This is a genomic window from Methylophaga sp., from assembly GCF_009711715.1.
Classification (GTDB): domain Bacteria; phylum Pseudomonadota; class Gammaproteobacteria; order Nitrosococcales; family Methylophagaceae; genus Methylophaga.
This window is the reverse complement of sequence record NZ_VENF01000008.1, coordinates 1-46,967: the sequence shown is the minus strand read 5'-3', so window position 1 is coordinate 46,967 and position 46,967 is coordinate 1. Positions and strand designations below refer to the sequence as shown.

Here is a 46,967-nt window from a genome sequence, read left to right as displayed (position 1 = left end):
ATGGCATGGAGCAGGAAGTGATTGTCGAGCCGGGACGGGTGGTGCCGGTCACGGCGCTGGTGAGGGCACCGGCAGATGTGACTGAAGATGGTCTGGCCCCGATTACCTTTGAGGCCACGGTTAGAGAGAAGCCCGAGTTGAGTACTACCTATAACAGTATGTTTATGACGCCGGAGTAATTATCTCTGGTCTGTATCTTTTCGGCTTGCCTGAGATTATCGGGACTTGCTAGGGTAGAGCCCGCTTTCATAGCGGGCTTTTTATTAACGGACAGGAATCATGAAATACAATAAGTTGGGAACAAGTGATATTGATGTCAGCCGTATATGTCTGGGTACCATGACTTATGGTGAGCAGAATACCGAGCAGGAAGCACACCAGCAGCTTGATTATGCGCTGGAGCAGGGCGTGAATTTTATTGATACTGCCGAGCTTTATGCCATTCCACCACGCGCCGAGACCTACGGTGCCACGGAACAGGTGATTGGCAGCTGGCTGAAGAAACGCGGTAAACGTGATGACATCGTTCTTGCCAGTAAAATTGCCGGTCCTGGTCCGGACTGGGTTTCACATATCCGTGGCGGCCACACCCGCTTTGACGCGAGCAACATCAGTCACGCGCTGGATGACAGTCTGCAGCGGTTGCAGACTGATTATCTCGACCTGTATCAACTGCACTGGCCTGAGCGTAAGACCAATTATTTCGGCAAGCTCGGCTATCAGGCTGATGACAGCGAAGCGGCGCTGACGCCCGTTTTTGAAACCTTACAGGCGCTTGAAAAAGAGGTACGTGCCGGCAAGATCCGTTATATCGGCCTGTCCAACGAAACACCCTGGGGCATGATGCAATTTATCTGGATGGCACGTGTGCTGGATTTGCCAGCCATTGTCACGGTGCAAAATCCTTACAGCCTGCTGAACCGGACTTATGAAGTCGGCTGCGCGGAAATCAGCCACCGTGAGGGTGTGGGCTTGCTGGCATATTCACCGTTGGGCTTCGGTGTCTTAAGCGGCAAATATCTGGATGCTGAACCGGCCGGTGCCAGACTGACCCGCTGGCCGCACTATGCCCGCTACAGTAATGAGCAGGCTGTGGCGGCTACCCGTGAGTATGTTCAACTGGCCCGTCGCTATCAGCTGGATCCGGCGCAAATGGCACTTGCTTATGTCAACACCCGGCCGTTCCTGACAGCCAATATCATCGGTGCCACCGATATGCAGCAGCTCAAAAACAATATCGCCAGCATTGAGCTCGAACTCAGTGATGATGTGCTGGACGAAATTGAGGCTATCCACCGACGCTATCCCAATCCCTCCCCCTGAGTGGTCCGATAAGCCACCTCTGAACAACAAAAAAATGTGATGGGGGTGGCATTTTTACAGCTATTCCTGTATCTCTGGACTCAGGCGGTTTCACATAGGGATTACAGACCGTTGTGAGATTCAACTAGGGAGGAATAGCATGCAGAAAACCGGCATGGTCGGGCTGTGGACTTTGGGATGCCTGTTGTCTTGTTGCACTGCTGTTCGCGCCGACTCCGCCCCGTCAACATCACCGCTTGATCTCAGCCTGCAGGAGCTGCTTGAGATTGAGGTCACTTCGGTTTCCAGACAGTCAGAATCTTTGTCCAGCGCTGCAGCTGCCATTTATGTGATCACCGGTGAAGAGATTCGCCAGCGCGGCTTCCAGTCGATTCCCCAGGCGCTGAGAGATGTACCGGGCTTGCATGTCGTCCAGATTGATTCACAAAAGTGGGCAGTCAGCAGCCGGGGATTTAACGGCCGCTATAACAACAAAATGCTGGTGCTGATAGACGGACGCAGTGTTTATTCCCCGGAATTTTCCGGTGTCTACTGGGAGGTGCAGGATACCCTGATGGCCGATATCGACCGGATTGAAGTCATTCGCGGGCCCGGTGCGGCAATCTGGGGGGCCAATGCCGTTAATGGCGTTATAAATATCATGACCAGACACAGCGCTGACACCCTCGGCGGCTATGCCGAACTGGGTGCCGGTGATTATCAGCAGGCTTTTGCCGGTTTCCGTTACGGCGGCCGTCTGGCACCGGGTCTGACCGGACGCGCTTATATAAAGGCATTTAAGCGTGATGATCTGGAGTTTAACCCGGCTGATGTCAGTCCCGCTGCCGCCGCTCTCATCAACGAGTCAGGTACCGATAATCACTGGTGGAAACAGCAGATGGGCGGGCGGCTGGATATAAGTCTGGGGACGGCCTCAACGCTGACCCTGAGTGGCGCCGCCTATGACAGCATGATGGATCAGTCTGTGACGGTACCGACGCTGACAGCACCTTATATCGAATATCCCAACATCAACAGCGAGTCCCGGGGCTGGCATGTACTCGGTGATTATAGTCGGGCACTCTCAGCCGACTCGCAGCTCAATCTGAAGGCTTATTTTGATCACGCCAAGCGCGATGAATCATTCTTCGGTTTCAGCCGCGATACGGTGGACCTTGAACTGTCCCATCACCTTGAGTTTGGGCAACGGCATGAGTTGTTGTGGGGCTTTGGTTACCGGCACATCAATAACGAGCTGGATACCAATCAATCGGTCATTGATACTCAGGGAGAGGATGAGAGTACCAATCTGTGGAGTCTGTTTGTTCAGGACCAGATAACGCTGAAACCGGATACGCTGTGGCTAACGCTGGCGACCCGTTTTGAGCATCATTCCTATACCGATTCTGAATGGCAACCGACAGTCAGGCTGAGCTGGCAGCCTTGGGAACGGCATCACTTCTGGACCGCGTTATCACGGGCAGTCAGGACGCCATCACAGGCTGAGAATGAATATCTTATCAACGTCGGCAATCTGGCACCGATGACGGCCTTTAATCCAACCGCTTTTGTTAACCGGCTGATATTGGAGGGTAATTCAGACTATGACTCCGAGTCCGTCAAAAGCATCGAGGCGGGCTACCGTTATGCCAGTGGCCATCAGTTCAGCCTGGATACAGCGGTTTTCTATAATGACTATGACGATTTGCGCAGCAACCGGATAGCTGACACCGATTTTTCAACTTTGCCTGCTTATCTGACCACCCGGTCAGCCTTTGACAACGACAGTAGTGGTCATAACTACGGTTTGGAGCTGTCTGCTAACTGGCTGCTGAATGAGAGCCTGAAATTACGGCTCAACTACACCTATATTGAGAGCGACTTCAGTGATGGTCAACCTCAGAATACGGATGCACCGGAACAGCTTGTCTCATTGATGACGAGCTGGCGTATTCACCGTGATCTGGAGATGACTGCGAGCTGGCGTTATGTCGATCGCAGTCAGTCGATTGACCCGGTACAGGTGGATAACCAGAGTGTGGATGCTTATCACGGTGTGGATTTGGGCCTTAACTGGCAATTGACTTCTAAATTGCGTTTGTCTGCCTTCGCCCGTAACCTGTTTTACGGCTCTCATGTTGAATACAAAGCCGAGTTGTTTTCCATTCCATACCGGGTGGAACCCAGTTTCTTTGGCCGGCTGACATTGGAGTATTAAGACAGTGGCCCGGCATCAGATAAAAATTTTCCTGCTGTTGGCCCTACTGCTGAGCCACAGTGCTCAGACAGCGGTTGCCGTGGCAGAGCAGCCGGACTCACGTTCTCTTATCGCGGCACTCAACTATAATTTTGCTAAATATGCGGACTGGCCCGGTGAAGTGCATGCGAAGTCGATTGACTTATGTTATTTCACCGACACATTCAAAAACAGTTTTAACCAACTGCATGACAAAGCCATATTTGACAAGCCGGTCAGCACCAGACAGATCAAGGATGTTGAGCAGACAGGGCGTTGCCACCTCGTGTACATTGACCGCAGTGAGCGTGACATTCTGCAGCGCTTGTTTGTCTATCTGCGTGACAAGCCAGTGCTGACGGTCTCGGATATTACAGGGTTTGTTGATGATGGCGGGATGATAGAAATCGTCAAGCGCGACAATAAATTCCGCTTTAAAGTGAATATGTCGAGAATGCAGTCATCCAATCTGAAAATGAGCTCTCAGGTGCTGAAGCTGGCAGTCGAAGTTAAATGAAATGGATTAAGACGCTCAAGTTTCGTTTGATTGTGACCATGATGGGGCTGGTGCTGCTGACTATTCTCATTATTTCAGTATCAATTGTCAGCAACCAGCGCCAGGCGATCGAAAAGCAGGCCCGCCAGGACTCAGCAGCGCTTGCCGAGCTGCTGGTGACTAATACTCTGACCGCCGTTTTGTTTGATGATGCATCTTCTGCGAGACAATCCCTGGAGGCCTTGCGGGTAAGGCGTGATATCAGCCAGGTCATGATTTTTGACGATAAAGCCCGCTTGTTTGCCAGCTACCAGAACAGGGCCAAACAGAGCCCGCCGGACATTGACTCTTTGCGGCGGGTGTTGCGTACCCGTGATCCCATTATTACAGAGAATGAGCGCGGTCTGCATCTGATGATGCCGATGATCAGCCATGGTGAGGTAATAGGGATGCTGTACCTGCTTGATAACCTGGCCGCCTTAAGATCGCAGTTATCGGCGTTTTACCGGGTAGTGGCCATGACAGCCGTGCTGGCCTTTTTGGCCAGTCTGGTCGCTATGCTGTGGTTGGTATCACTGTTTACCAAGCCGTTGAATGAAATGCTGGCGACGATTCGGGATATCACCATCCACCGTGACTACAAACGCCGCGCACCGAAAGCCGGCACGGTTGAGTTCAACCAGCTGGCCGATAGCTTTAACCAGATGATCAGTGAGATAGAGCGGCGCGGACAGCAGCTTGAAACCATGAATGCGGAGCTGGAACAGCGGGTTCAGGCCAGAACGGAAGCGCTGGAAACGGCCCTGGAACTGGCGAATGAAGCTAACCATGCCAAAGCCCAGTTTCTAGCGATGATGAGCCATGAAGTCAGGACCCCGCTGAACGGGGTGATTGGTTTTGCCGAATTATTGAAACTCAATGATCTTGAAGACGAAGCACGGGAGAACGTCCAGCTTCTCAATGACTCAGCTCAGGCTCTGCTGGCCCTGCTCAATCAGATCCTCGATTTTTCCAAGCTGGATGCAGACAAGGTCGAGCTGGAAAAACAGCAAATGAATATGGCAAGTTTCATGAAATCGGTGGTGGAAACCAACCGTGCCAAAGCAGAGCGTAAAGGACTCAAGCTAGCGTTGAGCCTGCAGGATTGCGATGCCGCTTTTCTGGGCGATCCGCTACGTTTACGCCAGGTACTTAACAATCTTATCGACAATGCGATTAAATTTACCAATAAAGGCAGCGTCAAAGTAAGCCTGATCGCGGAGCAAACGGAAACGGAAAGCTGGTTGAATTTTGAAATTGAGGATACCGGTACGGGGATCGCCGAGAGCAAACTGCAGTCGATATTTTCTCCGTTTGCTCAGGCAGATAACACCGTCACCCGGCAATATGGCGGAACCGGCCTCGGGCTGGCGATCTGCGCCCAGCTGATTAAGCTGATGAAAGGTCATTACGGGGTCAGAAGTGAAGAAAAGCAGGGCAGTCTTTTCTGGTTCAGAATCCCGATGCAACGACTGGACGTGGCAGAATCAGTTAAACCGCCGCAAAAAAAACCAGCCAGGCAGACGAAAGCGAGTGGCAATCTGATTCTGCTGGCCGAAGATAATGAAATCAATCAGTCAGTCGCTGCCGGAATGCTGGAAAATTTTGGCTACCAGGTGGTTATTGTCAGTAACGGCCTTGAGGCGGTGAATGAATGTAACAAGACGCGTTATGACCTGATTCTGATGGATTATCACATGCCGCAGATGGGAGGGCTGGAAGCCACTGCGCTGATCCGCAACCAGAGCCGCCAGGGGCTTAACAGTGAGACACCAATTGTGGCACTCACTGCAGACATTCAGGATGGAGTAGAAGCAGACTTTCGACACGCGGGGGCTGATGATTTTCTGGTCAAACCCTTCAGTCTGGAGCAACTGAGTGACATTATCGGTCGCTGGCTCGACAGCACCGAGAAGGATACAAGAAATGTCCCGGTGATCGACGAGACGGTATTGGATGAAATAAGGCGAATGTCCGGTGAACAAGCCCCGGCGCTGATTAATAATATAGTTGAGATATACCTGCAGCAGACACCGAATCTCATTGATGACATTCAGCATGGTGCCCGTAATGGTGATGCCGATCGGGTTTTCAGGGCAGCCCATGCGCTGAAATCCAGTTCCGCCAATATCGGTGCCGTCAGGGTCAGTGAAATTGCCCACCAGGTTGAGAAACTCGGACGACATAACCGGATTGAGCATGTTCACTCGCACCTGAATACATTGCTGGAAAGCTATGAACAAGCCAGGCTCGATCTCAAGAGCCGGCTGGGAGAAATATAAGTGGAGGAAGTGGCGAGAAAATCAGTCGTCCTGATCGTTGATGATGATCCGGTAACCCGAATGCTTATGCGACAATCGCTCAGGACGATTGAACTCGATATTCACGAGGCCAGTAATGGTCTTGAGGCCATTGCCGCATTCAATCAGTACAAACCCGATATGACACTGCTGGACGTGTCGATGCCGGGCATGGATGGCTTTGAATGCTGTCAGAAGTTACGGCAACTGCCCCGCGGGCAGGAGTCTGCGATCGTGATGGTCACCTCGCTGGACGAGGTCGAGGATATCGAGCAAGCCTTTCAGGTCGGTGCCACCGATTTTATGACCAAGCCACTGAAATGGCCGTTATTCAATCACCGTGTTAAATACATTCTGAAAGCCAATCGAACCCTGCAGGAACTCAGCCGTAACAAAAATAAACTGGCCAAGGCGCAGTCAATCGCCCACCTGGTCTACTGGGAATGGGATTACCAGTCTGAGCATATCGAGTGCTCGGCAGATATGTTCGATATGCTAGGACTGCCTCGACAGGGCAAGCTGACACTGAAACGCTTACTGACTCTGATACATCCCGATGATCGCAGCCGTTTCGTCAGAACGGTGCGGCTGTCGATAAAGGAGAAAAAGCCCTATGACATTGAATATCGGGTGCAAAGGCCTGACGGCCATATGCTGTTTGTGAATGAACGGACCGATATTAATTGCGAATTCGGCCAGTGGCGTATCGTCGGCACGCTGCATGATATTACGGCACTTAAACAGTCAGAACAGGAAATCACTTACTACGCTTACTATGACACGCTGACCGATCTGCCTAACCGCCGTTTATTTATCGAGCAACTGGAAACGACGATTGCCAGTGCCCGGCGCCACCAAAGGCGGTTCACGCTGATGTTTCTGGATCTGGACCGTTTCAAGCACGTCAATGACACCTATGGCCACCATGTCGGTGATGAGCTTTTATGTCAGGCTGCCGCCAGAATTAGGGAGTGTGTGCGTGACTCGGATCTGGTGGCCAAACTCAGTCTGGAAAGCGATAACCGGGTTGCCCGGCTGGCAGGTGACGAATTTACTGTGCTGTTGGATGATGTTGATAAGGTCGATGATATCGCCGACATTGCCAACCGCCTGATCGATACATTCTCACAGCCTTTTGTCATTGGCGGCACACCGCTTTATGTCACTGTCAGTATCGGCATTACGGTGTTTCCAACGGATGGACATAATGTCCAGGTGTTGCTTCAGCATGCGGATGTGGCGATGTATCACGCCAAGCAGGTCGGGCGGAATAATTACCAGTTTTTCTCCGAGAGCATGAATAATTACCTTAAGCTCAGAATGGAAATGGAGCATGATCTGCATATTGCGCTTAAAGAGCAGCAGTTCGAACTCTATTATCAGCCGCAGTACCATGCCCGCAGTCAGAAGATCGTCGGCTTCGAAGCTTTGTTGCGCTGGCGCCATCCGGTCAAGGGGTTGCTGACACCGGATAATTTTATCGATATTGCCGAGTCCACCGGTTTGATTATGCCGATTGGCGACTGGGTGCTGATGCAAGCCTGCCAGCAGGTTCATCAGTGGCAGCTGGATTACGGCTGTGCCTATCGGATTGCGATTAATCTATCGGCTTTGCAGTTTAATCAAAACTATCTGCCGGAACGGGTCAGGCAGACACTGGAACAGACGCAATTACCGGCGGAAACCCTGGAACTGGAGATTACCGAAACTGCGATGCTGCGGGATGTGGCAGAGACCATTCCATTGCTGTTTTCCCTCAAGAAAACCGGGGTGCGACTGGCGATTGATGATTTCGGCACAGGCTATTCATCTATGAGCTATCTGAAGAATTTCCCGATTGATACGCTGAAGATTGATCGTTCTTTTGTCGAGGAAATTGTATTCAATCGTAAAGATGCTGCTATTGCACAAACCATTGTACAACTGGCCAATAACCTCAATTTGTCGACCATTGCCGAGGGCGTGGAAACTGAAGCCCAGGCCGATCTGCTTTTAAAAATGGGCTGTGAGGAGTTTCAGGGCTTTTACTTGAATAAGCCGATGTCGGTGGCTGAGATCAGCGCCTTGCTGACCCGTGAGTGAGTCTGATCAATCCTCATCCGCATAGGCGGCAGGTTTCTCGACCTCGGTATCCTGCCGGTCAAGCAAGCCGATATCAAGGACCGGTGATGCGTCAATATGCTGGGCATCCATCATCTGTGCGACCCGCTTCAGGGCGGAGATGATCATGGTTTGTTCCCATTCCTGTAAATCACCGAATTGTCGGGTGAATTGTTCCTGTAGCGGGATCGGCGCATTTTTGAGTATTTCCAGTGCCTCGTCAGTGAGGTAGGCATGCACTTTACGTTTATCGGTTTCAGAACGTTGCCGGTAAACGAGTTTGCGTTTTTCCAGCCGATCCAGAATCGTGGTCACAGTGGCCTGGCTCAGGCTGACTTCCTGCGCCAGTTCACCAATGGTGATCTGTCCTTTGTCACGCAGGGTCTGTAAAAGCAGGATCTGGGGTGCGGTTAAGCCGGTGGTCTTGGCGAGGTATTTTGAGTGCAGATCGGTGGCCCGGATAACCCGGCGCAGGGCAATCAACACTTCTTCAATCTGGTTCAACAGCTGATCCTTTTGTTCTTTGTTCAGATCCAGATTATAAACTGCGTCCAGATTTAAGCCGATAGTTTTACTCATAACTTTCCAATTCATTTATGCAACGCTCGAAGTCCGTCAGAATGAGCAGTTGATTGTCGTGGTTGATGGTGCCTTTGACGGGGCTGGTGCTATGGCTGCGATCGACCGGCATCATGTCGTCGTTAGCGAGCAGGCTGATCTTCTCAACCTCATCTACAGTAACGCCGACCAGGCCGGAAGGGGTCTCCAGAACGATAATGTGTTCGCTGTCTCTGGAGGTCTGACTCAGTCCCAGTAAATGCTTGCTGGAGACGATGGTCACGATTTCTCCCCTGACATTGAGAACGCCCTCAACACAGGATTGCGAACCCGGCACCGGCACCGGTGACAAATAGTCCAGAATTTCCCTGACCTGGTTGACCGGATGGGCATAGGTTTCATCTTCTATCTGGAAACATAACCACTGTTCTTTGTGTAATTGTTCTGACATCTATAGTAAATACGATTCATTATTGAGACTGGACTTTTTATTTGTTTAGTGTACTATATATTTAGACGTCTAAACAACTCGGCGTTAAATTAGCGAAGTTATTGGAATAATATTCAATATCAGTATGTTGAATTTGTTTATTCGTATTTTTTCTGAAATTAAATCAATAGATGTATAAATAATAGAGTTATTTATAAAATGAATCTCGCACAAGCTGACGCTGCTCCGATTACCTTGCGTGCCCCTGCGGCCGAGGACGGTGCCGCGGTGTACGAACTCATCGCCCAGTGCCCGCCACTGGATACCAACTCCATGTACTGCAACCTGCTTCAATGCACCCATTTTTCCGCTACTTCTGTGGCCGCAGAAAAAGAAGGTGACATTGTTGGGTTTATTTCCGGTTACAGACAGCCGGACAATCCCGACACGCTTTTTATCTGGCAGGTTGCCGTTGGTGAAAAAGCCCGCGGGCAGGGCCTGGCCGGCCGTATGCTGCGCGATATTCTGTCGCGGCAACAGGAAGGTCAGATCAAATTTATCGAAACCACCATTACCCCGGATAACCGGGCGTCATGGGCGCTGTTTGAAAGTCTGGCAAACAAACTGGGCGCAGAGCTCAATCACACTGTGATGTTTGATCGCCAGCAACATTTTGCCGGCCAGCATGAAACGGAAATGCTGGTCAGAATCGGTCCCCTTCAATAAGACTTGCATGACTGCAGGCGGGCATCGACAAACCATTATCAGGAGACACCAAAACCATGAAAATTTTTGAGGAAATCGAATCGGAAGTTCGTTCATATGCGCGCTCTTTCCCTCGCATTTTTAACCGTGCCAAGGATGAGTACGTCTATGACGAAGAAGGCAATGCCTATCTGGACTTTCTGGCAGGCGCCGGTTCACTCAACTATGGACATAACAATTCCCATTTCAAGGGAAAGCTCATTGAATATATTGAAAATGACGGAGTAACTCAGGGCCTGGATTTACACACCCGCGCCAAAGGTGAGTTTCTGGAAAGCTTCAATGAAAATATTCTGAAACCGCGTAATCTCGATTACATTGTCATGTTTACTGGTCCGACCGGTACCAACGCGGTGGAAGCGGCGTTGAAAACAGCACGCAAATATACTGGTCGTGAAAACGTGATTTCATTCACCAACGGTTGGCACGGTCAGACGCTCGGCGCGCTGGCAGTGACCGGTAACGGTCATCACCGCGGCGGTGCCGGCATCAGCCTGCCCGGTGCAACCCGTATGCCTTATGACGGCTATATGGGAGATGATGTTGATACCACCAACTACCTGGATAAAGTTCTGTCGGATTCAAGCAGCGGTGTCGATAAACCTGCAGCAGTTATCGTTGAAACCGTTCAGGGTGAGGGGGGGATCAATGCCTGCTCTATGACTTGGCTGAAGAGTCTGTCAGAAGTCTGTAAGAAACACGATGTGCTGTTGATCATTGATGATATTCAAGCCGGTTGTGGCCGTACAGGTACTTTCTTCAGTTTCGAGGAAGCCGGTATTTACCCCGACATCGTGACCGTATCCAAATCGCTGAGTGGTTATGGTTTGCCATTTGCCATCGTATTAATGAAACCGGAACTGGACCAATGGAAACCGGGTGAACACAACGGTACTTTCCGTGGTAACAATCCGGCATTCATCACTGCTAAAGCAGCGATTGATCATTACTGGAAAGATGACAAGTTTGCCAAAGAAGTTCAGGCAAAAGGTGATTATATCGCCCAGCGTGTCGACAAAATTGTCGAAAAGTACGGTGAAGGCAACTTCAACTCGCATGGTCGCGGTATGTTCCGTGGTATCAACTGCGTCAGTGGTGAGTTGGCCAGTGCGATTACGCACAATGCCTTCCAGAAAGGTCTGATCATCGAAACCAGCGGTACTGAAGACCATGTTGTTAAATTCCTGTGTCCTCTGACGATTACACAGGAAAATCTGGAAAAAGGGATCAATATTCTGGAAGAAGCCATTCGCGAAATTTGTGACAAGGCAGATTCGATTCCGGAAGAAAAAGACTACTTCGAAGGCGATTACTCCGTCAGTGAAGAAGTCGAGAAGATGGCCCGCTCTTAAAAATCAGGGCTTCGGGATGGTGGCAACCGCCATCGTCCCTCATCCTTTTTTCAAACAGATACATTTAATTGCAGAGGTAAATACATGCTCGTCAGACAACTTCAGGATGCAGAAAGAACCACCCGTAAAATATACGACCCCAAGGGTAACTGGGACAGTACCCGCCTGCTGCTGAAAGACGACAATATGGGATATTCATTCCATATCACCACGATTTATGAAGGTGCTGATTTCCAAATGCATTATCAGAACCATCTTGAATCGGTTTACTGCATCAGTGGCGAAGGCGAAGTAGAAACCCTGGATGATGGTAAGAAATATCCCATCAGTCCCGGCACGCTTTACAACCTTGATAAGCACGACCGCCATACCCTGCGTGCTTTCAAAGAGTTGAAGCTGGCTTGTGTCTTCAACCCGCCACTGATTGGTAACGAAGTCCACAACAAAGATGGCGCTTATGAACTGACGGCGGATGCTATCGCCGACTGAGTCAGAGCGGCATTAATACGGGCTAAACCCGACGACCGGTCAGCAATGATGCTGTCCGGTCGCATGACCTGTCGGGTCATCAACAAAAGGATAACCAGAGAGAAAATAATGAGTTTTCATACGGTAGAAAAAATCGGCGGCACGTCAATGAGTGATTATGAGGCGGTGCGCGATAATATTATTCTCAAACCGGTACATAACGACTCAATCTACAACCGAATTTTTGTGGTCTCTGCCTACGGCGGCATGACCGATTTACTGCTTGAACACAAAAAGAGTGGCCAGCCGGGTGTTTTTGGCCTGTTTGCCAACGGTGAAGAGGATGACAGCTGGCGCGATGCCCTGCATCAACTCAAGCAGAAAATGTTTGATATCAACAAAAGTTTTTACAAGAAAAAAGCCAACCTTGACCGCGCCAATAACTTTATCGGTGAACGGTTGGATGATGCCGAGCGCTGTCTGGCCGACCTGCACCGTCTTTGTCAGCACGGTCACTTCGAGCTGGATATGCACCTGGAAACAGTCCGTGAAATGCTCGCCAGTATTGGTGAAGCTCACAGTGCCTGGAACACGGCGCAATTGCTCCAGCGCGATGGTATCGACGCCAAGTTTGTGGATCTGACCGCCTGGCAGACAGATAAACATATCCCGCTGGATGAGCGAATCAAACGCGCATTTGCCGAAATTGACCTAAGCAAACAGCTACCCATCGTGACCGGCTACGCTCACAGCGATGATGGCCTGATGTCGACGTTCGACAGGGGCTATAGTGAAATGACCTTCAGCCGCATTGCAGTACTGACGGAAGCCAATGAAGCGATTATCCACAAAGAGTTTCACCTCAGTAGTGCTGATCCGCGCCTGGTGGGTGAGGATAACGCGGTACCAATCGGCCGCACCAACTACGATGTGGCTGATCAGCTCGCGAATCTGGGTATGGAAGCGATTCATCCGAAGGCAGCGAAAGGGCTGCGCCGCAATGATATTCCACTGCGTGTGCGGAATACCTTCGAGCCGGAGCATGCCGGTACCCTGATTACCGGTGACTATGTCAGTGTGGATCCCTGTGTGGAGATCATTGCTGGCTGTAAAGGCGTTTATGCCTTTGAATTATTTGATCAGGATATGGCAGGCAATATTGCTGATTATGATCGCGAGATCCTGGCTACGATCCGCCGTTTCAAGGCGCATATCATCTCCAAGGATATCAACGCCAATACCATCACCCACTATCTGTCGACTAATCTGAAAACCATTAAGCGTATTCGCAATGCGCTGGAAGAATGCTTTGCCGATGCTGAAATTAATCAGCAGAAGGTTGCTATCGTCTCGGCGATTGGCAGCGACATGAAAATTCCGGGTATCCTGGCAAAAACGGTTGGCTCGCTGGCCAGGGAGAATATCTCCGTGCTGGCCATGCACCAGTCTATGCGTCAGGTCGATATGCAGTTTATTATTGATGAAGGCGATTATGACAATGCCATTAAAAGCCTGCATAGTGTACTCGTTGAAATTCATGATCACGGTAAAGCAATATGTCTCGCATCCTGATTGCGATATGTCTCAGCCTGTTGCCGTTTCAGCTAATTGCTGCTGAAACGGCTGAACAGGTTCAAATGAAAGCACAGATAGAGCAGCTGGAAGAGCCGCTCTACAGCCCGTTTATAGAGCGTTACGTGCTCGATGAACTGAAAGCCCTGCGTACGGATATGGCCGCCAATCGGGCTGAGTTGATCCAAATGATGGTTGACCGCGAATTGTCTGCTGTCGATAAAGCGGTCAGCTATGCTACCAATACGGTGACCTATTTCTTCTATCTGATTGCCGCCGCATCCTCAATTCTGGTTCTGGTGGGCTGGTCATCGATCCGCGAAATAAAGGAACGGGTGCACACGCTGGCGGACCAGGAAATTAACAGTCTGATCACAGAATACGAACAGCGTCTGCACGCTATTGAGCAACAGTTGAGTAAAGAAACTCAGCAGATCGAAGAGAACCGCGAAAAAATCGAACGTACACAGGAAGTTCAGTCTCTGTGGCTGCGGGCGGGTCAGGAGACCAACCCCACCAATAAAATTGCGGTTTATGATCAGATCATGGCGATACGTCCCTACGATACTGAGGCGCTCACATACAAAGCTGACGCAGTACTGGAAATTTCTGAACCACAATGGGCGATCAATCTCTGTCATCAGGCGCTGGAATCCGATCCGGATAATGGTCACGCTTTCTATCAACTTGCCTGTGCGCATACAGCACTGGGTCAGCTTGATGAGGCGGTGCACTATCTGCAACGGGCTGTCAGTTGCAGCGAGACTTACCGTGAACAAAGCCAGAACGACCCGGCCTTGTCACCGCTGCAATCCTATCCTGGAATCGAAGATATACTTAAACCCGGCACCGACAGCTAATCTACCGTTCCAGCCAGGTTTGAAAAAAGGTGAATCATGGTCTGGAGTTTTCTTGCTTTTCTGGCCGTTTTTGTTGCCATTGGCGTAAGTTCGGTATTACGCAGCCGCGGCACTAAGAAAGATTATTATCTGGCCAGTAGTGACGTGCCGCCGAGCCTGGTCGGTTTGTCAGCCGTAGCTACCAATAACAGCGGCTACATGTTTATTGGTGTCATCGGCTACACCTATGCCACCGGCTTTGCCGCAGTCTGGCTGATGGTGGCCTGGATTATCGGTGACTTCATCGCTTCCACCTTTATCCATTCACGTCTGCGTCAGGCAACAAAAGATACCTCCCAGCCCAGCTATGCCGGTGTACTCAGTAACTGGCATGGACAACATGACCAGATGCTGCAATGGTTGATTGCACTGATTTCGCTTGTGTTCCTCATGGCCTATGCCGGCGCACAGCTGGTGGCCGGCAGTAAAGCACTGCATGTCCTGCTCGACTGGCCCTATTATGCAGGCGCGGTGATGGGCGCCATTATGGTGGCCCTGTATTGCATGGCAGGTGGCATCCGGGCTTCTATCTGGACCGATGCTGCACAATCGGTGGTAATGATTATCGCGATGGCAGTGATGCTGGTCATAGCCACCGTCTCTCTGGGTGGTATAGACGGCGCTATCAATGAAATGGATAAGGTGGAGGGCTTTCTTGACCTGTTTCCAGATGATTTGATTCTGCCGGGCATTGCTGGTGGCGTCATGTTTGCACTGGGGTGGATGTTCGCCGGCTTTTCGGTGATCGGTCAGCCCCACGTCATGATACGGTTTATGGCGCTGGCAGAATCAGGACGAATGGTGCGTGCCCGCATCTGGTATTACGTATGGTTCACCGCATTTTATTTTATGTCGACCGGCGTCGGTTTGCTGTCACGGGTTTATCTGGGCGGGGATCCGGCGGGATTTGATGCTGAACTGGCATTGCCAACCATGGCGATGGAGTTATTGCCACCAGTGTTTGTCGGGCTGGTACTGGCGGGCATTTTCGCTGCCACCATGTCGACGGCCGACTCACTGGTACTCAATTGTTCAGCTGCCGTCACTCATGATTTGTTACCACGGGGTATTGAAAATACGCTGTACCTCAAGCTGACAACCATCCTCATCGTGTTTATTGCCTTAATCTGGGCGTTGTCTGCCTCGGATAGCGTGTTCAGTCTGGTCATTTTTGCCTGGTCCGGTCTGGCCAGTGCCTTCGCACCATTATTGATAGTGTTATCGCTGGGCTTCAAACCCGGTCAGCGACTCAGTGTGATCGCCATGCTGGTGGGGCTCGCTGTGGCTCTGGGCTGGCGCTTTGCCGGCTGGCACACAGCGGTATACGAAGGGCTACCGGGCATCATGAGTGGTTTGATTATTCTCACGACTGTGCTCTGGTGGCGACGGAAACAGGAAGCGGCTGTCACAGCTGAATGAGAACGGCATGTTTGCTGAGATAGAACACTTTCTGCAACAACTTGCTGCCTTCCTCTGGGGACTGCCCCTGGTGGTTTTACTGGTTGGTGGCGGGCTTTTCTTCCTGGTTTACTCGCGTTTTCTGCCTTATCGTTATCTGGGCCATAGTTTCCGTTTGCTGTTCAGGAAGAAGGATGAGGACGATCCGGGTCAGCTTTCTCATTTCCAGGCCCTGAGCACAGCATTGTCAGGCACGCTGGGTATGGGTAATGTCTCAGGGGTAGCCATAGCCATCGCGATTGGCGGACCTGGTGCTGTGTTCTGGATGTGGATCAGTGCACTGGTGGGGATTGCCACCAAGTTTTATACCTGCACGCTGGCCGTGATGTATCGGGGCCGCGACACAGCAGGGCAATGGCAGGGCGGGCCGATGTACGTGATCCGTGAAGGGATGGGCAGGCGCTGGCGGCCACTGGCTTATTTTTTTGCCGTCGCCGGTCTATTGGGCACAATGCCGATTTTTCAGGTTAATCAACTGGTGCAGGTGGTGCGCGATACGATCGCGATACCGGCCGGATTTACCCAGGCTGGTGCTCACTTCAACTTCGACCTGGGCCTGGGATTATTACTGGCAATACTGGTGCTGTTTGTCGGGCTGGGACGTTTGCCCCGGCTGGGGCAGGTGACAGCGATTCTGGTACCTGTAATGGTCGTGCTCTATATGTTACTGACCGGTTTTGTGCTGTTCAGCCATGTCGATGCTGTACCGGCTGCCCTGCAATTGATAGTGCATGATGCTTTCAGCGGTCAGGCGGTGGCCGGCGGCGTAGTGGGGGCGGTCATTGTGACCGGGATACAGCGAGCGGCCTTTTCCAACGAAGCCGGTATCGGCACTGAAGCCATGGCTCATGGGGCAGCGAAAACCCGGGAGCCAGTCAGGGAAGGCATGGTTGCGATGATGGGGCCGGTAATTGATACCCTGATTGTGTGTACCTGTACGGCATTAGTGATCCTGATCAGTGGCGTCTGGCAGAGCACCGAGCATGATGGCATCACGATGACGGCAATGGCTTTTCGCGATTTATTTCCCCATGGCAGTGCGGTTATGCTGGCGCTGATTGTGATCATGCTCAGTCTGAGTACCGTCTTCACTTTCTGGTATTACGGCAGCAAATGCCTGGGTTTTCTCATCGGTGCTGAATACCAGCATCGCTATATCTGGATTTACATTGTGCTGGTGGTATCAGGGGCCGTTGCCTCGATGCAGATGGTGGTCAGCCTGGTTGATTCGATGTATGCCTTAATGGCGATTCCTACCATGACCGCGGCACTGATTCTGGCACCGAGGGTCAATCAGGCTGCGCTTGCTTTTGTTTCAAAAAAACAAATGGACTAGTCATCAGGTTCGAGCAAGGCTTGTTTGAGTTTGTCATTAAAGGGTTTGTCTCCAAACCAGATCTGATAATAGCGTTGCCCCAGCGTTGTTGAAGCATGTTGGCTGACAAGACGGTTGTTTTTAAACAATGACAGTCCGTCCTGATTGCGACGAATATCGTAGCGGTCACCTTCCGCAACTGATTCATAGCCGGTATTAAACTGTGCCAGATCCTGTTCGATCTGCTGAAACTCTGTAGCCGACAGGTTACGTTCGAGCAAGGTCTCTGCTGCTTCAATAAAGTCTTCGGCGGCAATATCACGATGATAGATAAATGACAGTTGCAAGTCGGATGTCAACGCCGGCAGCTGGGTACAGTCGCTGCTGTAAAGCGCGGCATCGGCAACATCGATAAACTTCATCACTGAGATTTGAGTCTGGCTGCATTTCTCGAGTTGACCGTATTGAGTCTGAACTTGGCTTGAGAAAACATCAGCCAGGCTGTGCTGGGCGAAAAGGACAGTCAATAAAAAACAGGCACGACGGATCATAGCTGGTCTCCGGAAGTCTAAAATTGTATTGTGTGCGATTTACCTTGTTTTTTATTATTTTTCAGGTACGGCAAATTGTGTCGCCAATGATCGTGAAATCCGGGTGAAGCCGCATTATTACTGCTTTCACATCAAATTCACATTTTGCGCTCTAGTCTGTGCCAAACACTTTGAGAGTGGCTATGCGAGCGTTACGTTACTGGTTCGACAGTCACCTGCAGCAACAGGACAGCTATGCTGACCGGGCAGGTATCGACTGGTTAAGAATCATCCCCTTTATCGGTCTTCATCTTGGTTGCTTTGCTGTTTTCTGGGTTGGCACATCAACCGTGGCAGTCGCAATTGCAGTGGGACTCTACCTGCTGCGCATGTTTGCGATTACCGCTTTTTATCATCGTTACTTTGCACACAAATCCTTTAAAACGTCTCGCTGGCTGCAGTTTCTGTTTGCTCTAATCGGTGCCAGTGCTACTCAGCGGGGACCCTTATGGTGGGCAGCGCATCATCGACAACACCACCGCCATGCGGATAAAGACAAGGATCCACATTCCCCAAAGCAGGGCTTTATCTGGAGTCATATGGGCTGGTTTCTGAGCAGAAAACATTTTAAAGCGGACCTCAGCCTGGTGCCCGAGTTGGCTCGTTTCCCTGAGCTGCGCTGGCTGGACCGCTACGATATTGCCGTTCCTGTTTTGCTGGCGGTTTCCCTCTATGCGATCGGAGAAAGCCTGGCAGTCTGGCAACCGACACTGAATACCAGCGGCTGGCAACTGGTCATCTGGGGCTATTTTATTTCCACTGTGCTTCTGATTCATGCCACCTTGCTGATTAACTCGCTGGCACATCGTCTCGGCCGGCGACGTTACCAAACCCAGGACGACAGCCGGAATAACTTCTGGCTGGCTCTGCTGACGCTGGGCGAAGGCTGGCACAACAACCATCACTATCATGCTGCGTCAGCCAGACAGGGCTTTTACTGGTGGGAAATTGATATCAGTTACTACCTGCTCTTGTGTATGAAAAGCGTGGGTTTGATCTGGGATGTGCGTACGATTGCAAAAGAAAAACGCGATGCGCCCCAGATCTGCAGGGAGGCGGGGCAATGAGAATTGCGGTCGTCGGTGCGGGGATCTCCGGATTAACCGCTGCCTGGTACATTGCCAGCCTTGAGCAGACTGAGGTGACAGTCTTTGAAGCCAATGATTATATCGGGGGACATACTGACACCCACCAGATAGAGGTATTGGGCAAAAACTGGTCAGTCGACAGTGGTTTCATCGTATTCAACCGGCTTAACTACCCTCATTTCTGCGACTTGCTGGATGCACTCGATGTGGAGTCTGAATCCACCGAGATGAGTTTCAGTGTGCACAACAGCAGCACAGGCCTCGAATACAACGCGACCAGTCTTAACAAACTGTTTTGCCAGCGAAAAAATCTGCTGAATCCGAGGTTTTACCGGATGATTGCGGATCTGCTGCGTTTCTACCGCGAGGCACCGGCAGTATTGGATGAAGCTGATAACCGGCAAACCGTGGGTGAGTATCTGAAAGCGCATCATTACAGCGATATTTTTATCAACGACCACCTGCTGCCGATGGCTTGTGCACTCTGGTCCGGACCTGGTGAAAGCCTGATAAACATGCCAGTCCGTTATCTGGTGGCATTCATGAGCAATCATAAAATGTTGTCTTTGACTCAGCGTCCGGAATGGCGCGTGGTTAAGGGGGGCTCCAGACAATATGTTGAAGCTCTGCTGAAACGCTTTCCCGGTCAGGTCTACAGATCAAGTCCGGTCGAGTCAGTAAGACGTCTCTACAATGGGGTGACCTTATCTGTCGGCGGCGAGTCTTTACCTTTTGATGCCGTCGTGTTTGCTTGCCACTCTGATCAGGCACTGAAGTTGTTATCTGACCCAAGTCAGGCTGAAATTGATGTGCTGGGAGGTATTCGTTATCAGCAGAATCTGATGCAACTGCACGCCGATGAATCCGTGCTGCCCGCCAATCCTCAGGCCTGGGCCAGCTGGAACGTGCATATCGGCGAGGCATTGACTGAGCGCTGCACGGTTTCTTACCACATGAATACACTGCAAAACCTGAACGCGCCCATTGAATTTATTGTGTCACTCAACAGTGCAGAACGTGTTAATCCGCATAAAGTCTTTGTTGAGCGACGTTACGCCCATCCGGTCTACACGGAACAAACGCTGGCAGCGCAGCAGCGCTGGGCGAATATTTCCGGTAAACAGCACAGCTATTATTGCGGTGCCTATTGGGGCTGGGGCTTCCATGAAGATGGGGTTAGCAGTGCCCTGAGGGTTGTAGATCAACTGAGGATGTCGGTATGAAGCTTGAACCGGCGCTGTATCAGGGCAAGGTGATGCATCACAGGATGCAACCAGTCACCCATCATTTCAGTTACCCGCTGGCTATGGTCATGCTTGATCTCGACCAGCTGGAGCAGACTTTTTCCCGGAGCCGTTGGTGGTCACAGGAGCATTTCAACCTGATCAGCTTTTATCGCCGGGATTATCTGGGACCCACCGATAGGGCACTGAAATCAGCTGTCGAAGCACAGATTGAACAGCAGCTGGGCGAGCGCTTCACTGGCAGGGTCTATCTGCTGACCCATCCGCGTTATCTGGGATTTGTATTCAACCCGGTGAGTTTCTACTTCTGTATTAATGAGCAGGGGCAACTGGCTTATGTGCTGGCGGAGATTAACAATACACCCTGGAATCAGCGTCATTGTTATGTGTTCAAAGCAGATGCTGGTGAAACGCAAAGCCTGCATACCGAATTCGATAAATGCTTCCATATCTCACCTTTTATGCCAATGCAGATGCATTACAAGTGGCGCTTCAGTTTTGAAGCAGAGTCGCTACAGGTAGATATGCAGCTGTATCAGGACGATAAAAAGCAATTCAGCGCTGAGATGACACTTGAGCCTTCAGCTTTGAACAAAGCTCATATGGCTTCTCTGCCATGGCGCTATCCCTTGCAGACCTTGCGTGTTATCGCCCGGATTTACTGGCAAGCGCTCAAACTCTGGCTCAAACGGGTCCCTTTTTACAGCCATCCGGACAGCAAAGGTCCCAATGGCTTATCGACAAACAAAACACATCGTGAGGACGGCCAATGAATATGCCTGTTTCGACCGCCAGCAGCGAGCGTCAGAAGTTGTCACGCTTCCAGACTTTATGCATGCAACTGTTACTGAAACAGCTTGCCCGCATTCAGGAAGGCTGCCTGGTCCTTCATATGGGCGCCAATGAACCGCTGATGATGGGAGAAGCAGGGCATCCGCTCAAGGTCAAGCTGGTGGTCAATGATCCGCACTTTTTTGAATCAGTCATTTTCGGCGGTTCAGTCGGCGCTGCCGAATCCTATATGGCCGGAGAATGGCACAGCGATAATTTAACGGCACTGGTTCGTCTGCTGGTACGCAATCGCGATCTGGTAGACGGTATGGAGAAGGGCCTGGCAAGGATCACCGGCTGGCTGTTGCAGGGCGTCCACTGGCTGCGTCGCAATACCCGGGATGGCAGCCGCAAAAATATCGCGGCGCATTATGATCTGGGTAATGATCTGTTCGAGCTGTTTCTGGATCGCGACTTTATGATGTATTCATCCGGACTCTATTATCAGGACGGGGAGAGTCTGGAGCGGGCCCAGTTCAACAAGCTGGCCCGTTTATGTGACAAACTGGATCTGCAACCCGATGATCACTTGCTGGAGATCGGTACCGGCTGGGGCGGCTGTGCGGTTTTTGCAGCAATGCATTACGGCTGCCGCGTGACGACCACCACGATTTCCCGCGAGCAGTATGACTATGCCGTGAAACGGGTACAAGCGCTTGATCTGCAGGATAAAGTCACGGTGCTGCTCAAAGACTATCGAGATCTCAGCGGTCAGTATGACAAGCTGATTTCGATTGAGATGGTTGAGGCAGTCGGTCACCATTTTATCGATGATTATTTCCAACGTTGCAGCGAGCTGCTGACACCTGACGGTCTAGCCATTATCCAGGCGATTACGCTGGAAGATCATCGTTACCAGCAGGCCGTCAAATCGGTGGACTTTATCAAACGCTATATCTTTCCCGGCAGTTTTATTCCCTGTGTCAGCGTACTGGTTGATGCTGCCGCTAAAGCTGAGCTGAAACTGACCAATCTGGAAGATATCGGCCCCAGTTATGCGGTAACACTCAGAACCTGGCGTGAACGCTTTATGGCCCAACTGGATGAAGTGCGCCGGCTCGGCTATGACGAGCGCTTTATTCGGATGTGGGAGTTTTATCTTTGTTACTGCGAAGGTGGTTTTATTGAGCGCAGTATCAGTGACGTTCATTTGCTTTTCAGCAAGCCGGATAGCAGACGCGAACAATGGGTGCCACTGTATGCGTAATGTGCTTAATTTTATTGCTTTTCAACTGGTCTGGCTGATTGTCATCCTGGCGGCTGCTAATGACAAACTCGTCTATGCGCTGCTGGCGACCACGGCCTTTGCGCTCATCCAGGTTTATTTCAGCCAATGGAGGCTGACTGATATCAAGCTGATCGGACTCGGTCTGCTCTCAGGCATGATGCTCGATACTATCTGGCTTAACCTGGGCTGGATTGCCTATGCCGATGGCGAACTGGGCGGTCTGGCACCGTGGTGGATTGGTTGTCTCTGGGTCAACTTCATGCTGACGCTGAACCACTCCCTGAGCTGGTTGCAGTCACGGCTTAAGATGCTGGCCATGTTGACGGTTTTTGCTGCTCCTTTATCTTACCTGGCAGGCAGTAAGCTGGGCGCGGTGACGTTTCTTGAACCCGGCATGTCGGTGCTTGCTTTATCCCTTAGCTGGGCGCTGCTGGTACCGATGCTGATGTGTCTTGCCAGACTGTGGCACCAACAGGAAGAGGAGGGCAACCATGCTCTGGTATAGCTTGCTTATTGCCTCAGTTGTGATGCTGTTGGGCTGGCTTTACGAAGGTAAAACCCGTAACGCGGGTGTCGTGGATGTGTTGTGGGCCGGACTGATGGCTTTCCTGCCGGTTTATTATGCAGTGCTGAGCGAAGGTGACTGGCTGTTAAGACTGGTGGCCGGCGGTCTGATGAGTCTCTGGTATTTGCGGCTGTTCTGGCACCTGAGTGGCCGGGTGTTTTCTGAAGCAGAGGATGGCCGATACGCCTATCTGCGTCAGTACTGGGGCGACAAGGCGCATCGGAATCATTTTTTCTTCTTTCAGTTTCAGGCTTTACTGGCCTTTGTTTTCACGCTGCCGGTGTGGTGGCTGGCTCAAGCACAGAACCATAATACGGTCACTGTTATTCTGGCTGTATTGCTGGCATTGATCGCGATCACCGGCGTCTCACGGGCAGATCACCAGTTACAACAGTTTCGCAGCAAGCCAGAAAACAAAGGCAAAGTCTGTGAAAACGGGCTCTGGTATTACTCGCGTCATCCCAATTATTTTTTTGAATGGCTGCACTGGTTTTGTTACCCGCTGATGGCCATTGGTGTTGCCGGTGGTGGCTGGCTGTGGCTGGCTCCGGTGGTGATGCTGGCGTTTCTTTATTTTGTTACCGGCATTCCCTATACCGAGCAACAGGCGATCCGCAGTCGCGGTGATGCCTATCGTCGTTACCAGCAAACCACCAGTGCCTTTATCCCCTGGAGAAAGAAACATGCGTCTGATTGAATTTGCAGAGAAAAAAATGGTGCCCGATTCAGTCATTCGAGTCGGCATTCGTCAATTGCTGAAAAAACGGCTGCAGGATGAGATGGCATTTGATCCCGAGCAGGCCAGTCTGCGAAAGCAAAGCTGTATCAAGATGCTGCGCAGCAGTCCGATTGCGATCGAGACGGATGCGGCCAATGAGCAGCATTATGAAGTGCCAGCGTCGTTTTATGAGTTGGTCCTGGGTAAACACCTGAAATACAGCGGCTGTTTGTGGAACAATGACTGTCTGACGCTGGATGATGCGGAACGGGCGATGCTGGATTTGTATCTGCAGCGGGCAGAACTGGAGAACGGCCAGCATATCCTGGAACTGGGCTGTGGCTGGGGCTCATTGACCCTGCATATGGCGGAGCATTTGCCTTATGCCCGTATTACTGCTGTTTCCAATTCCAGCTCGCAGCGACGTTTCATTGAAAAACGTCTGCAGGAGAGGGGCCTCAGCAATGTGCGCGTAATTACCTGTGACGTTAATGAACTCTCGCTGGATGAGCAGTTTGATCGCATCGTCTCGGTGGAAATGTTTGAGCATATGCGAAACTACCAGCGCCTGTTCGACAAGATAGGTCGCTGGCTCAGAGATGATGGCAAACTCTTCGTCCATATCTTCTGCCACCGTAGTGTGGTTTATCCCTTTGAAACCGAGGGTGATGATAACTGGATGGGACGTTATTTCTTTACCGGCGGGCTGATGCCGTCAGCGGACACGCTGCTGCATTTTCAGCAGAAACTGCAAATCGAGCAACAATGGCTGGTCAATGGCAAACATTATCAGCGTACTGCTGAAGCCTGGCTGGACAATACCGATGAACATCAGGCCGAGATTATCCGACTGTTTGAACACACTTACGGCGCTGACGAGGCTAAAATCTGGTGGCAGCGCTGGCGCTTGTTCTTCATGGCATGTGCCGAATTATTCGGTTATCGTGACGGCACCGAGTGGCTGGTGGGTCACTACCTGTTCAGTAAAATAGCGGCGGATTAATGGCAAAACCGAGAACTAACCTGCAGGCAAAGCTGATCAGGGCTTTCCTGATACAGATTTTGCTGATTAGTATCGTTACCGTTGCCGGTATCTATGCTGCAAAAACCACGGTGGAGGATATTCTGGTGCGTGAGGCGCTGGAGGGTGAAGCCGAGCATTTCTGGACGCTACGGGAAAAACAGCCTGACTTCCCGCTGCCCAATACGATGAACCTGATTGCCTACCTGGCACCGGATAATGATATGTCCAATGTGCCGCTGGCTTTGCGTGGCTTAACACCGGGTCTGCAACGGGCCAATTTTCAAGGCGATGAGCCGATTGTCTATGTCGAAGATCGCCATAATGACAGGCTCTATCTGGTTTTTGACGAAGTCAAGGTCTCCAGGCTGGCTCTGGTGTTCGGTATCCTGCCGCTGGCGGCAGTGCTTGTGACGCTTTATTTGCTGGCCTGGTTAACCTATCGTCAGTCGCACAAGGCCGTCTCACCGATTGTGAAACTGGCTAAAGCGGTGGAGGAGGCCGAAATCCGCGAAGGTAATCTGCCTGACCTTGACCTGGAAGAACTGCGCAAAATGCCGGATGAAGAGGTCAGCAGCCTGGTCCGTGCTTTAGATCAGTTTACCCATAGGCTGGAGCACTTCATCGAACGTGAACGACTGTTTACCCGTGATGCCAGCCATGAACTGCGTACGCCCATCGCGGTGTTGAGAAGTGCGATGGAGCTGCTTGAACGTCGCTACGGTGTCGAAGATGACAAGACCATGCGGCGAATCTACCGCACGCTCTATGATATGGAAGCGTTAATTGAGACCTTGTTAATCCTGGCACGGGAACAGGAAGATACCCTGCCCAGCAGTCAGGTCGAGGTGAATGAGCTGATCGGCGATGAAGTTGATACGCTGAAACTGTTGTTCCAGGATAAAGCGATCAGTGTACAGGTCGATGAGCAAACCCATCTGATGCTCAAGGCACCGGAGCGGGTGCTGAAAATTCTGATTGGTAACCTGCTTCGAAACGCTTTCAATTACACGCCCAAGGGCGCCATTTTCATCAAAATCTGGCCACAGGGCTTTTCTGTTAAAGACAGTGGTGTTGGTATGGACGCTGAACAGGTCAAGCAGGTGTTTAAACCGTTCTATCGTGCCGACGCCTCCAGCAATGGTTACGGATTGGGCATGACGATCGTCAAGCGCTTATGCAACCGTTATAACTGGCATCTCAGAATTACCAGCGAGCTGGGAGCAGGGACTGAAGTCAGCGTGCATTTTCCCAAATCACAGCTGATGAAAAGCTAGTCGGACCGCCCTGAAGCAGAGCAGGATTGTGATTATAGATCCTGCTCATCGCACAGCTTGTAGCCGATGCCGGGGATGGTATGCAACAGGTTCTGCTGGAAAGGTTTATCAATCAGTTTCCGCAGGTTGTACAAATGACTGCGTAAGGTATCACTGTCAGGCGTGTCTTCTCCCCAGATTTCCGCTTCCAGTTTCTCCCTGGTCACCAGGTTGGGTGATTCCCGCATCAGGATCCGCAGGATTTGCAGCATGATGGGAGAGAGCCTGATCGGGGCACCGGCGCGGGTGACACGCATGGTTTTAGGGTCAAACACAATATCTGCGACCTGCAGTGACTTGCTGTCCATTTCACCGCGATGGCGTCGGATGTGGGAAATCAAACGGGCTTCCAGTTCTTTCATTTCAAACGGTTTGAGCAGGTAATCATCAGCGCCACGCTCGAAGCCGGTGAGCTTATCATCCAGCGTATCGCGGGCGGTGAGCATCACAATCGGCATATCCAGCTGCAATTCTTCACGCACCCGACGGCAGACTTCGTAACCGTCAATGCCTGGCATCATGATATCCAGTACCAGCGCATCGTAACGATGTTGACTGCAAAGCTGAACCGCGGTGAGACCGTCCGGAGCAAAATCAACCGTCATACCGCCAGCCTCAAGAAAATCACCAATATTGGCAGCCAGATCCTGGTGGTCTTCTACAATCAGCACGGTTGCCGGGTTAATTTTCATCTAGTTGCTCCTTCAGTGATTCTTTCAGACATCAGCATAGCGGAATACAGCGTGATTGCCATGTGAAAAATTATATGCAGACCACAAGATCTTGTTGACATAATAAATGACAATTATTATCATTAACATCAAGATTGATGAGGTAGGCAAATTATGATCGTTTGTATCTGCAACAATGTAAATTCCGAGGCCATTCATGCGGCAGTAGATAAAGGTGCTTCCTGTATCGATTCTGTTCGTAATGAGACCGGTGCTGCGGCTTGTTGCGGTAAATGCCAGTTCAAGGTCAATCGTATTCTCCAGGAGCGTCAGCAAACTGATACCAGTGAGTTTTCAGTTGCTCAGGCCATCTATTCCTGATTTTCTTTGCGCAACCTGGCTGGCCATCAGTCACCGGATCACATCAGCAATCATTGCTATCCAACCTTAATGTCTGCCTGACTCTATTCAGCTGCTAAAACCCTATCATTTTCAGGGTTATGCTAAGCATCTCATTATCAAGACAATTTCCCGGCACAACAAATCGATAGTCTCAGTCAATGAGAACAGCTTGCTGCAAGCGTTTCTAATCTAGATGAGAATAGTTGCGATTTTATTTTATTATCAGTGGCTTAGCTTTGACTTTTTGAGTAAAAAAACGATAATCGTCTCATGCTGAATTAAAACAGGAGACAGGCCATGAAAGGCGACGTCAAAGTTATCGAATATCTCAATAAAGTGCTGGGCAATGAGTTGGTCGCGATTAACCAGTATTTCCTGCACGCCAAGATGTATAAGGACTGGGGACTGCATAATCTCTATGAGCATGAGTATCACGAGTCGATTGATGAAATGAAACATGCTGACAAGCTGACAGAGCGGATATTGTTCCTGGAAGGCTTGCCTAACCTGCAGGATCTGGGTGCACTGCGAATCGGTGAAAATACCCGTGAAATGCTGCAGTGTGATCTGTCCCTGGAATTGGATGCAATTCCGGATCTGAAAGAGGCGATTAAATACTGCGAAAGTGTGGGGGATTATGTTTCACGAGATCTGTTCCGCGAAATCCTTGACTCGGAAGAAGACCATGTCGACTGGCTGGAAACCCAGCTGGGTCTGATAGACAAAGTGGGGCTGGAAAATTATCACCAGGCCCAGATTGTCAAAGAGGCCGAATAAACTACAAGCCCCGGACTGTGAATACAGCCGGGGTTTTTAGTATCAGTAACAGCTAAGTCCATCTAATCATTCATTGTTTCGATTGTAATCGTCAAAAAATCGCGGTAGCGTAATAACTACAGGTTGTAGCAATTTATTCAGGCTTTTCTCAATGAGGACGGGACAGCATGGCTAGATTCACACGATTCCAGCAAAAAATGGATCAAACCTATTCCAGCGCCGGTGGTGCGAGTCACTCAAAAACCACTCCTCCGTCTGTACTACGGGATCTCGCAGCTGAATGTGGTGTTCAGTTTAATGGCGACGCCCCCTGGGACATCCAGGTCCACAGCGATGAAGTCTATCAACGCATCCTCAGCAAAGGCTCTCTCGGTTTTGGTGAAAGCTACATGGACGGCCTCTGGGACTGTCTGCGTCTGGATCAACTGTTCTACCGTATTCTGAGTTTCAACATCGAAGAAAAGCTTGGCGGCTGGGCCCGTATGCGCTTGCTGATGCAGGTCATGCGTCATCACCTGTTTAACCTGCAGAGCACACAGCGGGCCTTCCAGGTCGGTGAACAACATTACGATATCGGTAATGATGTCTTCGAAGCGATGCTGGATCCCACCATGAGTTACTCCTGTGGCTACTGGCATCAGGCTGATAATCTCAATCAGGCCCAGATTAATAAACTCGATATGATCTGCCGCAAGCTGGAACTCAAGCCGGGTGAGAAACTGCTCGAGATTGGCTGCGGCTGGGGTGGTCTGGCACGTTATGCGGCAGAAAACTATGGCGTCGAGGTGGTCGGTATTACCATCTCCAGGGAGCAGCAAAAACTGGCCCAGGCGCGCTGTGAAGGTCTGCCGGTTGATATTAAACTGATTGATTACCGTGATCTCGACGGTGAATACGACAAAATCGTCTCTGTCGGCATGTTTGAACATGTCGGGCAGAAAAATTATCCGATCTATTTTGATACGGTGAATCGTCTGCTCAAAGACAGCGGTCTGTTTTTACTGCATACCATTGGTATTTACAAATCCACCAAGCGGGTCGACCCGTGGATTGATAAATACATCTTCTGTAACGGTAAGCTGCCTTCGGCTGAACAACTCAGTGGAGCACTGGACCAGCGCCTGATCATCGAGGACTGGCATAACTTCGGCCATGATTACTATCACACGCTGATGGCCTGGTGGGAAAATTTCGATGCTGCCTGGCCGGCGCTTTCACACAAGTATGATGAGCGGTTTTACCGGATGTGGAAATATTACCTGTTATGTTGCGCCGGTTTTTTCAAAGCCCGGCAGGGGCAACTTTGGCAACTGGTATTAAGCAAACGGAGTCGGCCGCATATTTACCGTTCGATACGCTAAACACTAAACCGGCCACCACACCGGTAAGGTAAAGGAGCCGGAATGATGCGATTATGGCTGTTGTTGATCAGTCTGATACTGAGCTTTACCGGGCCCCTGACCCCGGCTGCTGCACAATCGCAAAAGGCATTCATCATCGACATTGATGGTGTCATCAGTCCCGCCACAGCAGACTATTTTTCCCGTTCACTCGAGCAGGCTGTTGAGGCCAATGCCGCCTTTATGCTGGTCAGGCTGGATACCCCGGGTGGGCTGGATTTGTCTATGCGGGACATGATCAAACAAATCATCTCCTCACCTGTTCCAGTGGTTACCTATGTGACACCGGGGGGGGCCCGGGCTGCCAGTGCTGGTACCTATCTGCTTTATGCCAGTCATGTTGCGGCAATGACGCCGGCCACCAATCTTGGTGCTGCCACGCCGGTGCAGGTGGCACCGGGCTTTTCACCGGGAGAGGAGAAATCGCCGCTACCGGATTCGGAAAAAGACAATAATCAGGACGCCGAAAAACAAACAGCTAAAGATGACGACGCGATGACGCGCAAGGTAGTAAATGATGCCGTGGCCTATATCAAAGGATTGGCTGAGCTTCGAGGGCGCAACGCCGAATGGGCAGAAAAAGCCGTGCGTGACGCGGCCAGTCTGACTGCAGAGGCGGCACTTAAGCAAAATGTGATCGATATTCTCGCGGATAATCAACGTGACCTGCTCCAGCAACTCGACGGCAGAAAAGTGAATGTGCTTGGCAGTGAAACAACATTAGAAACCAAGTCGGTGACACTGCACGAAATTCTGCCAGACTGGCGCAATAAGGTGCTGGAGATCATTACCAATCCGAATATTGCCTACATTCTGATGATGATCGGTATCTACGGGCTGATATTTGAATTTGCCAACCCCGGAGCCATTGTGCCGGGCACTATTGGTTCCATTTGCCTATTGCTGGCCCTGTTTTCTTTTCAGATCCTGCCGATTAATTATGCCGGCCTGGCCCTGATGCTGCTGGGGATCGCCTTGATGGTAGCTGAGGCCTTCCAGCCCAGCTTCGGTGTGCTCGGACTGGGTGGTGTGGCGGCTTTCGTCGCCGGCTCGGTCATGCTTATTGATACCGAATTGCCAGGTTATGGCGTCAATATCGGGGTGATTGCCGGGGTGACAGTGTCCACTGTAGCTTTCTTTCTGATGGCGCTGGGCATGGTACTGCGTAACCGCCATCATCCCATTGTCTCCGGCCGTGAGGAGATGATAGGGGCGGTCTGTGTGGCTGATGAAAGTTTCAATGAACGGGGCAAGGTATTGATTCATAGCGAACGTTGGACGGCAACAACCCGCACACCATTGCAAAAGGGTGACAAGGCGATAGTAAAAGCCATGGAAGGATTGACGCTGGAAGTCGAAGCGATGGGAAAAGAGGAGGAGACAACATGACTTTACAATTTATGGCGGTTGTGGCGATAGCCATCATCGCGCTTTTGATCAGTGCTGTAAGGATTTTACGGGAATATGAACGTGGCGTGGTCTTCCTGCTGGGCCGTTTTTACAAGGTGAAAGGCCCCGGTTTTATCATCATCATTCCGTTTATCCAGCAAATGGTGAGGGTGGATTTACGAACCATTGTTATGGATGTGCCTACCCAGGATGTCATTTCTCAGGATAACGTTTCAGTTCATGTGAATGCGGTTGTCTATTTCCGGGTAATTGATCCGCAAAAAGCGATTATTCAGGTTGAACAATACTACGATGCCACCAGCCAGTTAGCCCAAACGACGCTCAGGTCGGTTCTGGGTCAACATGAACTGGATGAAATGCTGTCAGAGCGCGATAAGCTGAATAACGATATTCAGTCCATTCTGGATTCCCAGACCGATGCCTGGGGTATCAAGGTGGCCAATGTCGAAATTAAACATGTTGATCTGGATGAGAGCATGATTCGTGCGATTGCCAAGCAGGCGGAGGCAGAACGTAGCCGTCGTGCCAAAGTGATTCATGCTGAAGGGGAGTTACAGGCATCCGAAAAACTGCAACAGGCCGCCGAGATCCTGGCAAAACAACCGCAGTCACTTCAATTGCGTTATCTGCAGACGCTGACTGATATTGCCGGGGATAAATCCTCGACAATTGTTTTCCCATTGCCAGTCGAGTTACTTGATGCCATGAGATCGCTGAGTGACAGGAAAGGCAATGGCTAGCGGTTCTGGCGTGGGGTAATCATTTCCTCGGGACGGATGAGTCTGTCATAGTCCTCAGCGCTCATCGCCTGAAGATCGATCACGGCCTGTCGGAGGCTGAGCTTCTGTTTGCTGGCGTAATCAACGATTTCACTAACCTTGTCATAACCCAGATGCGGTGTCAGTGCGGTGGCAAGCATCAGGCTTTGTGACATGGTTGTCTGTAGTTGCGTTTCATTCGCTTCAATGCCACTCACACAGAACTCATCAAAGCTGGATAAGGCATCCGTCAACAATTCCAGAGACTGAATGATATTGAGCGCTATGACCGGTTTAAAGGTATTGAGCTGAAACTGTCCCTGGGCATTGGCGATGGTAATGGTCTGGTGATTCCCCATGATCTGGGCGCAAACCATATTAAGCATTTCGCACTGAGAAGGGTTTACTTTACCCGGCATGATGGAGGAGCCGGGTTCATTAGCGGGTAATGTCAGTTCACCCAGTCCACAGCGGGGTCCGGAAGCCATCAGGCGCAGATCGCTGGCAATCTTGTTTAGACTGCTGGCCAGCGTATTGAGGCTGCCAGAGAGCTGAACTATGGCATCATGACAGGCCTGGGCTGCGAAAAAGTTATCGCAGGGTGTGAATTCGAAGCCGGTCAGATCATTGAGCCCGGCACAGAATGTGGCCGCAAAATCGGATCGGGTATTGATGCCGGTTCCGACGGCAGTGCCACCCATCGTTAATGACAGTAATTCAGGCAGATTTGCCGTCAGCCGCTGCTCAGACTGACTCAGTTGCGCGGCATAGGCAGAAAATTCCTGGCCCAGTGATAGCGGCGTTGCATCCTGCAGGTGGGTTCTGCCGGTTTTCAGTATGTGCTGCCAGCGCCCCGCCAGCAATTCAAACTGTTGTATGAGTTGCTGAAGTGTGGGTAGCAGCCCCTTTTTCAGCAGGGTGACACAGGCAATATGCAGTGCGGTGGGGAAGCTGTCATTGGTCGACTGACCGAGATTACAATGATCATTGGGATGAACGCGTTGCCTGCCTTCAAGTGCCTGAGTAGCGAGGGTTGCCAACACTTCGTTAACATTCATGTGCGATTGTGTTCCTGAACCGGACTGCCAGAGTGAAAGCGGAAACTGATTATCCAACTCCCCAGTGAACAATTGTCGGGCAGCCTGTTTGATTGCTTCAGCAATCGTCTGTTCCAGTCTGCCCTGCTTCAGGTGGGTATCCGCCGCACAAAATTTGAGCTGGCCGTAGGCATGGATCATCACTTCGGGCAGTGTTTCCTGACCCACCCGGAAATGGTGCAGGGCCGCATCGGTTTGCTGCCCCCAGAGCGTCAGTTCAGGCCGTGGGGTGACGTCACTCATGAAGTAAAACGTTAAGTTGATCGACCACCTCTGCCCAGTCAGAATCGTCGGTCAGGCATTCCTGGATAAAAGCGGCCTGACTGGGCGTCCAGAAAGGGGCATCTTCCAATGCTTCATCCGCTTCCAGTTTGTTTTCTCTTATGAAAGCATCAATCGCGGCCGGGTCATTATCCAGACCAAGTTGCAGGAACAGATTTTCCAATGAATGAAAAGTCGCCTCCATAAACGTTTCCTCCGGACAGAAAATCCTTATGAGTTCCAGCTTACGCGAGTCAGACCTATTAGCAAAGCCGAGGCTGAAAATCGTTTGCTACTGGGTGCAACTGTCTGATTTGGCATCTTAATTTGATATACTCCTACGATTTGTAGGAGAATTGGCGCCGGAAAAAGGAAAGTCGTGGTTTCGAGACCTCATGAGTGTTCGGTTGAACCAGTCTTAGTAATGTGTAGCTGATGAAGGTGGCAGAGAAAATGCAGATTGGATGTGTGGAAAATGATCGGGGGCAGTTATCAATCTGTTTATCAGGCTGAGTGTGATTAACCGGATTTGCTTGGATGAAATCAGCTTGATATGACTTCCCTCAAGAAGTGCGACAGCAGGATTGTTGCAGTAGACGATATCACCGAAGTGATTAAAAACGATGGCAGCCAAATCATCGTCATAATTGTTCAGCATTCACATTCTTCTGACGGAGTGACCTGTATGCATATGGTATCTCGTGACATTGATCTGTGAACTGGCTCGGGCTTATTCAGAAAAAACAGAAAATAATTTGTTTGCGGGCGTATAATTCTTATTCTTTTTAAAGCATTGGGCTGGCAAGTTATATAAAATGTTGCGAGCAAGATTTTAAGGTAGACATTAAATTATGGAAGAGCAACTCTACACCACAACCAAAGTCGCCAAGATTTTCGGTGTCACACCGAGAACCATACAGATGTGGGCAGACAGTGGCATGATTAAAGTGACTAAAACACTGGGTGGACATCGTCGCATCACCGCACAGGAAGTGGACAGACTGGCTCGTGAACTTGGCAAAGGCAGGCCTGATAAAGCGTCTCTGGAAGCAGCTGATTCAGCAGCCAAAGCGGAAAGGGCTACAGGTGATGCCGTCAGAGTGATGATAGTTGACGACGATAAAGACCTGCTCAAACTGTACCAGATGCAGATTGAAAGCTGGCAAACCCCTAAAACAGAAGTTTTCCTGGCCCATGATGGCTACGATGCCTTGCTGCAAATCGGCTCCAAGAAACCTGACATTATTATCACTGATCTGCGTATGCCACGTATGGACGGTGGCCACATGATCAAAATCATCCAGCAAAATCCGGATATGGATCACTGTCAGATCGTTGTTGTGACAGGCCTTAACAAGGAGGAAATTCACCAGAATTATGAACTGCCGGATAACGTCCTTGTTGAAGAAAAACCGATTCCTTTTGCCCGGATCCAACGTCTGGTTAAGGAGCATGTGAACATTGAGGTCTGATGAAATCTGAGACTTTATTCACTAATTTCCGTTTTTAAACCGTTGTAATCTTGTCATATTTCTACTTTTAAAGCAGAATCTAGACCTGTAGCTGATTCCCAGATGGAACCAGCTTCCTGATAGCGTCAAGATCAGCAAATGCTTTGAAGGAAAGGAATATGGATATTTCTTTTTCAATCAGCTGTGACAGCCCCGGAGTGGATTCAGGCACCGGGTGGGTATCAATTATAAGCATCGTATCAGAGAGTTATTTTGATGATTCGAGTATGTGCTGATTGAAGAGGGATTAATGAATAGATCGTTACATTTTTTTCTGGTGCTGGGGCTGATAGCCCTGTTTGTGCCGGCGCTCTCGGCCACCGCGGCACCATTAAAAATCGGCATATCCCCTAATGGTGAGAACAGCATCTCGCTGGCGGAATTCTGGATCCCTTTCCTGGAAGAGCTTGAGACAAAAAGCGGTATTGCACTTCGATTCGCCACTGCACCGGATTTACTCGAGTTCAACCAGCGCCTGACTGCCGGTGAATATGATCTGGTAATCACTGATCAGTATCTTTTTACCATTTTCAGGAAGAAACATCAGCTTTCCTACCTGGCCGAGCTGACAACCAGCCAGGGAAGTAATGAAATGGCATTGGTCACCGGACCGGGCATAGCGGGGATTGCCGAACTGGAAGGGGGCCTGCTGGCGGTCAAACAGGATGAAAAAGCAGTCAACGTGAAAGCGCTGGATCAGTTTCTCTCTGCCAGTGGTGTCACTGCTTTGAGAGACAATCTGCTGTCCTATGACAAAATCCTCCAGTCCATCTCAGAAAAGCTGCATGTGGCTGGCTTGGTCCCGGTCACTGAGCTTGACCAGAACGATGAGCAGTTCAGCATACTCTGGCGCACCAGCAACAAGCATAGCTACATAATCACATACCCTCAGGCCACTTCCAGGCAAGTACGGGACAGGCTGACCGAGGCGCTCGACTCAATGATGACAGATAGCCAAAAAACTGAGCAGGCTTCACAGGTAGAGGTGAAATCAGTCAGGGACATTGTCAGGACGGGCGAAAAAACCTCGGAATAGGAGGAGGGGATGAAGCAAAGAGTGACAGGATCTTTCCGCCTCAAGACGCTGGGTCTCACCTTCCTGCTTTTTATGGTCTTTCTCCTGGTGGTGTACTTCACCAGCCAGAAGATCCTCGTCAGCTCGCTCAGCAAACAGTTTCTGGTACAGACTGAAAGTCTCACGGAGCTGATTAGAACCACCCTCAAGCCAAACGTATTGTCGGAGAACCTGCCGGCAGTTAACGATGGCGCATCCTCGATCCTCGCTATGGAACAAGTTGATTATATTCAGGTTTATTCATACGACAAACCGCTGATCGAGCTGCGTAGCGCTGATTATCCCGAGCGTGTATTCAGGGCTGACAGCAACCTGATGAATGCCCGGGATGGTTTTTTTGATGTTGTTTATCCGTTCGAGGTCGAGGGCACAACCGTAGGTAAAGCGCTGCTGAGTTTTTCGATTAATGAGGAACGGGCATTGTTGCTGGAGGCCAGTCGTAAGCTTGCCACCGCGGCCATTGTAATGACCCTCATCGCATTGCTTGTTACCTGGATCCTGGCAGGCAGGATCGCCCGGCGAATTCAGTTACTGGAGCATGCATCGAACCGGTTCGCCGCCGGTGACGACGACTTTGTTCTGCCGTTGGAAGGCAATGATGAAATTGCTTCTACCGGCAGAGCATTTGAACACATGATGTGGCAGATCCGGGAAAAATATGAAGCGATAAACCTGAGTCCGGATGGGATTTTGCTGGTCTCATCAAACAAACGGATTACCTACACTAATCCGGCATTGATTAGCATTCTGGGCGCAGGCGCCAAAAACCTGTGTGGTAAGCCAGTCAGAGAGTTCGAAGCGCTATTAGTGAGTATGCTGGACAAACGTGTGCACGCCGATGTTAAGTGGCTGGATAGCCTGATTGATCTGTCTGATTTTCGTGTCCACACACCGGAATTCAAAATTCTTCGTTGCATCCGTAAACAAGTTGAAAGCCCTGATCGGCAGACATTTTCGGAAGTCTATTACCTGCGTGATATCACCCATGAAAGTGAAGTTGATCGAATGAAGAGTGAATTTCTGACCACAGCAGCACATGAACTGAGGACCCCACTGGCAAGTGTGATGGGGTTCAGTGAATTACTGATAATGAATGAATACGATCAGGAAAAAACCCGGTTTGTTGCAGAAACCATCAATCGGCAGTCACAAAATCTTAAACACCTTGTTGATGACTTGCTGGACATTGCCAGGATTGAAGCCCGCAGTGATGGTGTGCTGAAGCTGGAAAAGGGATCAGCAGCCACGGTGGTAAGCGAATGCTGTGAACTCATTGCCGGCGGAGATAAACAGTGTCAGCTCATCTATCAACCTGATGAAACTCCCTGGGCACCTATCTGGTTTGATGCAAATAAGCTCAAACAGGCGTTGATGAATATTCTCAGCAATGCTTACAAATACTCTCAGGAGGGAGGTATTGTGATCGTCGATACGGTGCTGCAGCAAGACCAGGAGGATGGGGCTGACTGGTTCGGTATCCGGGTCACTGATCAAGGAATTGGTATGAATGAAGAACAACTCGCACATGTCGGTGAAAAGTTCTACCGTGCAGACAACGCAGGGGCAATACCGGGAACCGGACTGGGTATGGCACTGACCAGTGAGATTATCTCGCTGCATAATGGTCATATGGAGATTACCAGTCAGTTAGGGCAGGGCACTCAAGTGACGTTGTGGATCCCCACGGCGGACAGCAAGGTGGAGCTGAAAGCACATGGCTGAAAAACAAAAATTATTGATCGTCGATGATCATGACACGCTGCGTGAACTATTAAAAATGACACTGGAGTTCAGCGACTTCGAGTTGTTTGAGGCGACGGATGCCAATGAAGCCTTGTCGATGGTGGCGGAAATTGAACCGGATGTAATAATTCTGGACATTATGATGCCGGGGGAAATGGATGGTGTGGATGTATGCCGTCGACTTAAAGCTAACCCTAAAACGGCGCATATCAAAATTATCTTACTCAGCGCCAAAGGCCAGGCAGAAGATATCAGGGTCGGTGGTGAAGCTGGTGCAGATGCTTATTTCGTCAAGCCCTTCAGTCCCATGAGCCTGCTGGAATCAATCAAAGTCGAGCGTTATCGAGACTCATAAAGAGTGCTACGTAGACCAGCAAGGAATTTGGTACCGAGGGTGGGAATCGAACACACACTCACACACGATAGCAACTTACTATTTGTTCAAGTTATTGATATTAAACAAAATTCCTAACTGTCCAAATTTTTAAATAAATACTCTTTGTAGCAGTTTTTGTAGCAGTCAATGTAGCACAATGACGATTATCGCGGTCCATCTTTTTTCAAGTTGATGTCGTTTCGGTTTGTTTATTAATGATGTTTGTGCCGCTAGTGCTGATGATTACCAGCGGTATAAAGCAAAGGCTTTTATTGCCTACTTGCCTCAGATTGAAAGACTTGAAGCTGAGGCCTTTTGAGTAAGGTTATAAGAAGGAACGGGAAGGACTCTGCCGGTTCCCAGTCGCCGGTCACCGTATTTGTCGATCGAATTAATACCTTGATGGCCCATAATCAATGCAATAGCTTCACGAGACATTCCTGAAGCCTTAAGCTCGCTTCCCATCTGATGGCGGTATGAATACAGGGTGATGTTGTATCGTTTTTTTGGCCAGAGTTTACTGGTCGCTGTTTGAAGTCGTCTCTGAATACGATGCATACCTTTCACATGATCTTTCGTCATCGAGTCCAACTCTTGGTGCAAGAGGGCGATAGAATGACGAAGAAGATCATATGACTTTTGGTTGAGTGAAATGGTCCGGTCCAAACCTCGCTTGCCATCGGCGGTTTTTTTGGCGCTGGGTATAAACACCGTACAGTTGTCATGAAGGCGAATGTAGGGCATTTCTGCAGGCCTACACCCAACCAGCCAGGCAATTTGAAGTGCACCAAGCATGGAGGCATCACAGCGAGCTCTGAAGTGCTTCATCAGATGTATGTGTTCATCAAATGACACAGACTTGATGCGCTTTTGCTTTGGTTTTATGTCTTTGCTATTACCTGTATTTTTTTTGGTTAATGGATTTTCGAGGTTACCAATGATATTTGCCGCCTCTTTTTTACCAGCGAGGAATAAGGCATGTTTAATAGCACAGCGGAGACGACGCCAATATGCCGGGCGGTAATGAGAGGCGAGTTCAATCAGAGCTGACTTGATATTATCAATGCCAAGATCCCCCTGAATTTTGGTTGCCAAAAAGTGTTTAGCTAGCTTCTGATATTCAAGTGATGTCTTCGGCGTCATGGTCAGCAACCACTGAAATTAAGTTGCCTTCAGCATAGTGAAAAGCTGGCTTGAGCCATGTTATTCAGCTCACAATTATTGAGGCTGGCTGTGAATAGGGAGCTGATATTTGACAGAAAGCGGCAAGCCAAGGCTCACTTTGAAACAAATATCAAGATGCCAAGAAAAGTATGGCTGACTACAGGGCTTAAAACTGAAAATTCCCATTTTCAGGTCTAAGCCCTACATACTTACCCATTCGATAACTGACGCTTTTGCTCTCACCTAATGGGCAAGTATGTCTCTTTGAATTTTAAGTCAGCAACTTTTAATAGGCATCTTGTAAAGTACATCATTGTCTTTCTGGCTTATTAAATTAAGTTGGCTTGAAGCCATAATAAGAATCCGTTCAACTGTATCAGAGATACGATTTCAATATCCCAAACACACTTTCCAATTCATTATCAGGAGACGGATTAGGGTAGGCAGATAGATACTGCTTGATGGGTATTAACCGATGTCTATGAGTCGACTTTATATAAAGTGGATAGTTATCAATAATGACATGTCATTCAATCAAACCATAGCCATAAAGAAGTGTCGGTGTACTGAGCATGATGGTCATGAAGTGAGCACGCTAGTAATTAACCAGGCATTGTAGGCTGCAAATAGAAGCAGCAATATTCCACCTTCAACACGATTAATGCGGCCTTGTTGACGGAAACCAAAAGCAATAAAGAATAGGACAAAGGTCAATCCCATCATAACTGGCCAGTCTCGAGTCATGATCTCCGATGTAAGTTGCTGAATGGGGCTGATAACACCCGCAATCCCCACAACCGCGAGTAGATTAAACATGTTGGAACCGACTACATTACCTATCGCTATGTCATGTTCACCTTTGCGTGCAGCAATCACCGAAGCGGCAAGTTCGGGGAGTGAAGTCCCAAGTGCAACAATTGTCAGACCAATGATTAGATCACTGACCCCAAGCGCTTGGGCGGTAGTGACGGCACCCCACACCAGCAGACGAGAGCTGCCGATTAGAAGCAACAAACCTATCACCAGCCAGAACATAGCCTTAGCGAGTGACATTTGATAGGCTGCCAACTCCTGCTCTGTTTCCTGCTCGAGTGCGTCACCATGGCCTCGAATAGCGGAAAAGATGGACCACCCTATGAGGGCAAAAAAACCAATCAGCAATAAAATGGCTTCAGGGCGACTAAAACTACCGTTCCAGAATACAGCGCCAGCCAACAATCCAATCACTATCAACAAGGGCAGTTCACGACGAACTATTTTAGAGTGCACAGCCAGTGGCGTAAGCAGTGCGGTGAAACCGAGCACTAGTCCAGTATTAACGATATTTGAACCAATACCATTGCCTAACGCTAAATCCGGATTACCATCAAGGGCTGCCATTGCGGATACCACCATTTCCGGTGCCGAAGTACCAAAACCGACAATCACCATGCCAATTAACAAGGGAGGCATTCCGGCATGGTTCGCAGTAGCAGCGGCACCTTCCACAAAGCGGTCTGCACTCCAAACCAGCAACATAAAACCGCCCAGAATGGCGAGCAGAGCAAGCGTCATAGTTTCTCCTTATTTAATAAATAAAAAATAAATTACGGTAGCCCAGACGGATGCCCTATAGGACACAAGGCCACATGCCGAAAAGATTTAGCCATTTCAGAGAGAAATGAATGGCAGCCAGGGCCATAATAATGAGCGGAAGTTGAAATGGGTAGAAATTCAGTGATGCCCTGGATGAGTCCCAACAAGATAGTATGTAAAATAGTCACAAATTTCGTCTTGCCTATCTTTAGAAAAGGGGAGTTGTTAGCCAAATGTATGGGCAGTACATTTGACGCGGACAGTACAATACCAGATTTGGACTATAGGCGTCGCAGATCAAAGCGAACCTTAATCTTTTGATGCTGGTACTAAGTGGCTGCCTCAAAAGGCTTTTTCAGTAAAAAAACATCCTCACTCTATAAATTTAAAGAATCGATGCCACAATCTATTAAACGTAGCCTCCTGATTTTTATTGCACTGCTTGTTATGACATTGCTTTGGCGGTATTTGATTGATGCGGGCTATATTAGTAATGCCTCAGTTCTGAAGCTGGCAAAAGGCGCACAACAGTTCGAGTATTCCCTGTGGGGATTGTTAATTATCTGTTTGCTCTACACTGTGCTACTTGCAGTGATGTTTCCCCTCACGTTACTAGTTGTGACTACGGGCATGCTGTTCCAGACTGAATGGGCGATATTTTGTGCTTTACTGGGCTCGCTGATGTCTTCAGCGGCAAGTTATGTTTTGGGACATTGTGTAGGGCGTGAAAGCATAGAAAAACACGGTGGTGCGGTTGTGCGTCGTGCAGAAAGCTTTATTCAAAACAATAGTTTCAAAAGTATGGTGATTATTAACTTGCTTCCTATTGCGCCTTTTACCATGACCAATATGCTGGCAGGTGCATTCAAGCTTGATTTCAGGCGCTATATGGTGGGATCTTCTATTGGCTTGTTGCCTGGGCTGGTTGTTGTCATAGCATTTGGCGGTCAGTTAGGCAGGTTGCTGGTTTCTGACCAGAATATTTCATGGTCTGCTTTTTTTGTCGCCATTCTACTGATTGCTTTATTTTTCGGCTTCCTGCTCTGGCTGACGAAACGTCTGGGGCGTTAACTTTATAGAAGCATTACATTATTTGTCTTGCTGGTAATAGCTTACCATGACTTCACTGTAAAAATGATCCATGTTCTCGGCAAACACTGCTGTGTCATGCTGCCTAGCAAATTCCAGTGCGTGCTCAGAGAATGTGGCACGCATATTCTCATCTTTAATCAGCAACTCGAGTTTAGCGGTCCATTTTTCAATATTATCCAATGTTTTGAAACCGGTTCGTCCGTCCACGATCACATCATCTATACCACTGGAACGGATAGCAACCACGGGCAAGCCGGCAGACATCGCTTCTAGGACCACCATACCCTGGGTTTCGGACTTGGAGGCAAAAACAAAGATGTCTGCCATTTGATAATAGGCGGGAATATCTTCTGGTGTCACGGCACCAACCAGTTGGATGGTGTTATGCATAGCCAGGTTCGCAATCCGGTTTTCCAGATACTGACGGTCATCACCCTCACCGGCAATCAGCAGGCGTATCTTGCTATGGGTATCTGATTCCAGACTGGCTATAGCATCAATCAGAAATTTTATATTCTTCTCTCTGCCAAGACGGGAGACAGTGATTAGGACCAGTTCATTATCAATTCCAAGCTTTTGTTTGAGTGCCAAAGGCTTTAATTTGTGAGGGACATTAAAACGCTCAAAATCAACTCCAGTAGGCTGCACACAAATCCGGCTTTTCACACCAATCAAACGCAGATACTCTTCAGTGGAGTAAGTAGGCACGACGACGCCATCACATTTATTGCAAAATCGTCGAACAACCAGATGAGAAATAACATTACGGAATAGTGCCCCGGGCAGCGGCACATAATGGGCATACATTTCCAAACGGGTGTGGTAGGTGTAAATAATCGGCTTATGATGTCTTCTTGCCAGCCATAAGCCGACCGAGCCCAGCCAGAATGGGTGGTGCACGTGGATGAGATCAGCGGCGAAACGTTGAAAATTTTTCCTGATAGATGTCTGAAATGGATTAGTGAGTCTGAACTCACCCTTGTTACCGAAGGCAAACAGGGTTTTTACCCTGGTACAGTTTGATTCGGACTCTTTCTCCTCGGCATAGTCAGGCGCAAAAATATGGACTTGGTTTCCACGGTCACGCAGGCCGCGAGCCAGTCGTTCAATTGAAATAGTGACGCCTGAAATAAAAGGGAAATAATTATTCGTAAAGAAAGCAATCTGCTTGGGTTTATTTCGGTACTGCGTGTCATCAATGGTGAAGTGGGTATAAAAGTCACGCTCCTCATAGATAATTTCGCGTAGTTTAAGGCCGACTAATATCAATAGACTGACCACGACGAGAAACCGTGAAAAACTGACATAAAAAAAGGTGTAGATAGCTGACCATATACTGCTCAGCGTTCTATGGAGAGAGGATTGGCTGATGCTGGGGCGTACAGGCGCAATATTGATTTCGCCAGCCGAAACATCAACCATGGTGTAATGATGAAAGCTGTTTTCGTCATCAACAATGACACCGCCAGCGCCTCCGGTCGTGACATAACGAACGCCATCAATTGTCTGTTCGGCATAAAGAGCCAGATTGGCAGAGAAGACCACATCAACCTGATGTTTCTCAAATAGCGTGTGTAATTGCTCGCCTATCTCGACATTGTTGAAATAATTATCCTTGGTAAATGCCGAGGTGTTTTCCAGTTGTGGGTGGACCGGCAGGCCAAGAAAGACAAACCGATTCCGTGCCTGGGAATGGCTTAATTCCTGGTCCAGCCAGTCAAGTTGCCACTGGTAGGGGGTATTACCTGTGTTATCAAGAAAAATGAAATGGCTGTCGGCAGCATTGAAGGAAAAAAATGGCGGGCCGAAGTGCTCAAAGAAACGAAAATCGCCAAAATCACTATCTTCATTCTCCCCATAAGTGAGCAGCCAGGGCATTTGCAAACCAGCCAGCATTTTGATTAAGGAGCGATAGTTCTCTTCGGCACCGTCGCTGACGGCATTACCTGCAGAAATCAGAAACGCTGCTTCTGACTGGTTCAGTTCGGGAATAAACTGTTTCTGGAAAATGCTTGTGGAATTATTGATATTGCCAGCGACAATAAATTGAAATGCATTTTTTCCTTCGAGACGTGCCTGAATGTCAGCAATCTGTGACAGATGCAGTGAAGCATATTTTGTGTCTGAGAGGTTCAGGTAGATCTGATAGCCAACCAGCAAGATAATCAAGGCCGCGTTGAGGTAATAAACAATTTTCAACTTGGTTTTACGAAACATCTGCTGACCTTGGTTCAGAAGTGGGGGGAGGGTTGAAATGGATTAGAGCCAGCAAGTTTAACAGCCAGGCATGCGAGTGCAGCAAAAACAGCAAAGCAAAATCCGTCACCATGGCCCACAACTGTCATTGGAGAATGGGCGCAGACTTGGAAACTAGACTCCAGGATAGCGTTATTCTAGTGCAGGAGTCTCAGTTTGCTTCTTGTGCAGCGGGTGTCCCAAAGGCATATCATAGCGTTGTTCCCGGTATAACCATGAGGGTAACAGCACATGCGCGAGGGCCTCATGGGCGTCCTCGTCATCGGCAGGCCCGGTGATTTCCAATTGTCGAACTTCGGGAGAGTAATGCCCAGCAAGCGCCTCTTTTTGCGGACGGAGCACAGTGACTTTTTCTCCTTGTAGCAGCGCAAAATAATCCGCGAACTGCATCAGCGCTCTGCCTTGAGATTGTTGTTCTTCAGGACGACTCAAGTCACGACCAATCATCGGTGTTTCTGCACTGATTCCCATTAAAGATAATAATGTCGGTGCCATATCGATTTGACTGGCGACGGTTTTAATCCGTTTTGGCTGAATATCTGCACCCATAATAAGCCCCGGAATTTGGAATCGTTCGATGGGCACAAGGGCATCACCGTATACATTCAGATCATGGTCAGCGATAACAAGGAACAGGGTATTGTCCCAATAGTCACTCTGCCTGGCTTTTTTGAAAAATTGGCCCAGTGCATAATCCGCATACTTGACGGCATTCAGATCGGTTTGTTTTTCCGGTACATGAAGATCGATACGGCCATCAGGAAACTCGTAAGGTGAGTGATTGCTGGAAGTAAATACCAAACCAAAGTAAGGTTCTTCAGATTGCTCGGCCTGCTGAATTCTCTCATGGGCTTTATTGAATAAATCTTCATCTGACACGCCCCAGCTTCCTTCAAAAACCGGGTTTTCATAGTCATCCTGATCGATGACAGACTGGAAACCGTTACCGATAAAGAAGTTAGCCATATTATCGAAGTGCGATTCGCCGCCATAGATAAACTCAGTTTGGTAGCCTTTTTGACTCAGCAAATCAGCGATGGTGAAAAAGTTCTGCTGTGATAGTGACAGCTTGACAACACTTCTGGCTGGGGTGGGTAAGAATCCGCTGATGGTGGCTTCAATGCCCCTCACAGAGCGGGTGCCGGTCGCATAAAGTTGCTCAAACCACCAACCCTGCTTTTTCAGTTTTTCAAGCTCAGGGGTCACCGCATATTCACCGCCCAATGAATCGACAAAAGTTGCCCCCAGGCTTTCTTCAAGAATAATGACCAGATTAAGCGGTTTGTCCCGTTCAACCGGTGCAGGCCGCTTGTTAAGCGTGGGGAAGGGCGCATCGGGATTGCTATTGAGCCAGGGATAGTTTTCATCCATCTCTTTCATGATGGCATCATCGGTCATCGTGCCATAGACCTCACTGGCCTCGGCCTCGTGCTGCATGTTGTAAATGGCAAAATACACTGACCAGCTGGAGTTAATCACCAGACTGTTGACCATGGCGTCAGAAGTAATCGCAAACATGGCGGGATTTGCCGGACGGTGGCCGAATGTTGATCGGATCATGACAACCAGAAGCAGCACAAGCAGCGGCCAGGCGAGCCAGACTTTCCAGAAAGGCCAGTTAAGCTGTTCATTCGCCTGCCAGCGGCGAAGCACTTTGTTTGCCAGCCAGCCGGCGAAAATGGTGAGTGAGACCCCCAGAATCAGCGGTATTCTGAACCCTTCCCACAATGTCGAGAACACCTCTTTCGGATAATTGAGGTATTCGACGAAGAGACGATTGGGCCGCAGATCGTATTGCATAATAAAGGCTGGCGTCGCCGATTCCATGAACACCAGCAACACAACAATCACGATACCCCAGAGCCAGACCAGTTTCTGCCACAGCGGCCAGCCAATTTTATTGACCAGGATAGGCATCACCAAGGCCAATGGGGCGATGAGCATGCCCATGATGATGAGATCGGCTCTGATGCCCTGAACAAACATATCCCACAGGCTGATAGCTTCGCTAACGCGATCCCACTGCCAGGCAACCAATGCCCAGCGCGACAGGGAAAGGACTACTAACCCCGTCAGTAGAATTTTGAGAAGAATTGCATAAGGCCCGAGAAGAGACAGAATATTACGTTTCATATTTTCAATTAATCAGTTTTGGCAAGATTAGTGACGCCCATACAGCGATAGCAAACATTAAAGTAATTAGAACAGCCAGAGAGCCGTAGTCCTTGGCTCGTCCTGCCAGGGGATGCATCTCGATGCTGACGCGGTCCAGGGTGCATTCGATAGCGGAGTTGACCAGTTCCACCACCATAACTGCCAGCACGCTACCAATCAGGGCGAGCCGTTCAGTGACAGTGAAATCAAGCAAAAAAACGATGGGTATGACTGCAGCAAATAACAAAAATTCCTGCCGAAATGCCGCTTCATATCGAAGGCCAGCCATAAGCCCCTTCATGGAGTAATAAAAAGCAAAAATGAGTCGTCGTATACCAGTATGTTTGTGGGGGAAGGTTTTTATTGATGTTTTCATTTCTTAAGTTTAGTTGATTTGTTTGGCGCCGTTTTGAACTGCAATAAACGCTGAATAATCTTTGATGGATAGCGATAAGCAAAATTAACTGATCATCATAAGAGATCGTTATTAAATAAAAATTAAAAAATCTGATTGGTTTGATTCAGAGGCATTTAATCAAACTGAATTTTCCACCCATTTAGGATGCTTTAGTTATTTTTTTGCCTTATGAGTTCATGTTACGGTGACTTTGGGAATGACTTATGACTTAGATCCAAGAGGAGGCTTAATATGTTTGAAACATCAAAAGCGATTCACTTTGTTAAAAATAGCGTGTTCACTTTTTTCCTCGCCTTGATGTTGCCTGTGACTGCGCAGTCTGCTGAGGCAGAAACACACACTGTGAAGGCCCAAGGACTTAAGTTCATGCCTTTGGTGGTCACTATCGACAATGGGGATACTGTTTCCTGGCGGAATATGCCTACTCACAACACAAAATCACTTGAAGGTCTGATTCCTGAGGGAGCGGAGCACTGGGAGTCGGAAATTGGTAAAAATTATGATCGCACTTTTACGCAAGACGGAATTTACTTATACAAATGTGTTCCACACTGGGGTGCCGGTATGGGTGGTGTGATCATTGTGGGTGAACCAGTCAACCTTGAACAAATCAAAAATGCTGATGCCAAAGGTGCTGCCGGAAGGCTTGCTAGAAAAGCAATCAAAGCAGCTGAAAATCGTTGAGCGGTCACGCAAGTAACGAAGCTCAAAAGCTCGGTTTTGTCTGAGCACCATCCCTGATGGTGCTCAGCTTTTTATTTTGTGAGAGCTTAATTAATTGCAATCTGGGTCATATGAAGTTGTCAGAAGCCATTTTTATTGACGTATAAATGAAATTCAGAACGCGACGTCTATTTAAACAATGAATTGAAAACCAGTGTATTTGTACACAACTTAAACAGGCAGGTAAAAGTCCAAAATTTGTATTCATGGTTG

Annotated in this window: 42 protein-coding genes; 31 read left to right on the top strand and 11 right to left on the bottom strand. The window is 49.5% G+C overall.

Annotated elements, in window-relative coordinates; translation table 11 throughout:
- Positions 1 to 279 precede the first annotated feature (279 nt).
- From FH755_RS06260 to FH755_RS06240, 5 genes are all read left to right on the top strand, one after another.
- Positions 280 to 1,323, top strand: coding sequence for an NADP(H)-dependent aldo-keto reductase (locus FH755_RS06260; RefSeq protein WP_292439708.1), 1,044 nt, complete (start codon positions 280 to 282; stop codon positions 1,321 to 1,323).
- A 139-nt stretch (positions 1,324 to 1,462) separates the two neighbouring features.
- Positions 1,463 to 3,520 carry a TonB-dependent receptor gene (locus FH755_RS06255; protein WP_292439706.1) on the top strand — a complete coding sequence of 686 codons (2,058 nt, stop codon included), beginning with the start codon at positions 1,463 to 1,465 and terminating at the stop codon, positions 3,518 to 3,520.
- Between the two features lie 4 nt (positions 3,521 to 3,524).
- Positions 3,525 to 4,055, top strand: a complete 531-nt coding sequence (locus tag FH755_RS06250) for a YfiR family protein (protein ID WP_292439704.1) — start codon at positions 3,525 to 3,527, stop codon at positions 4,053 to 4,055.
- A complete protein-coding gene (locus FH755_RS06245) occupies positions 4,052 to 6,355 on the top strand; it encodes an ATP-binding protein (protein ID WP_292439702.1) in 2,304 nt (767 codons plus the stop codon). Before FH755_RS06250 ends, FH755_RS06245 begins: the two co-directional genes overlap by 4 nt.
- A gap of 9 nt (positions 6,356 to 6,364) precedes the next feature.
- Positions 6,365 to 8,455 carry an EAL domain-containing protein gene (locus FH755_RS06240; protein ID WP_292439700.1) on the top strand — a complete coding sequence of 697 codons (2,091 nt, stop codon included), beginning with the start codon at positions 6,365 to 6,367 and terminating at the stop codon, positions 8,453 to 8,455.
- Between the two features lie 6 nt (positions 8,456 to 8,461).
- Here the strand turns inward: FH755_RS06240 and FH755_RS06235 are convergent, their stop codons facing one another.
- Both FH755_RS06235 and FH755_RS06230 read right to left on the bottom strand, forming a co-directional pair.
- Positions 8,462 to 9,052, bottom strand: coding sequence for a MarR family transcriptional regulator (locus FH755_RS06235; protein ID WP_292439698.1), 591 nt, complete (start codon positions 9,050 to 9,052; stop codon positions 8,462 to 8,464).
- Positions 9,045 to 9,482, bottom strand: coding sequence for a chemotaxis protein CheW (locus FH755_RS06230; RefSeq protein WP_292439696.1), 438 nt, complete (start codon positions 9,480 to 9,482; stop codon positions 9,045 to 9,047). The genes FH755_RS06235 and FH755_RS06230 overlap by 8 nt, the downstream gene beginning before the upstream one ends.
- 198 nt (positions 9,483 to 9,680) lie before the next feature.
- Here FH755_RS06230 and ectA point away from each other — a divergent pair, with 198 nt between their 5' ends.
- The 7 genes from ectA to FH755_RS06195 all read left to right on the top strand — a co-directional run bounded on the left by ectA (position 9,681) and on the right by FH755_RS06195 (position 17,311).
- The gene (gene ectA, locus FH755_RS06225; protein WP_292439695.1) at positions 9,681 to 10,187 is read left to right on the top strand and encodes a diaminobutyrate acetyltransferase; all 507 of its coding nucleotides are present in this window, start codon (positions 9,681 to 9,683) and stop codon (positions 10,185 to 10,187) included.
- Between the two features lie 56 nt (positions 10,188 to 10,243).
- Complete coding sequence (ectB, locus tag FH755_RS06220; RefSeq protein WP_292439693.1) at positions 10,244 to 11,578, top strand: diaminobutyrate--2-oxoglutarate transaminase; 1,335 nt, start codon at positions 10,244 to 10,246, stop codon at positions 11,576 to 11,578.
- An 84-nt stretch (positions 11,579 to 11,662) separates the two neighbouring features.
- The gene (locus FH755_RS06215; RefSeq protein ID WP_292439691.1) at positions 11,663 to 12,067 is read left to right on the top strand and encodes an ectoine synthase; all 405 of its coding nucleotides are present in this window, start codon (positions 11,663 to 11,665) and stop codon (positions 12,065 to 12,067) included.
- A gap of 108 nt (positions 12,068 to 12,175) precedes the next feature.
- Positions 12,176 to 13,618, top strand: coding sequence for an aspartate kinase (locus tag FH755_RS06210; protein WP_292439689.1), 1,443 nt, complete (start codon positions 12,176 to 12,178; stop codon positions 13,616 to 13,618).
- On the top strand, positions 13,603 to 14,478 hold the full coding sequence (locus FH755_RS06205) for a tetratricopeptide repeat protein (protein ID WP_292439686.1): 876 nt from the start codon (positions 13,603 to 13,605) through the stop codon (positions 14,476 to 14,478). Before FH755_RS06210 ends, FH755_RS06205 begins: the two co-directional genes overlap by 16 nt.
- A gap of 36 nt (positions 14,479 to 14,514) precedes the next feature.
- Positions 14,515 to 15,936, top strand: coding sequence for a sodium/proline symporter (locus FH755_RS06200; RefSeq protein ID WP_292439684.1), 1,422 nt, complete (start codon positions 14,515 to 14,517; stop codon positions 15,934 to 15,936).
- Between the two features lie 7 nt (positions 15,937 to 15,943).
- Entirely contained in the window at positions 15,944 to 17,311 is a 1,368-nt protein-coding gene (locus tag FH755_RS06195; protein WP_292439682.1) for a sodium:alanine symporter family protein, read from the top strand.
- Here FH755_RS06195 and FH755_RS06190 read toward each other — a convergent pair.
- Complete coding sequence (locus FH755_RS06190; RefSeq protein WP_292439680.1) at positions 17,308 to 17,841, bottom strand: chalcone isomerase family protein; 534 nt, start codon at positions 17,839 to 17,841, stop codon at positions 17,308 to 17,310. The two genes, FH755_RS06195 and FH755_RS06190, sit on opposite strands and share 4 nt — an antisense overlap.
- 182 nt (positions 17,842 to 18,023) lie before the next feature.
- On the opposite strand from FH755_RS06190, the gene FH755_RS06185 reads away from it, so the two are divergent.
- Genes FH755_RS06185 through FH755_RS06150 form a run of 8 tightly spaced genes read left to right on the top strand, consistent with a single transcriptional unit; the run spans position 18,024 to position 25,852 of the window.
- Entirely contained in the window at positions 18,024 to 18,947 is a 924-nt protein-coding gene (locus FH755_RS06185; RefSeq protein WP_292439678.1) for an acyl-CoA desaturase, read from the top strand.
- On the top strand, positions 18,944 to 20,191 hold the full coding sequence (locus FH755_RS06180) for an FAD-dependent oxidoreductase (RefSeq protein ID WP_292439676.1): 1,248 nt from the start codon (positions 18,944 to 18,946) through the stop codon (positions 20,189 to 20,191). Before FH755_RS06185 ends, FH755_RS06180 begins: the two co-directional genes overlap by 4 nt.
- Positions 20,188 to 20,985 (top strand): DUF1365 domain-containing protein, encoded by a 798-nt coding sequence (locus tag FH755_RS06175; protein WP_292439674.1) that lies wholly within the window; start codon positions 20,188 to 20,190, stop codon positions 20,983 to 20,985. The genes FH755_RS06180 and FH755_RS06175 overlap by 4 nt, the downstream gene beginning before the upstream one ends.
- Positions 20,982 to 22,250 carry a cyclopropane-fatty-acyl-phospholipid synthase family protein gene (locus FH755_RS06170; protein WP_292439672.1) on the top strand — a complete coding sequence of 423 codons (1,269 nt, stop codon included), beginning with the start codon at positions 20,982 to 20,984 and terminating at the stop codon, positions 22,248 to 22,250. Before FH755_RS06175 ends, FH755_RS06170 begins: the two co-directional genes overlap by 4 nt.
- A complete protein-coding gene (locus FH755_RS06165) occupies positions 22,243 to 22,776 on the top strand; it encodes a DUF2878 domain-containing protein (RefSeq protein WP_292439670.1) in 534 nt (177 codons plus the stop codon). The genes FH755_RS06170 and FH755_RS06165 overlap by 8 nt, the downstream gene beginning before the upstream one ends.
- Positions 22,763 to 23,533: a DUF1295 domain-containing protein gene (locus FH755_RS06160; protein ID WP_292439668.1), complete on the top strand. Its 771-nt coding sequence runs from the start codon at positions 22,763 to 22,765 to the stop codon at positions 23,531 to 23,533. The genes FH755_RS06165 and FH755_RS06160 overlap by 14 nt, the downstream gene beginning before the upstream one ends.
- Positions 23,520 to 24,557: a cyclopropane-fatty-acyl-phospholipid synthase family protein gene (locus FH755_RS06155; RefSeq protein WP_292439666.1), complete on the top strand. Its 1,038-nt coding sequence runs from the start codon at positions 23,520 to 23,522 to the stop codon at positions 24,555 to 24,557. The genes FH755_RS06160 and FH755_RS06155 overlap by 14 nt, the downstream gene beginning before the upstream one ends.
- The gene (locus FH755_RS06150; RefSeq protein ID WP_292439665.1) at positions 24,557 to 25,852 is read left to right on the top strand and encodes a HAMP domain-containing sensor histidine kinase; all 1,296 of its coding nucleotides are present in this window, start codon (positions 24,557 to 24,559) and stop codon (positions 25,850 to 25,852) included. The genes FH755_RS06155 and FH755_RS06150 overlap by 1 nt, the downstream gene beginning before the upstream one ends.
- Positions 25,853 to 25,884: 32 nt before the next feature.
- On the opposite strand, the gene FH755_RS06145 is transcribed toward FH755_RS06150, so the two are convergent.
- On the bottom strand, positions 25,885 to 26,583 hold the full coding sequence (locus tag FH755_RS06145) for a response regulator transcription factor (protein WP_292439663.1): 699 nt from the start codon (positions 26,581 to 26,583) through the stop codon (positions 25,885 to 25,887).
- A gap of 153 nt (positions 26,584 to 26,736) precedes the next feature.
- Between FH755_RS06145 and FH755_RS06140 the strand changes: the two genes are divergently transcribed.
- The 5 genes from FH755_RS06140 to FH755_RS06120 all read left to right on the top strand — a co-directional run bounded on the left by FH755_RS06140 (position 26,737) and on the right by FH755_RS06120 (position 31,291).
- Positions 26,737 to 26,943, top strand: a complete 207-nt coding sequence (locus FH755_RS06140) for a bacterioferritin-associated ferredoxin (RefSeq protein ID WP_292439661.1) — start codon at positions 26,737 to 26,739, stop codon at positions 26,941 to 26,943.
- A 318-nt stretch (positions 26,944 to 27,261) separates the two neighbouring features.
- Positions 27,262 to 27,741, top strand: coding sequence for a bacterioferritin (gene bfr, locus FH755_RS06135; protein ID WP_292439659.1), 480 nt, complete (start codon positions 27,262 to 27,264; stop codon positions 27,739 to 27,741).
- Positions 27,742 to 27,908: 167 nt separating this feature from the next.
- Positions 27,909 to 29,102: a cyclopropane fatty acyl phospholipid synthase gene (gene cfa, locus FH755_RS06130; RefSeq protein ID WP_292439657.1), complete on the top strand. Its 1,194-nt coding sequence runs from the start codon at positions 27,909 to 27,911 to the stop codon at positions 29,100 to 29,102.
- Between the two features lie 42 nt (positions 29,103 to 29,144).
- Positions 29,145 to 30,530, top strand: a complete 1,386-nt coding sequence (locus tag FH755_RS06125) for a nodulation protein NfeD (RefSeq protein ID WP_292439655.1) — start codon at positions 29,145 to 29,147, stop codon at positions 30,528 to 30,530.
- On the top strand, positions 30,527 to 31,291 hold the full coding sequence (locus FH755_RS06120; protein ID WP_292439654.1) for a slipin family protein: 765 nt from the start codon (positions 30,527 to 30,529) through the stop codon (positions 31,289 to 31,291). The genes FH755_RS06125 and FH755_RS06120 overlap by 4 nt, the downstream gene beginning before the upstream one ends.
- On the opposite strand, the gene FH755_RS06115 is transcribed toward FH755_RS06120, so the two are convergent.
- The gene (locus FH755_RS06115) at positions 31,288 to 32,649 is read right to left on the bottom strand and encodes a class II fumarate hydratase (protein WP_292439652.1); all 1,362 of its coding nucleotides are present in this window, start codon (positions 32,647 to 32,649) and stop codon (positions 31,288 to 31,290) included. The genes FH755_RS06120 and FH755_RS06115 overlap by 4 nt on opposite strands.
- Positions 32,642 to 32,872 (bottom strand): DUF2789 domain-containing protein, encoded by a 231-nt coding sequence (locus FH755_RS06110; RefSeq protein ID WP_292439649.1) that lies wholly within the window; start codon positions 32,870 to 32,872, stop codon positions 32,642 to 32,644. The genes FH755_RS06115 and FH755_RS06110 overlap by 8 nt, the downstream gene beginning before the upstream one ends.
- Positions 32,873 to 33,518: 646 nt before the next feature.
- Here FH755_RS06110 and FH755_RS06105 point away from each other — a divergent pair.
- The 4 genes from FH755_RS06105 (at position 33,519) to FH755_RS06090 (ending at position 37,351) form a co-directional block, all read left to right on the top strand.
- Positions 33,519 to 34,139: a response regulator gene (locus FH755_RS06105; protein ID WP_292439647.1), complete on the top strand. Its 621-nt coding sequence runs from the start codon at positions 33,519 to 33,521 to the stop codon at positions 34,137 to 34,139.
- 289 nt (positions 34,140 to 34,428) lie between these two features.
- Positions 34,429 to 35,214 (top strand): PhnD/SsuA/transferrin family substrate-binding protein, encoded by a 786-nt coding sequence (locus FH755_RS06100; RefSeq protein WP_292439645.1) that lies wholly within the window; start codon positions 34,429 to 34,431, stop codon positions 35,212 to 35,214.
- A gap of 9 nt (positions 35,215 to 35,223) precedes the next feature.
- The gene (locus FH755_RS06095; RefSeq protein WP_292439643.1) at positions 35,224 to 36,975 is read left to right on the top strand and encodes an ATP-binding protein; all 1,752 of its coding nucleotides are present in this window, start codon (positions 35,224 to 35,226) and stop codon (positions 36,973 to 36,975) included.
- Positions 36,968 to 37,351 (top strand): response regulator, encoded by a 384-nt coding sequence (locus tag FH755_RS06090; RefSeq protein WP_292439641.1) that lies wholly within the window; start codon positions 36,968 to 36,970, stop codon positions 37,349 to 37,351. Before FH755_RS06095 ends, FH755_RS06090 begins: the two co-directional genes overlap by 8 nt.
- 306 nt (positions 37,352 to 37,657) lie before the next feature.
- Here FH755_RS06090 and FH755_RS06085 read toward each other — a convergent pair whose 3' ends face one another.
- Together FH755_RS06085 and FH755_RS06080 are read right to left on the bottom strand one after the other, a co-directional pair.
- On the bottom strand, positions 37,658 to 38,515 hold the full coding sequence (locus tag FH755_RS06085; protein ID WP_292439639.1) for a tyrosine-type recombinase/integrase: 858 nt from the start codon (positions 38,513 to 38,515) through the stop codon (positions 37,658 to 37,660).
- A gap of 600 nt (positions 38,516 to 39,115) precedes the next feature.
- On the bottom strand, positions 39,116 to 40,090 hold the full coding sequence (locus FH755_RS06080; protein WP_292439637.1) for a calcium/sodium antiporter: 975 nt from the start codon (positions 40,088 to 40,090) through the stop codon (positions 39,116 to 39,118).
- Between the two features lie 354 nt (positions 40,091 to 40,444).
- Here FH755_RS06080 and FH755_RS06075 point away from each other — a divergent pair, with 354 nt between their 5' ends.
- On the top strand, positions 40,445 to 41,182 hold the full coding sequence (locus FH755_RS06075) for a VTT domain-containing protein (protein WP_292439635.1): 738 nt from the start codon (positions 40,445 to 40,447) through the stop codon (positions 41,180 to 41,182).
- A gap of 18 nt (positions 41,183 to 41,200) precedes the next feature.
- Here FH755_RS06075 and FH755_RS06070 read toward each other — a convergent pair whose 3' ends face one another.
- The 3 genes from FH755_RS06070 to FH755_RS06060 form a co-directional block, all read right to left on the bottom strand.
- Entirely contained in the window at positions 41,201 to 43,420 is a 2,220-nt protein-coding gene (locus tag FH755_RS06070) for a glycosyltransferase (protein ID WP_292439633.1), read from the bottom strand.
- A gap of 171 nt (positions 43,421 to 43,591) precedes the next feature.
- Positions 43,592 to 45,592: an LTA synthase family protein gene (locus FH755_RS06065; protein ID WP_292439631.1), complete on the bottom strand. Its 2,001-nt coding sequence runs from the start codon at positions 45,590 to 45,592 to the stop codon at positions 43,592 to 43,594.
- Positions 45,593 to 45,596: 4 nt separating this feature from the next.
- Positions 45,597 to 45,914, bottom strand: coding sequence for a diacylglycerol kinase (locus FH755_RS06060; protein ID WP_292439710.1), 318 nt, complete (start codon positions 45,912 to 45,914; stop codon positions 45,597 to 45,599).
- A gap of 348 nt (positions 45,915 to 46,262) precedes the next feature.
- Here FH755_RS06060 and FH755_RS06055 point away from each other — a divergent pair, with 348 nt between their 5' ends.
- Entirely contained in the window at positions 46,263 to 46,715 is a 453-nt protein-coding gene (locus FH755_RS06055) for a plastocyanin/azurin family copper-binding protein (protein ID WP_292439628.1), read from the top strand.
- Positions 46,716 to 46,967: the final 252 nt, after the last annotated feature.

What these genes read in the sequence shown, in the direction of transcription:
- FH755_RS06260 (WP_292439708.1), top strand. Translation starts at nt 280, where the DNA reads ATGAAATACAATAAGTTGGGAACAAGTGATATTGATGTCAGCCGTATA.
- FH755_RS06255 (WP_292439706.1), top strand. Translation starts at nt 1,463, where the DNA reads ATGCAGAAAACCGGCATGGTCGGGCTGTGGACTTTGGGATGCCTGTTG.
- FH755_RS06245 (WP_292439702.1), top strand. Translation starts at nt 4,052, where the DNA reads ATGAAATGGATTAAGACGCTCAAGTTTCGTTTGATTGTGACCATGATG.
- FH755_RS06235 (WP_292439698.1), bottom strand. Translation starts at nt 9,052, where the DNA reads ATGAGTAAAACTATCGGCTTAAATCTGGACGCAGTTTATAATCTGGAT.
- FH755_RS06230 (WP_292439696.1), bottom strand. Translation starts at nt 9,482, where the DNA reads ATGTCAGAACAATTACACAAAGAACAGTGGTTATGTTTCCAGATAGAA.
- ectA (WP_292439695.1), top strand. Translation starts at nt 9,681, where the DNA reads ATGAATCTCGCACAAGCTGACGCTGCTCCGATTACCTTGCGTGCCCCT.
- ectB (WP_292439693.1), top strand. Translation starts at nt 10,244, where the DNA reads ATGAAAATTTTTGAGGAAATCGAATCGGAAGTTCGTTCATATGCGCGC.
- FH755_RS06215 (WP_292439691.1), top strand. Translation starts at nt 11,663, where the DNA reads ATGCTCGTCAGACAACTTCAGGATGCAGAAAGAACCACCCGTAAAATA.
- FH755_RS06210 (WP_292439689.1), top strand. Translation starts at nt 12,176, where the DNA reads ATGAGTTTTCATACGGTAGAAAAAATCGGCGGCACGTCAATGAGTGAT.
- FH755_RS06205 (WP_292439686.1), top strand. Translation starts at nt 13,603, where the DNA reads ATGTCTCGCATCCTGATTGCGATATGTCTCAGCCTGTTGCCGTTTCAG.
- FH755_RS06200 (WP_292439684.1), top strand. Translation starts at nt 14,515, where the DNA reads ATGGTCTGGAGTTTTCTTGCTTTTCTGGCCGTTTTTGTTGCCATTGGC.
- FH755_RS06195 (WP_292439682.1), top strand. Translation starts at nt 15,944, where the DNA reads ATGTTTGCTGAGATAGAACACTTTCTGCAACAACTTGCTGCCTTCCTC.
- FH755_RS06190 (WP_292439680.1), bottom strand. Translation starts at nt 17,841, where the DNA reads ATGATCCGTCGTGCCTGTTTTTTATTGACTGTCCTTTTCGCCCAGCAC.
- FH755_RS06185 (WP_292439678.1), top strand. Translation starts at nt 18,024, where the DNA reads ATGCGAGCGTTACGTTACTGGTTCGACAGTCACCTGCAGCAACAGGAC.
- FH755_RS06180 (WP_292439676.1), top strand. Translation starts at nt 18,944, where the DNA reads ATGAGAATTGCGGTCGTCGGTGCGGGGATCTCCGGATTAACCGCTGCC.
- FH755_RS06175 (WP_292439674.1), top strand. Translation starts at nt 20,188, where the DNA reads ATGAAGCTTGAACCGGCGCTGTATCAGGGCAAGGTGATGCATCACAGG.
- FH755_RS06170 (WP_292439672.1), top strand. Translation starts at nt 20,982, where the DNA reads ATGAATATGCCTGTTTCGACCGCCAGCAGCGAGCGTCAGAAGTTGTCA.
- FH755_RS06165 (WP_292439670.1), top strand. Translation starts at nt 22,243, where the DNA reads ATGCGTAATGTGCTTAATTTTATTGCTTTTCAACTGGTCTGGCTGATT.
- FH755_RS06160 (WP_292439668.1), top strand. Translation starts at nt 22,763, where the DNA reads ATGCTCTGGTATAGCTTGCTTATTGCCTCAGTTGTGATGCTGTTGGGC.
- FH755_RS06155 (WP_292439666.1), top strand. Translation starts at nt 23,520, where the DNA reads ATGCGTCTGATTGAATTTGCAGAGAAAAAAATGGTGCCCGATTCAGTC.
- FH755_RS06150 (WP_292439665.1), top strand. Translation starts at nt 24,557, where the DNA reads ATGGCAAAACCGAGAACTAACCTGCAGGCAAAGCTGATCAGGGCTTTC.
- FH755_RS06145 (WP_292439663.1), bottom strand. Translation starts at nt 26,583, where the DNA reads ATGAAAATTAACCCGGCAACCGTGCTGATTGTAGAAGACCACCAGGAT.
- FH755_RS06140 (WP_292439661.1), top strand. Translation starts at nt 26,737, where the DNA reads ATGATCGTTTGTATCTGCAACAATGTAAATTCCGAGGCCATTCATGCG.
- bfr (WP_292439659.1), top strand. Translation starts at nt 27,262, where the DNA reads ATGAAAGGCGACGTCAAAGTTATCGAATATCTCAATAAAGTGCTGGGC.
- cfa (WP_292439657.1), top strand. Translation starts at nt 27,909, where the DNA reads ATGGCTAGATTCACACGATTCCAGCAAAAAATGGATCAAACCTATTCC.
- FH755_RS06125 (WP_292439655.1), top strand. Translation starts at nt 29,145, where the DNA reads ATGATGCGATTATGGCTGTTGTTGATCAGTCTGATACTGAGCTTTACC.
- FH755_RS06120 (WP_292439654.1), top strand. Translation starts at nt 30,527, where the DNA reads ATGACTTTACAATTTATGGCGGTTGTGGCGATAGCCATCATCGCGCTT.
- FH755_RS06115 (WP_292439652.1), bottom strand. Translation starts at nt 32,649, where the DNA reads ATGAGTGACGTCACCCCACGGCCTGAACTGACGCTCTGGGGGCAGCAA.
- FH755_RS06110 (WP_292439649.1), bottom strand. Translation starts at nt 32,872, where the DNA reads ATGGAGGCGACTTTTCATTCATTGGAAAATCTGTTCCTGCAACTTGGT.
- FH755_RS06105 (WP_292439647.1), top strand. Translation starts at nt 33,519, where the DNA reads ATGGAAGAGCAACTCTACACCACAACCAAAGTCGCCAAGATTTTCGGT.
- FH755_RS06100 (WP_292439645.1), top strand. Translation starts at nt 34,429, where the DNA reads ATGAATAGATCGTTACATTTTTTTCTGGTGCTGGGGCTGATAGCCCTG.
- FH755_RS06095 (WP_292439643.1), top strand. Translation starts at nt 35,224, where the DNA reads ATGAAGCAAAGAGTGACAGGATCTTTCCGCCTCAAGACGCTGGGTCTC.
- FH755_RS06090 (WP_292439641.1), top strand. Translation starts at nt 36,968, where the DNA reads ATGGCTGAAAAACAAAAATTATTGATCGTCGATGATCATGACACGCTG.
- FH755_RS06085 (WP_292439639.1), bottom strand. Translation starts at nt 38,515, where the DNA reads ATGACGCCGAAGACATCACTTGAATATCAGAAGCTAGCTAAACACTTT.
- FH755_RS06080 (WP_292439637.1), bottom strand. Translation starts at nt 40,090, where the DNA reads ATGACGCTTGCTCTGCTCGCCATTCTGGGCGGTTTTATGTTGCTGGTT.
- FH755_RS06070 (WP_292439633.1), bottom strand. Translation starts at nt 43,420, where the DNA reads ATGTTTCGTAAAACCAAGTTGAAAATTGTTTATTACCTCAACGCGGCC.
- FH755_RS06065 (WP_292439631.1), bottom strand. Translation starts at nt 45,592, where the DNA reads ATGAAACGTAATATTCTGTCTCTTCTCGGGCCTTATGCAATTCTTCTC.
- FH755_RS06060 (WP_292439710.1), bottom strand. Translation starts at nt 45,914, where the DNA reads ATGAAGGGGCTTATGGCTGGCCTTCGATATGAAGCGGCATTTCGGCAG.
- FH755_RS06055 (WP_292439628.1), top strand. Translation starts at nt 46,263, where the DNA reads ATGTTTGAAACATCAAAAGCGATTCACTTTGTTAAAAATAGCGTGTTC.